This window comes from Massilia sp. ZL223 (assembly GCF_018119395.1).
Lineage (GTDB): Bacteria > Pseudomonadota > Gammaproteobacteria > Burkholderiales > Burkholderiaceae_D > Telluria.
Map to the genome: position 1 here is coordinate 1 of NZ_JAGPWD010000037.1, position 55,518 is coordinate 55,518.

Below are 55,518 nucleotides of genomic sequence, written 5' to 3' on the forward strand. Positions count from 1 at the left end.
CCCACCTGCGGGGGGGGGGGGGGGGGCGGGGGGGGGCGGGGGGCGCCGCCCCCCCTACGATGATCGCCGGGCCGCAGGCAGGACGCGCGTGGTATTAGGCCGCATCGGGCTGGTTGGCGCACGCCGCTCGCCCACGCCCCGCAACTCGGTGTCCTCGTCCTCTGCCTCTGACTGCGCGGCAGGGTTTTCGGCGATGCCGTCCTGCTTCCGTGCGATCTTGAAGATCGATACCGCCTTCGCCAGGTTGACGGTCTGTTCGTGCAGGCTCTCGGCCGCCGCCGCGGCCTGCTCCACCAGCGCTGCGTTCTGCTGGGTCATGCCGTCCATCTGCCCGACCGCGCGGTTGACGTCGGCGATGCCTTCGGCCTGCTCGGTGCTGGCCACGCTGATGCGACCGATGATGTCGTTCACCTGCCTCACCGAGGCCACGATGTCGCCCATGCTGGCGCCGGCTTCGCTGACCGAGGCGTTGCCGCCTTCGATGATGGTGACCGAGTCCGCGATCAGGGCCTTGATTTCCTTGGCCGCAGCGGCCGAGCGCTGCGCCAGGGTGCGCACCTCGGCGGCCACCACCGCGAAGCCGCGTCCCTGTTCGCCGGCGCGCGCCGCTTCCACCGCCGCGTTCAGCGCCAGCAGGTTGGTCTGGAAGGAGATGCCGTCGATGACGCCGATGATCTCGACGATCTTGCGCGAGCTGGCCTTGATCGATTCCATGGTCGCCACCGCGCGCTCGACGGCCTGGCCGCCGCTGGCCGCCAGCTGCGAGGCTTCGGCCGCCAGCTCGGACGCCAGGCGCGCGTTGTTGGCGTTGTCCTTCACCGCCGTGGTCAGGGCTTCCATGGCGCTGGCGGTCTGCTCCAGCGATCCGGCCTGCATCTCGGTGCGGGTGGACAGGTCGAGATTGCCGCTGGCGATCTCCTTGGACGCGGTATCGATCGAGCGCACCGCCGTGTGGATGCTGTGCAGCGCCACGTTCAGGCGGGCGAAGCTGTGGTCGAGGGCGCGCGAGGTGTCGGCGATCTCGTCGCGGCCCGTGCTGGCGCCGGGCGGGGCGTCGAGGCGGCCCTCGGCCAGGTCGTCCACCGCGCGCGCAATGGTGCGGATCCCGCCCAGCATCGAGCGCCGCACCTGCATTGTCACCAGCAGCGACAGGCCGATGGACAGCAGCACCAGGCCGGCCATGCTCAGGCCGAGCGAGCGGAATTCCGCCTTGGCGGCGGTGTAGGCGTCCTCGCTGAGCTTCTTTTCCAGGGCCGCCAGGCGTCCCAGTTCGGCGTCCAGGGCGCCGAACTGCTTTTCGGCCTTCTGCATCGAGTTGGTCGCGATCGACTGGTCCACCTGGGCCAGCTCGATGGTCTCCAGCACCGCCTTGCGGTAGGCGGCCAGCGCGCTCAGGGAAGCCTCGATCGGGGCGCGCTCGCCGGCTTCGGCCAGCTTGCCGAGCTTGTCCAGTTTGTCCTTGATGCCGGCATGCTTGCGGTGGATGTCGGCGGTGAGGGCGTCGAGGCGGTTCCTGGCGAAGCTGCCGTTGACCCAGGCCAGCAGCTGGTAGATGTTCGCGTGCGCGAAGCGCGCATCGCCCGCCACGTCGGCCACCGCCTGCAGCCGCGCCGCGCGCACCTGCACCATGTGCTCGAGCGAGGCGTTCTGGCGCACCATGCCGTAGTAGGCGGCCGCCGACAACAGGGTCAGCAACACCAGCACCAGCCCCGGGGCCAGCAGCAGCTTCTGCCCGATCCGCAGTTTGTTCAGCATCATTCACCCCGTAACGCTCGCACGTCACCCCCGCGCAGGCGGGGGCCCAAGTTTGCTCGCACAGCCCACCGCCAACCAGGAATCACTTCTTATAAATCCCCGCCTCCAGCACCACATCGTCCACCCGCAGGATGTACGTGGTCTTCGGCTCGATCTTCCCCGAGGTCGGATTCTTGTACTGGTAATCGACCCAGCCCTTGCCCTTGGCCGCAGCCAGCTCGATGATCTCGCGCCGGTACTTCTTGCCGTTCGCATCCGGCACGTCGGTCAGGTCCTTGCCGACGATCGAAGGGTTGTAGGGATGGGCCAGCACGATGCCGGTCTTGATGTCGCGGATATCGATGTACAGGGCGCCCTGGACGAAATCCGGATCCTTGGCGTTGATGCGCTTCATCATCTCGTCCTTGCCCTTGCTCTTGATGAGGGCCGCGCCACGTTCGCACATCGCGATGGCGTCCTTCTCGGTCGGTTCGTTGGCAAGGGCGGCGGTCGATGCGAAGCCCAAGCTCAGGCCCAGGGTCAGCGCGGCGGTGGCGATCAGTTTCATGAGGCTTCCTTTCGTGATGTACGCATGAAATATTTCTAAAGTGCATTCACAAATGTACCGACCCGAATCGGCCACGGATTGCGCTCGCTCAAGCACACCGCGCGCGGTCCCTGCGCAGTGTGGACCGAGGGTGGTTTTGTCCTACCTGCACACCCTTTGTTCCAGGCCGATTGTTAGGAACAGTCCGATTGATGGATGGCAACTTCTTTTGCTTTAGCGGTCCTACCATGGTTCTTCGCGGTAGCCCCGCTTCTTCATCCTTTCTCCTGGAGAATTCCCGTGACCACGCTAGAATCGACGCCCGCCAAGTTCAAGCCCTATACGCGCCAGAGCATCGTCGCCGCGCGCCAGTGGGAGTGGCTCACTCCCGAGCTGCAGGAAGCGGTGCAAGTGGTATCGCACGTGCTGCCGTTCCGGACCAACGCCTATGTGCTGGAAGAGCTGATCGACTGGGACAAGGTGCCGGACGATCCGATCTACCGCCTGACTTTCCCGCACCGCGACATGCTGCCCGCCGACGAGTACGAGCAGCTGCGCGACCTGGTGCTGGTCAAGAAGGACGACGCCGCCACCGCCCAGATGGTGCATCGCATCCGCATGCGCATGAATCCGCACCCGGCAGGGCAGATGACGCACAACGTGCCGCGCGTGAACGATGCGCCGCTCAAGGGCCTGCAGCACAAGTACAAGGAGACGGTGCTGTTCTTCCCCAGCGCCGGCCAGACCTGCCACGCCTACTGCACTTTCTGCTTCCGCTGGCCGCAGTTCGTGGGCATGGACGACATGAAGTTCGACGCGCGCGAATGCACCGAGCTGGTGGCCTACCTCAAGAACCACCTGGACGTGACCGACGTGCTGCTCACCGGCGGCGATCCGATGATCATGAACACCCGCTCGCTGGCGGAATTCCTGGAACCGCTGCTGGCGCCGGAACTGGCGCACATCCAGAACATCCGCATCGGCACCAAGTCGGTGGCCTACTGGCCGCAGCGCTACGTGTCCGACAAGGACAGCGACGACCTGATGCGCCTGTTCGAGAAGGTGGTCCGGGCCGGCAAGAACCTGGCCATCATGGGCCACTACAACCACGCGGTGGAGCTGCGCCACCCGATCGCGCAGCAGGCGGTCAAGCGCATCGTCGGCACCGGCGCCACCCTGCGCATGCAGGGTCCCCTGATCCGCCACATCAACGAAGACCCGAAGAGCTGGGCCGAGCTGTGGACCACCGGCGTGCGCCTGGGCGCGATCCCTTATTACATGTTCGTCGAGCGCGACACCGGTCCGCGCGACTACTTCGCGCTGCCGCTGGCGCGGGCGCACGAGATCTTCCAGGAAGCCTATTCGATGGTCTCCGGCCTGTCGCGCACCGTGCGCGGCCCGTCGATGAGCGCCTTCCCGGGCAAGGTGGTCATCGACGGCGTGGTCACCATCAACGGCGAAAAGCTGTTCGCGCTGCAGTTCCTGCAGGCCCGCAATCCGGACTGGGTGCGCCGGCCCTTCTTCGCGCGCTACGATCCCGAGGCCACCTGGCTCGACCACCTGAAACCAGCCTTCGGGCGCGACCGCTTCTTCTTCGAGACGGAAAGCGGCGGCCCGCTGCGCGGCCCCGGCGGACGCGTGATCCCGCTGGTGCCGCATGGCCAGCGCGGCTCCGAACAGCATCCGGACGCCGCCTGATGCAGCCTTCGCTGGCGGCGCCCGCCACGCCACGCCTGACCGGCGTGGCGGTCTTCCTCTACGTGTTCCTGCCCTTCGCACTCGGCCACTACCTGTCCTCGCTGCTGCGCAACGTGAATGCGGTGCTGGCCTCGCACCTGGCCGGCGAACTGGCGCTCACGCCCGGCCAGCTCGGACTGCTCACCAGCGCCTTCTTCTTCGCCTTCGCGCTGGTGCAGCTGCCGGTGGGGATCGCGCTCGACCGCCACGGGCCGCGCCTGGTGCAGCTGGCGATGCTGCTGCTGGCCGCCTGCGGGGCGCTGCTGTTCGCGCGCGGCACCAGCTTCACCCAGCTGCTGCTGGCGCGCGCCGTGATGGGCTGCGGCCTGGGTGGCTGCTTCATGGCCGCGGTGAAGGCGGTATCGACCTGGATCGCGCCCAGCCGGCTGCCGTCCGTGCACGGCTACCTGATCGCGGTCGGCGGCCTGGGCGCGGCCACCGCCACCACACCGGTGCGGGCGGCGCTCGAGTACACCGACTGGCGCGGCCTGTTCCTGCTCTTCGGCGCTCTGGTGGCCTGCACCGGCCTCCTGATCGCGCTGCTGTATCCGCGCGTCGAGAGCCCGGGGACCAGGCGCGGACCGCTGCTGCAGGCGCTGCGCGAAGTGTGGCGCACGCCCAGCTTCCGCAGCGTGATCTCGCTGGTGCTGGCGCCGCATGCGGTGTTCTTCGGCGTGCAGGGCCTGTGGATCGGGCGCTGGCTGTCGGACGTGGCGCGCTTTCCGGAGCCGGCGGTGGCCTACCTGCTGTACCTGAGCATGGCCGCCGTCATCTTCGGCGCGATCGCGGTGGGCATGGTCACGGAATGGGCTGGGCGGCGCGGCATGCCGCCGCTGGACGTCGCCGCGGCCGGCGTGACGGTGTTCGTGCTGGTGCAGGCGGGCTTCGTGATCGGCTACCAGCCGAGCTTCCAGCTGCTCTCGGTGCTGTTCACGCTGGTGGGCACTATTACCGGCATCGAATACGCGATCGTTGCGCAGTCGATGCCGAAGGAACTGACCGGGCGCGCGGCGACCTTCCTCAATCTGCTGATCTTCATCGGCGCCTTCCTGGTGCAGGCCGGCTTTGGCCTGGTGGTCGGACTGTGGAAGCCGGAGTTGTCGGGCCGGCCGCCGGCCGTCGCCTACCAGACCGCCTTCGCCCTGCTGCTGCTGGTCCAGCTGCCGGGCTTGTGGAAATTCGCGCGGCGCCGCAAAGCGGCGGCGTGACCGGATGCGTGTGCTTTCTCGGCGGTAACGTACGGGGCGTAATTTTTTGTCTATATAAAATGTCATCCTTCATATCCGGAGGAGGACAATCATGCGCACCCGTCCCGGGCGCCTGCTCGCAGGCGCCACGCTGCTGCTTGCCGCCTGCGGCGAGAAATCGATCCTGCCTTCCGGTGCCGACGCCGGTCCGCAACCCGTCATCAAGGAACCGGTCAAGACGGCCATCCCGACCGTGGACATCGCCCCCGCCAAGGGCTGGCCCTCGGGCAGCGGGCCGATCCCGGCCGCCGGCCTGGCGGTGAACGCCTTCGCCACCGCCCTCGACCACCCGCGCTGGCTGTACGTGCTGCCCAACGGCGACGTGCTGGTGGCCGAGACCAATGCGCCCGAGCGTCCCGAGGAGTACAAGGGCGTCAAGGGCTGGATCATGAAGAAGGTGATGACGAAGGCCGGCGCCGCCGTGCCCAGCGCCAACCGCATCAGCCTGCTGCGCGACACCGACGGCGACGGCGTGGCGGAACTCAAGCGCGTCTTCATCAAGAACCTGAATTCTCCCTTCGGCATGGCGCTGGTGGGCGACACCTTCTACGTCGCCAACACCGACGGCATCGTGCGCTTCGCCTATAAGGAAGGCATGACCGAGATCACCGCCGCGCCGCAGCCGGTGGCGCCGCTGCCGGGCGGCCCGCTGAACCACCACTGGACCAAGAACATCATCGCCAGCAAGGACGGGACCAAGCTGTACGCCACCTCCGGCTCGAACAGCAACGTGGCCGAGAACGGCATGGACAAGGAAGTCGACCGCGCCGCCATCCTCGAGGTGGACATCGCCACCGGCAAGAGCCGCCTGTTCGCCTCCGGGCTGCGCAATCCGAACGGCCTGGCCTGGCATCCGCAGACCGGGGCGCTGTGGACCGTGGTAAACGAGCGCGATGAACTGGGCAGCGACCTGGTGCCGGACTACCTGACCTCGGTGAAGGACGGCGGCTTCTACGGCTGGCCCTACAGCTACTACGGCAAGCACGTCGACGCGCGCGTCAAGCCGCCGCGCCCGGACCTGGTGGACAAGGCCATCGTGCCCGACTACGCGCTCGGCGCCCACGTGGCGGCGCTCGGGTTGACTTTCTATGAAGGCGCGCTGCTGCCGCAGTTCGCCGGCGGCGCCATCATCGGCGAGCACGGGTCCTGGAACCGCAAGCCGCTGTCGGGCTACAAGGTGGTGTTCGTGCCTTTCCGCGACGGCATGCCGAGCGGGAAGCCGACGGACATCCTGACCGGCTTCGTCGACAAGAACGGCGACGCCTTAGGGCGTCCGGTCGGCGTGGCGGTGGACAAGGGCGGGGCGGTGCTGGTGGCGGACGATGTCGGCAATGTGATCTGGCGGGTGGCGCCGGCGCGCTGACCGCCAGGCGGTATGCAGGGCGCAGATGCTGAATACCTTGCGGGAACTGATGCAGCCGCCGCCGGGCATGGCCTTCGACTTCAGCCAGCCCGTGGGGGAACCGGCGCTGACGCCTGCGGGCGGCGTTTCGTGGCGCGTGTTCGCCAATCCGGTCTCCCTGTTCATCGGCGGCGTGACGGCGGTGCTGCTCGAACTGGCGGAACCGTCGGTGCGCTCGGGCGTGTGGGAGCACGGCAGCTTCCGTTACGATCCGGTCATGCGCCTGCGCCGTACCGGCTTCGCGGCCATGATGACCGTTTACGGCCCGCGTTCGGCGGCGGAGCAGCTGATCGCGCGCGTGGTGCGGATGCACGATCGCGTGCAGGGCACGACGCCCGAGGGGCTGGCCTATCGCGCCAATGACCCAAGGCTGCTCGACTGGGTGCACGCGACCGCCGCCTTCGGATTCGTCGAGGCCTATCACCGCTACGCCGTTCCCTTGTCGCAGGCGGAGAAGGACGCCGCCTTCGCCGAGGGCGAGCCTGCCGCCCGGCTGTACGGAGCGACCGGGGCGCTCGGTTCGTGGGCCGCGTGGGAAGCCCTGCTTGCGCGGACCGCGCCCCGGCTGGGGGGATCGCACATTCTTGCCGACTTCCTGCGGCTGATGGACGAGGCGCCGATCGTCCCGACGCCGATACGTCCGCTCCAGCGCCTGCTGGTGCGCGCCGCCGTCGAGATCACTCCGGAGCCGGTGCGTTCGCTGCCGCAGCTGCGTGGCCGCGGTCTGCGCCTGGGCGAGGCGGGAATGGTGCGCGTGCTGGCGGGGACGACCATGCTGCTGCCGCTGGGCGATACGCCGTCTGTGCAGGCCGCCCGCCGGCTCGCGGTGAGCAGCGACAAGGGATGAAGTGGTCAGCCGCGATACCTGAGGGCGTCGACCAGGGCTGAAAATGCGGGCGAGGCCTGGCGCCTGTTGGGGTAGTACAGGTGATAGCCCTGGAAATACGGGCACCACTCGGTTAGCACCTGTTTGAGCCGGCCATCGGCCAGGTAAGGCGCCACCAGCTGTTCAGGGACATAAGCCAGGCCGATGCCGTCGAGAGCGGCATTGAGGACGTGGATGATGCTGTTGAATACCAGCTGCCCCTCGACCTTGACGCTGAATGCCTGGCCGTCCTTTTCGAACTCCCACGCGTAGATCGATCCGGAAGGCCGGTGCCGGATATTGACGCAGGCATGCCTGGTCAGCTCGTGCGGCGTCGCCGGCGCGGGATGGCGCTCGAAATAGGACGGAGAGCCCACCACGAACAGGCGCCAGTCGGGCCCGATCCGCGCGGCGATCATGTCCTTGCTGATCGATTCTCCCATGCGAATGCCGGCATCGAAGCGTTCCTCGACCACGTTGGTGAACCCGTAGTCGACATAGAACTCCAGCGTGATGTCCGGATACTCGGCCAGGAAACCGGCCAGCTTTGGCCGCAGGCAGAGCTCGATCTGGTCGTCGGTGCAGGTGATGCGGATCGTGCCGCTCGGCTTGTCGCGCAATTCGCCGACGGCGTCCACCTCGGCGGCGATCTGGTCGAACAGCGGGGCGATCGAGCGCATCAGCCGTTCGCCGGCTTCCGTCGGCGCCACGTTGCGCGTGGTGCGCGCCAGCAGGCGCAGGCCCAGCCTTTCTTCCAGCCCCCTCATCGAATGACTCAGGGCCGATGGGCTGATGCCCAGCCTGGCCGCCGCTTTGGTAAAGCTCTGCTCGCGCGCGACGGCCAGGAAGGCTTGGAGATCGTTCACTTTAGGGTATGCCATTGCTGAAATTTTCTCACAACTGCATGAACATTGCCCCCGCTAATCAAAGCTGTGGGTTTCCGCCAAGATGGCAGCCTGATTTTCAACAAGGAGCCATCACCATGAGCACAACGCTGAAACATCCTCCTCGCACTGTCGGATCCCCGGTGGAAGCGGTCACCGATCGCCGTGGATTTGTCAAAGCCGCCGGCGCCGGCGTCGTTGCGCTGGGAATGCTTGCCGCCACGGGCGGTCCGGTGTTTGCCGCGCCCGCAGGCGCCGACAATTTTTACAAGAGCGACAAGGTGAGCATCCGGAAGGTGAGCTTCAGGAACCAGTACGGCATGCGCGTCGCAGGGAACCTCGTCACGCCCAGGCATCTGGACCGGAGCACGCCGGCTCCCGCCATCATCGTCGGCCACCCGATGGGGGCGGTCAAGGAGCAAAGCTCCATGCTGTATGCGCAAAAGCTGGCGGAGCGGGGATTCGTCACTCTGGCGATCGATTTGCCTTTCTGGGGCGAGAGCGAAGGGCAGGTTCGCAACCTGGTCGCGCCTGAAATGTATACCGAGGCGTTCAGCGCGGCGGTCGACTATCTCGGCACGCGGGACGGTATCGACCGCAATCGGATTGGCGTCGTGGGTATTTGCGGCAGCGGCGGTTTCGCCATCAGTGCAGCCAAGATGGATCCGCGCCTGAAAGCCATTGCCACGGTCAGCATGTACGACATGGGCGCCGTCACCCGCAATGGCCTACGCCAGTCGCAAACCCTCGAGCAACGCAAAGCCTTGCTCGCCAAGGCAGCCGAACAGCGCTACAGCGAGTTCACGACCGGCAAAGTGGAGTGGCTGAGCTATCTGCCTGTGCGCTTGCCAAAAGACGCGGACCCGGTGACGCGCGAGTTCCACGATTTCTACCGCACCTCACGCGGCATCCACATTCCGGTCGGCCGCACGATGGAACTGACGCAAAACCGCATGCTGACCAGCGAAGTCCGGTTCGTCAATTTTTACCCGTTCAACGATATCGAGACGATTTCCCCACGGCCGCTGCTGTTCATCGCCGGCGACCAGTCGCACTCGAGGGAGTTCAGCGAGGATGCCTATCGCCGGGCTGCGGAGCCGAAGGAGCTGCTGTGGGTGCCGGGGGCCGGTCACGTCGACCTGTATGACCGCGCGAACATGATCCCCTGGGACAAGCTGACCGCTTTCTTCCAGCGGCACCTGGCCTGAGAAGGGAAGTCATGACTGCTCAAGTTTCAGAGATCCGGGTGGGCGATTCCGCCGCCCACCGCGGGACGGCCGGCCAACCGGCATATTGGAGCGGTGTGTTCGCGATGACGCTGTGTGTGTTCACGCTGATCGCCTCGGAATTCATGCCGGTCAGCCTGCTCACTCCCATGGCGGCGGAATTCGGCGTCAGCGAGGGATTGACGGGCTACGGCATCGCCATCTCCGGCGTGTTCGCCGTGGCGACCAGCCTGTCCATCTCGACGCTGGCCGGCGCGATGGACCGCAAGACTTTGCTGCTGCTGTTGACCGCGCTGATGGGTGTCTCGGGCCTGGTCGTCGCGCTGGCGACCAATTATGTGACCTACATGATCGGGCGCGCCCTGATTGGGGTGGTGGTGGGCGGGTTCTGGTCGATGTCGGCGGCCGTCGCCATGCGGCTGGTGCCGATTCAACGCGTGCCCAGGGCGCTGGCCATCTTCAATGGCGGCAATGCGCTGGCCACTGTCGTGGCCGCGCCGCTGGGCAGCTATCTCGGCAACGTGATCGGCTGGCGCGGCGCATTCCAGTGCCTGGTGCCCGTGGCGCTGATTGCCCTGGCATGGCAATGGCGCAGCCTGCCGTCCATGCAGGCTACGCCGCGTGCGGCCGGCTCGGGCAAGATTGTCGAATTGCTGAAGCGGCCCCTGGTGAGGATCGGCATGTTGGCCGTCGGTAGCTTCTTCATGGGGCAGTTCGTCCTGTTCACCTACGTGCGCCCCTTCCTGGAGATCGTCACCCGCGTGGACGTCCCCACGCTGTCGATGATCCTGCTGGTGATTGGCGTTGCAGGCGTTATCGGCACGACCTTGATTGGCGCTTTCCTGAAAAAAGGCCTGTACCTAGTGCTGGTGTCGATCCCGCTGCTGATGGCGCTCATCGCGCTCGGTTTGACCGCTTTCGGCGGGTCGGTGGTGGTGGCCTTTGTCCTGCTTGGCTTGTGGGGACTGGTTGCGACGGCTGCGCCCACCGGCTGGTGGTCATGGCTCGCCAAGGCCTTGCCCAAGGATGCAGAGGCTGGAGGCGGCTTGATGGTGGCTATGATCCAGCTCTGTATTGCCTTCGGCTCTACCATCGGCGGCATCCTGGTCGACGGGAGCGGCTACGGCACGGCCTTCATGGCCAGCGCAGCCCTGCTGGTGCTGGCGGCTGTCCTGGCCTTCTGCACTGCGCGCGCCGAGACGGGGCAGGGCGCCTGAGTCGATATGCTCAGGCGCATCCCGCCACCAGCAGCAGCGGAATGCCGTTCCACGCGATGGCGACCACACCAAGCATCGCGCCGGCCACGGCCGCCCGGTTAGACAAGCCAACGTCCGGCTCCCGCAGGCGCCCCCGGGCGCGCCATCCCAGCCACACGCAGGCGGCCAGCGCCACCACCGTCGCCACGCCCAGCAGCACGCGGTCCGGCCCGCCCGCGCGCATTCCGCCTGGCGTGCACTGGGCCGCCGCCAGGCCGTAGCAGAGGGTGAAATGCAAGGCCCAGATCACGAAGGGAGCGGAGCCGCGCGCGAGGCGCACAAAGAAGTGGTCGTGCATGCTCAGTCCATCAGCAAGGGCAGGCCGCGGATCACCGCAATCGCGGCGATGCCCTGCAGGGTGGTGTAGTGCCAGATCAGGACGATGTTGTCGAGCGTCGCCAGGCTGGTCTTGGTAAGGTGGCCGCGCCAGACGCGCAGGCACAGGTAGGGAGCCAGGATCGCCAGCAGCACGATGTGCAGGCCCTGGTAGCCGACCAGGGTGGCGATGGCAGCGCTCCACGCATCCTTCGTGCCGTCCAGGCGCACCAGCTGCCAGCCATGCCATTCAAGCAGGAAGGAGGCGACCGCGCAGCCCAGCGCCGTTAGGGTCAGCCAGGGCAGGAACTTGCGGTCGAAACGTCCTCCCAGCCACAGCAGCGCGGAACCGGCCGCCAGCAGGCCCGCGGAGAGCATCGGCCAGATCGTGTCGGGCAGGGAGGCGCCCGGCGGCGGGCAGATCTCCAGCCGCATCGAGATGTGCACGTAGGCGAAGGCGAAGGAAGCGAAAATGCTGGCGTCCACGATCAGCATGATCATCGTTCCCCACCACGACTGCGATGCGGTGCCGCGCGCATTGACCGGTAGGACCAGGTCGCGCGACACCCGCGCTTCCTGCATCGGCGGCGGGCGGTCCGATTGCCACAGCCAGCCGATGGTGCAGGCCACGGCCATGAGCCCGAAAGCCCAGGCGAGCCAGATCAGCTTGACCGTCAGCAGCAGGAAGAAGCCCGCCGTGCCGAGCGCCGCCAGCACCGTCAGCCAGCTGTCGCCCGGCAGGATCATCAGGTAGCGCGGCTCGGCGCCGACCGGGCTGGTGGCGATGGTCTCGCGCCGGCCGGTGGCGGTGTTCGGCAAGTAGTGCTGGCCTTGCTCGACTTCCTTCGACAGGGCCGGGTCGTCCCACAGTGGATTGGCGGAGTGGACCCGCGCGATGCTGCGGTTGCCGTAGTCTTCCGAGGGCAGCCATTCGAGCGTGGCCGCGTTCCATGGATTGCCGACCTCGCGCTCGGGCCGGCGCAGGGTACGGAACACGTCGATGGCGAACAGCAGCACCCCGGCCGCGAACAGGAAGGCGCCGATGGTGGAGACCATGTTGAGCAGGTCCCAGCCCATCTCCGGCAGATAGGTGTAGACCCGGCGCGGCATGCCGTAGAGTCCCGTGATATGCATCGGGAAGAAGGCGATGTTGAAACCGCCGAACATCAGCCAGAACACCCAGCGCGCCAGCTTCTCCGACATGCGGTTGCCGTTGATGAGAGGCAGCCAGTAATAGATGGCCGCGAACACCGGGAACACCATGCCGCCGATCAGCACGTAGTGCAGATGGGCGACGATGAAATAGGTGTCGTGCACCTGCCAGTCGAAAGGAATCACGGCCACCATCACCCCGGTCAGGCCGCCCAGCACGAAGATGAACATGAAGCCGAGCAGGAACAGCGTGGGCGCGTGCATGCTGACCTTGCCGCGCCAGAGCGTGGCGATCCAGCCGAACACCTGGATCGCGGTCGGTACCGCCACCGCCATGCTGGCGGCCGAAACGAAGCTCATTTCCAGGATGCCCAGCCCGGCGGTGAACATGTGATGGGCCCACAGTCCGAAGCTGAAGAAGCCCACGCCCACCAGCGCGACGATGATGGCGCGCCGCCCCACCAGCGGGCTCTGGGCAATGGTCGGGATCATGGTCGAGACCATGCCGGCGGCGGGCAGGAAGATGATGTAGACCTCCGGATGACCGAAGAACCAGAACAGGTGCTGCCAGAGCAGCGGGTCGCCGCCGCGCTCCGCGTTGAACAGCGGCCAGTCGAAGGCGCGTTCCAGCTCCAGCAGCGCGGTGCCGGCGATCACGGCGGGGAAGGCGAACACGATCATCACGCCCACCACCAGCATCGCCCAGGCGTAGACCGGCATGCGCGCGAGCGTCATGCCGGGCGCGCGCGTGAACAGGATGCCGACGATCAGTTCGATGGCGCCGGCGATGGCCGAGATCTCGATGAAGCCGATCCCCAGCAGCCAGAAGTCGGCGTTCAGGCCGGGCGAATACTTCATGCCGGTCAGCGGCGGATACATGAACCAGCCGCCGTCCGGGGCCAGGCCGACGAACAGGGTGCAGAAGAAAGCCAGGCCACCGAAAGCGTAGGCCCAGTACGCGTAGGCGGACAGGCGCGGGAAGGGCAGGTCGCGCGCGCCCAGCATGTTGGGCAGCAGGTAGACGGCGATCGCCTCGACCACGGGGATCGCGAACAGGAACATCATCACGGTGCCGTGCATCGTGAACACCTGGTTGTAGGTCGAGGCGCTCAGCAGGGTGTTCTCCGGCACTGCCAGCTGCAGCCGCATCAGCAGGGCCAGGATACCGGCCAGGATGAAGAACAGCAGCGCGGTGCCGATGTAGAGCAGGCCGATGTTGGTGTTGTTGACCGACTTGAAGAAGCGCCAGCCGGTGGGCGTGCGCCAGACTTCTTCGAGGCGGGCGAGCTCGCCGCCGGGGCGGGGCAGGGAATTGGGGAGCGAATCTGGCACGGTACTGTCGCGGGTCATTTCAGGTGTTCGAGGTAAGCGGCCAGCGCGCGCAGCGATTCGCCGTCGAGGTCTTGCGAGGCCGGCATGAAGACGCCCGGCTTGATGGCCTGCGGGTCGGCGATCCAGCCGGCCAATGCGCCGCGGTGGGTGCGCAGGGTGCCGGCGCCGATCTGCATGCGGCTGCCGACGTGGGTCAGGTCCGGGCCCAGGCGCGAGCCGTCGGCCACGCCGCGTATGGTGTGGCAGGCTTGGCAGCGCTGTTCCAGGAAGGCGGCGCGCCCCAGGGCCAGCTCCGGGGTGTCGGGAGCCTTCGCCGGCTCGGCCTGGCGCGCCAGCCAGGCGTCGAATTCCTCCGGCGTTGACGCGACCACGTGCAGGGCCATCCTGGCATGCTGGGCGCCGCAGTATTCGGCGCACTGGCCGCGGTAGACGCCGGGCTTGTCGGCGCGCAGGGTCAGGCCGGTCACGCGGCCGGGAATCATGTCGCGCTTGCCAGCCAGGTTAGGCACCCACAGGCTGTGGATCACGTCGGCCGCGTTCAGGCCGAGGTAGACCGGCGTGCCGACCGGGATATGGATCTCGTTGGCGGTGACGATCTCGCGTCCGGTGCGCGGATCGCGGTAGCGCACTTCCCACCACCACATCTTGGCGGTGACGGAGACGGTCATGGCCTTGTGCGAAGTCTGCGGCACGAGCTGGGCGCTGCGCCAGGTGCTCCAGCCCAGCAGCGCGGTCAGCACCACCACCGGGAAGGCCACGCCGGCGCCGGCGATCCACAGCGCCGGGCGCACCGGCCGCTCCTGGCGCCGCACGCTCAGCAGGACCAGGACCATCACCGCCACGAAGATCAGCGCCCCGATGCCGAACAGCACCCAGGCGAACTGGCTGATGACGGCGGCGTCGGCCCCGGCGGGATGGAGGACGGACTGCAGCGGCGCGCTCATCGCAGTGTGTACAGGTAGGCGGCCATGTGGCGCGCTTCTTCTTCCGACACGCCCAGCGAGGGCATCGCGGTGTCGGGCTTGAGCGCGGGCGGGTCCTGCAGCCAGCGCACCAGGTTGGCGGGCTGGTTGGGAATGCGCCCGGCGATGTAGCCGAGGCGTCCCGTGTGGGCGAGCGAGGGGCCGGCGTCGCCGCCCGCGCCGGGCACGCCGGGGATGGCGTGGCAGGCGCCGCACTGGTACTGGCGCACCAGGTGCAGGCCGCGTTCCGCATCGCCGCCCGTCACCCGCCGAGGTGTTTCCTCCTTGGCGCAACCGGATGCGGACAGCGCCAGCAGAAGGACGCAAACCGCCCGCAAGGGCAGGCCAACGACAGCATCCGGGAGAGAAAGGTAGCGCACGTATCGAATCTCGCAATTTACCTGTGGCTTTTATAATACTAAAAATATGATGTATTTTTTTCAACAGAACGGGCATATGCATGCTATCGAATCGCGCGCGACTCGTTGTCAAGACCATCCTGCTCACAATGCTGGGCGGCGCGCTGGCGGGCGGCGCGCTGGGACTCATGGTCCTGTTCGGCGGCTGGTACAACATCGGCGCGACCAAGCAGCATTTCCCCATGGTGCACGCGGTGCTGGAGCAGGGCATGCGCTATTCGGTCCAGCACCATGCGCAGGACATCGCGGTGCCGGCGCTGGGAGCGCCCCAGCAGCTGCAGCGCGGCGCCGCCATCTACCGCGAAAACTGCGCGCAGTGCCATGGCGGTCCGGGCGTGGCCCAGGCGAGCATCGGCATGAGCATGCAGCCGGTGCCGGGGCCCTTGTCGGACGCCACCGCGCGCTGGGAAACCCGCGAGCTGTACTGGATCACGCGCCACGGCGTGAAGATGAGCGGCATGCCGGCCTGGGAAGTGCATCTCAGCGAAAGCGACCTGTGGGCGGTGGTGGCGTTCGTGTCCCACATGCCGGGCATGTCGGCGCGCGACTACCGGCGCATGACCGCGCTGCAGGAGGAGAAGCCATGACTGCGATCCGCTCGGTGTTGCTGACGGCTGCGCTGCTGGTCGCCGTGCTTCTGGCGGGATGCAAGGGCAAGGATGCGCCGGCGCCGGGTGTGCAGGGCGACCCGGAGCGCGGCCGCAGGATCCTGACCCAGTATGCCTGCCACGCCTGCCACGTGATTCCGGGAATCGCGGGCTCCGAGGTCTATGTCGGGCGTCCGCTCGAGGGGCTGGCCAAGCGCAAGTACATCGCGGGGCAGCTGCCGCTGACCCAGGCCAACCTGGCGCGCTGGATCCGCGACCCGCAGGCCATCGATCCCGAGACCGCCATGCCCGCGATGGGCGTGAGCGAGCGCGACGCCGTCGACATCAGCGCCTATCTGCTCAGCCAGTAGCGATCCTTGGTATCATCGCCCTCTTGATTCATTACAGGGAAACACAGCATGAGATTGGTGCGCTATGGCCGCCCGGGCAAAGAGAAACCGGGCCTGTTCGACGAAGAAGGGCGCCTGCGCGACCTGTCCGGCATCATCGACGACATCGACGCGAACGTCCTGTCGGACAAGGCCCTGCGCAAGCTGGCCAAGGTCGACTGGAAGACCCTGCCGCTGGTGCGCGGCAATCCGCGCCTGGGCGTGCCGGTCAAGGGCATCGGCAAATTCATCGGCATCGGCATGAACTACGCGGACCACGCGGCCGAGACGGGTTCCACGGTGCCGAAGGAGCCGGTGTTCTTCACCAAGGCGATCAGCAGCCTGTCCGGGCCGGACGATCCGATCCAGCTGCCGAAAGGTTCGAAGAAGGCCGACTGGGAAGTCGAGCTGGGCGTCGTGATCGGCGCGCGCGCGCAGTATGTGCCGGAGGACGAGGCGCTCAAGTATGTGGCGGGTTATTGCGTGGTCAACGACGTGTCGGAGCGGGCCTTCCAGTTCGAGATGGGCTCGCAGTGGGACAAGGGCAAGGGCTGCGATACCTTCGGGCCGGTGGGCCCCTTCCTGGTGACGCGCGACGAGGTGTTCGACGTGCAGGACCTGGACCTGTACCTGGAACTCAATGGCAAGCGCATGCAGACGGGGAATACCTCGAACATGATTTTCTCGGTGGCGCAGATTGTCAGCTATGTGTCGCGTTTCATGACCCTGGAGCCGGGGGATGTGATCACTACCGGGACGCCGCCGGGGGTGGGGATGGGGCGCTCGCCGCAGCGCTTCCTCAAGAAGGGCGATCAGCTGCGCCTGGGTATTGCGGGGTTGGGGGAGCAGCAGCAGGAAGTTATCGCATTCCCTAAATCGAAATAAGGGTTACGGCTGTTCAGGAAAACTTGGGTCCCGGCCTTCGCCGGGACGACGTGCTAGGGGCGCGGGCCACGATACTCGTACCTAACCGTTTGCCTTAAAACCGTCGTCCCGGCGAAGGCCGGGACCCAAGTTTGCTGGCACACCACCTACTCCGGCAGCACCCATTCCTCCCCTTCAGGCACCGCCGTCCTGGCCGTATTCATCACCATCGCCAAAAACGTGTAATACCCGTTGATCCCCATCAGATCAACCACCCCCTGTTCCCCGAACTGCGCCAGCGCATCCGCATACACCCCGTCCGACACCGCCTTCTTCTCGTGCAGTTCCACGCAGAAGTCGTGCACCACCGCCTCGTCCACCAGCATGCCCTCCGGCCGGCGCCGCTCCGCAACTGCCAGGATCACCGACACCGGTATCCCCACCTTCTCCGCGATCGGCGCGTGAATCGCCCATTCCACCTGCTGGTCCCACTGCCTGGCCGTGACCAGGATCGCCAGCTCCGACAGCCGGATGCCGATCGCGCTGCGGTAGCGCAGGTACTCGCCCATGCGCTGGGCGAGCGCCATCAGCTCGGGGCTGCGCAAGAGCGGCACGAACGGCCCGTATACCGCGCCGCGCGGCCCGTCGATGATTTCCTGCGCGGCGGCGCGCTGGGCGGCGTTCATGTCTTCCAGGGGGATGGGGCCGAGGCGGTCGTTCATGTGTCGTCCAGAAGGCTTATTTGCATGACCTGCGGAAAATATCAAAGTTGACGGGCGCGAGGGCGCTTATCGTCAATCGTCGTACTCTCTCGGAGGATTCGCCATGAGCCATATCATCCACCGCAACTTGCGCCAGGTGCCGCCCGTCGCGGTGGGCGCGGACGGCATCACGATCCGCGCCAGCGACGGCAAGACCTATATCGACGCCAGCGGCGGCGCCGCCGTGTCCTCGCTGGGCCATGGCCACCCGGACGTCATCGCCGCCATGCACCGCCAGATCGAGCGCTGCGCCTACGCGCACACCGGCTTCTTCACCACCGAGGCGGCCGAGGAACTGGCCGACCGCCTGGCGGCCGGCGCGCCCGAGGACCTGAGCGGCGTCTACTTGGTGTCGGGCGGCTCGGAGGCGATGGAGACCGCGCTCAAGCTGGCGCGCCAGTATTGGGTGGAGCTGAACGAACCGAAGCGCCGCCTGTTCCTGGCGCGGCGCCAGAGCTACCACGGCAACACGCTCGGCGCGCTGGCGGTGGGTGGCAACGAGTGGCGCCGCAAGGCCTTCGCGCCGCTGCTGATGGATACGGTGCGGGTGTCGCCCTGCTACGAGTACCGCGACAGGCCAGAGCGCCAGAGCGTGGACGACTACACCGCCTGCCTGCTCGACGAACTGGAAACCACGATCCTCAAGACCGGTCCGGAGAACATCATCGCCTTCTGCGCCGAGCCGGTGGTGGGAGCGACGGGCGGGGCGATTCCGCCGACGCCGGGCTATTTCAAGGGCGTGCGCGAGATCTGCGACCGTTACCGCATCCTGTTCATCGCCGACGAGGTGATGTGCGGGATGGGACGCACCGGGACCATGTATGCGATCGAGCAGGATGGCGTGGCGCCGGACATCGTCGCCGTGGCCAAGGGGCTGGCGGCGGGCTACCAGCCGATCGGGGCGGTGCTGGCGCATAAGGCCATCGTCGACTGCATCCGCAACGGCAGCGGGGCGTTCCAGCATGGGCATACCTACATCGGGCATCCGGTGGCGGCGGCGGCGGCGCTGGCGGTGCAGCAGGTGATCGAGCGCGACGATCTGCTGGCAAGGGTGCGCAGCCGCGGGGCGACCTTGCGGCGCATGCTGGGGGATGTGTTCGGGGTGCACGAGCATGTGGGGGATATCCGCGGGCGCGGGCTGCTGCTCGCGCTGGAGTTCGTGCAGGATCGCTCGACCAGGGAGCCGTTCGCGCCGGAGCGCAGGCTGCATGCGGTGCTCAAGCAGAAGGCGATGGAGCGGGGGCTGATGGTGTATCCGATGGGTGGAACCATCGATGGGCAGCGTGGGGATCACGTGCTGCTGGCGCCGCCGTTCATTGCGACTGCGGCGGATTTGTCGGAGATTGTGTCGCGGCTGGAGGATGCGGTGGATGCGGCGTTGAAGCAGTGAGGCTAGTGGTGCGCTGCGAACTTGGGTTCCGGCCTTCGCCGGGAGTCGTTACTGCCAGTGGCAGTAACGACGGTTTTAAAGGCAGTGGTACTGCTAATCCTGCCACAACTCTATGCTCCGTCATCCCGGTGAAGGCCGGGATCCAAGTTTGCATGCAGACCCAAAACGCGAAATCTAGGAAAGCACCTTCCGAATCCACTTCGAAATATCCTGCACCTCCTCCAGGCACAGCGAATGCTGCATCTGGTAAGCATGCCACTCCACCTGATACCCCATCGCCTGCAGCGCATCGCGCGACTGTTCCGCGCGGAGGAAGGGCACCACATGATCCTGGCGTCCGTGCGCCATGAAGATCGGGGTAGACAAGCCTACTTCGTTGCGCTCGTTGCCGACGACGGTCGCCAGCGGCAGGTAACCCGACAGGCACAGCATGCCCGCCAGCTTCTCCGGATGGCGCAGGCCGGTCTGCAAGGTCATCGCGCAGCCTTGCGAGAAGCCCGCCAGGATGATGCGCGACGCCGGAATCCCGCGCTCCTTCTCGCGTGCGATCAGTGCCTCGACATCGCGCTGCGAGGCGCGCAGGCCGCCTTCGTCCTCGCGGCGGGTCAGCTCGGCGCCGGTGATGTCGTACCAGGCGCGCATCACGTAGCCGCCGTTGATCGTCACCGGCATGGTCTTCGCATGCGGGAACACGAAGCGGATGCCCGGCAGCCCGGCCAGGTCCAGCTCGCGCACGATCGGCACGAAGTCGTTGCCGTCGGCGCCCAGGCCGTGCAGCCAGATGATCGCGACTTCAGGATTCAGTGCGGTTTCGATCTCGATGTTTTCCAGGAGCTGGGTCATGCAGAATTCCTCGTTAGTTTGCTGGCGGACGCAGTGCCGACTTCGGGCGGAAGGTCTTGCTCACGGCCGGGTCGGTTTCCATGTACGGTCCGCCGATCAGGTCGATGCAGTAGGGGACGGCCGCGAAGATGCCGCCGACGACCACCTTACCCTGCTCGTCCTTCAGGCCTTCCAGGGTTTCCTTGATCGACTTCGGCTGGCCCGGCAGGTTCATGATCAGGGCCGCGTGGTCCGCCGTCTCGCGGATCACCGCGGTCTGGCGCGACAGGATGGCGGTCGGCACGAACTTGAGGCTGATCTGGCGCATCTGCTCGCCGAATCCCGGCATCTCCTTGGTCGCCACGGCCAGGGTGGCTTCCGGCGTAACGTCGCGCCGCGCCGGGCCGGTGCCGCCGGTGGTCAGCACCAGGTGGCAGCGCGCCGTGTCGACCAGCTCGGCCAGGGTGCGCTCGATCTCCGCGCGTTCGTCGGGGATCAGGCGGGTCTCGATGCGGTAAGGGGTGGTAATGGCCGTCGCCAGCCACTCCTGCAGCGCAGGAATGCCCTTGTCTTCATACACGCCGCCGCTGGCGCGGTCCGAGACCGACACCAGGCCAATCACCAGTTCATTCGTCGGCGTCGTCATCCGGCGCTTCCTCGTCGTCGTCGGCAGCAGCTTGTTTCGGCTTCTTGCCCAGGTCCTTCAGGATCTGGAAGATCTCGCGGTAGGCCTTGGGCGGCTTGCTCTCGGCCTGCTCCTTGCGCGCGTTGCGGATCAGGGTGCGCAGGTGCTGGGCGTCGAGTTGCGGGTGTTCGGCCAGCAGCTGGGTCAGGGCCTTGTCGTCGCTAAGGAGCTTCTCGCGGCGGCGCTCCAGGGCGTGCAGCGCGGCCGTCTCGGCCTTCGAGGCGCCTTTCCAGCTGTCGATGGTGCGGCGGATGACATCGACTTCTTCCTCGGTCAGGGTGCGCATCTTCTTGCCCACGAACTGCAGCTGGCGGCGGCGGCCCTCGTGGTTGGTGATGGTCTGGCACTCGAGGATGGCGTCCTTGACGTCTTCCGGCATCGGCACGCGCTTGACCCGGTCGCGCGGCTCGTCGACGAGCTGCTCTCCGAGCTTCTGCAACTCGTTCACCTGGCGCTTGAGTTCAGACTTGGAGGGACGTTCGTATTCTTGGTCGAACTCGTTGGACTGGAAGCCCACGGAGCCGCGATTTGGATTAGGCATAATTTGAGGAAAATTCCGGAATGATTTGATTGGCGCTGGGCCGATCAGTGAAAACTGTAAACGGCTGCTATGATAACTGTTTTAGGGCTCGCTACGAAAAACACGACATGAACGATTCCTTTTTTACCCACACCCAGGATCAGCTGAAACAGCTTGCACGCGACGTGCTGGCCATTGCCCGAGAGCAGGGTGCGACCGACGCCTCGGTCGAGATCAGCGAGGGTAGCGGGTTGTCGGTTTCAGTTCGTAAAGGAAACATCGAGACCATCGAGCAGAACAAGGACAAGGGCCTGGGCGTCACCGTTTACTACGGCCAGCGCCGCGGCAACGCCAACACCTCGGACTTTTCGCCGTCCTCGCTGAAGGCGACCGTCGAAGCGGCCTGGAACATCGCCCGCTTTACCGCCGAGGACGACTGCGCCGGCCTGCCGGACGCCGAGCTGCTCGAAACCAGTCCGCGCGACCTGCGCCTGTTCTACCCCTGGGAGATCTCGACCGAGGAAGCCGTCGAGCTGGCCAAGCGCTGCGAAAACGCCGCCTTCGAGGTCGACCGCCGCGTCACCAACAGCGAAGGCGCCAGCGTCTACGTCCAGCAGTCGCACTTCGTCGGCGCCAATTCGCGCGGCTTCATCGGCGGCTATCCGTTCTCGCGCCACACCATTTCGGTGGCGCCGATCGCGGGCAAGGGCAACCAGATGCAGCGCGACGACTGGTACACCTCGTCACGCGATCCCAGGCAGCTGGCCCAGCCGGAAGCCGTCGGCCGCTATGCCGCCGAACGCGCCCTGGCGCGCCTGAACGCGCGCAAGCTCAATACCCGCACCTGCCCGGTGCTGTTCGAGGCGCCGCTGGCCGCCGGCCTGCTCGGCGCCTTCGTGCAGGCGGTCTCGGGCGGCTCGCTGTACCGCAAGTCGAGCTTCCTGCTCGACACGCTGGGCAAGTCCGTCTTCCCGAGCCACATCCAGATCGTCGAAGACCCGCACCTGATCGGCGCGGTCGGCTCGGCGCCCTTCGACGAAGAAGGCGTCAAGACCGTGCGCCGCAAGGTGGTCAAGGATGGCGTGCTGCAGGGCTACTTCCTGTCTTCGTATTCGGCACGCAAGCTGGGCATGCAGACCACCGGCAACGCCGGCGGTTCGCATAACCTGGAGATGGTGTCGACCGGTACCCGCCGCGCCGACGACTTCGAAGGCATGCTGCGCAAGATGGGCACCGGCCTCTTGGTAACCGAACTGATGGGCCAGGGCGTGAACTACGTCACCGGCGACTATTCGCGCGGCGCGTCCGGCTATTGGGTCGAGAACGGCGTGATCCAGTACCCGGTCGAGGAAATCACCATCGCCGGCAACATGCGCGAGATGTTCCAGCAGATCGTCGCGGTCGGCAGCGATGTACTGACGCGCGGCAACAAGGCGACCGGCTCGATCCTGATCGAGAAGATGGTCGTGGCCGGCAACTGAGCGGAGGGCTCATGAATCGATTCGTACGTATCGACAAGGAGGGCAGCCAGAAGACCGTGCTGCTCAATCTGGACCTGGTGGCAACGGTCGAGCTGGCGCAGGCCTCGGACCTGCTCAGTTCCAACAACGACAGCCGCAAGGTCTACGCGACCTTCATGGCGCCGGACAAGACCGCCATCGCCACCCTGCATTTCGACAGCGCTGAAGACGCCAATACCTGGGTGGCGGCGCATCTGGGCGTCCAGCTTTAAATCACGCGGCACAAGCACGTCGTTCCGGGACTCGGCGTCCCCCTCGGCCGGAACCCAAGTTTGCATGCGTATCCACTGCTCTACGAACTTGGGCACCGGCCTTCGCCGGTGCGACGGTTTTACGGTTAGCAGCTAGCTCGGCTGCTCCAGGCGGCTCAGGCGCTGCCCGAAGATCCCCCAGGTCCTCACCTCGCCATCGACGGTCGCGCGCAGCGCCCAGCCGGTGCCGATCTTCTCGACCGTCACTTCGGTCTCGATTTCCTTCGCCAGCTTTTCCGCCCAGGTCTGGGCGGCGCCACGGCCTTTGAACAATTCCTGGCCCTCATAGTCGACGGTGGCGTCAAACACGGGAGCGGCAAATACGGTCATGGTGGCCTCGTCATGAAAAAGGCGGGCAGGGTGGAAAAACCCGGCCCGCCTGCTAAGTGATTACTTCGCGCGAATCGCGTTCAGCACCGGCTGCAGCACCGCGGCGCCCAGGCGCGCGCTGCGTGCGCCGTCCCAGCCCACTTGCGGGTCCGGATCGTTGGCGTTGTCCTTGAACGGCAGTTCGAGGGTCAGCGACAGGCAGCCGAAGGCGTGGGTGATGTGCGGCGAACCCATGGTCAGGGTCTCTTCGGTGTACGGCGTCTGGCCGTAGCCGTGCACGTCCTGGAAGTCCGGGCTGGCGATCAGAAAATCGTCGCTGAAGCGCTTCTGGGCGGCCGCCTGCTCGGCGGTGAAGTTCGGCAGGGATTCGCTGCCGGCCACGAACACGTAGGGCAGGCCTTCGTCGCCGTGCACGTCCAGGCACAGGTCCACGCCCACTTCGTGCATCTTCTGCTTGACCAGGAAGACTTCCGGGCTGCGTTCCATGCTCGGGTTCAGCCATTCGCGGTTCAGGTTGGCGCCGGCCGCGTTGGTGCGCAGGTTGCCGCGCACCGAGCCGTCCGGGTTCATGTTCGGCACCACGTAGAACACGGATTCCTTCAGCAACTGGCGGCCGAAGGGGTGGGCCGGGTCCAGCAGCGCGTCGAGCATGCCCTCGACGAACCATTCAGCCATGGTCTCGCCCGGGTGCTGGCGTGCAATCACCCAGACCTTTTTCTTTTCCGGCGACGGTTCACCGATGATCAGCATGTTCAGGTCGCGACCGTCGACGGTCGAACCCAGGTCCACCATGCGCACGTGCTCGGACATCTGGGCGCGGTCCAGCAGCTCCAGGTGGCGTTCCCACGAATACGGCTCGAAGTAGGCGTAGTAGACGCTGTCCATGGCCGGGGTGTGCTCGATGGTCATCACCTTGCCGTCGTAGGAGGTCGGCACGCGGAACCAGTTGATGCGGTCGTAGCTCGCCATCGCCTGGTAGTCTTCCCAGCCCGCCGGATAGGCGGCTTGCGCGGCGTTCAGGAAGCGGATGGTGCACGGCTCGCCTTGCGCGCCCTGCAGGCGGAAGTAGAACCACTGGATGATGTCGGCGTGCGAATCCTTGCGGATGTTCAGGTCGATGGCGTTGGCGCTTTTGGCGTTCACGACCTCGATGGCGCCAGCGTCGAACTGGCTGCTGATCTTGATAGACATGGTGTGTCCTGTAAAGGGGAATGCGGTGAAGGCGAAATAATACCTTAGAGAGCGCCCGACAACACCCTCAGGGCAAGGCGCATCGTCGAAGACAGTACTGTAGTACGGCAAGACGATGCAACGCGGCCATGAGGGTGTTGTCGGGCGCTCTTAGTCGTGCAGGCCGCCGAAGCGTTGATAGAAGTCGTCGTCAGCGGCAGGGGTGGCCTCGTCCTCGTGGCGCAGCATGGCCATGACGTGTTCCTCGGCCCGGGCCCAGGTGAGGCGGTAGATCTTGCGCGCCAGCTCGTAGGCCTCCGATCCCGGCCAGGGCTGGGGCAGCAGGGCCACCGGCAGCATCGGATCGTGCAGCTGCACCCGGCGGTAGGCGTGCACCAGCAGCGAGCGGATTGCGAAGGCGTTTTGCGGCGTCACGTCGGGATTGGTCTCCAGCTGTGCGAGCAGGGGCGCGAAGCTGTCGATGAAATGGCGGTAGCCGTCCACTACGCCGCCCAGGTCCCAGCCGTCGCGCACCAGCTGGGGCAGGGGACGCGAGCCCACGCCGGGCAGCTCTCCCGCCTCGCAGGCGAACACCTTGTCCTCGGCGCCGCAGCGCGCCAGGATCTCGCGCAGGCTGTCGCGGTCGGGCGCGGGATGAGCCATCACACCGGTGGCCAGCATTGCATAGCCCTCCCACTCCAATTCCTTGCGCAGCAGGTTGCGCAGCTCGGTGTCGATGGTATTGGTGGGCGCCAGCAGGAAGGTCCAGCGGCCGTTCCAGTCCAGCCCCGGGGGCGAATAGATGCGGCGGTTGGCGCGCGCCAGGCGCGGCAGGGCCTTGGGCTCAAGCGCGTAGCGGCTGCGCCGGCCCTCGCGGCTGGCCACCAGCCAGCCTTCCTGCACCAGGCGGAACACACTGGTGCGCACCAGGCGGTCGTTCACGCCCAGGGGCGCCATCAGCTCGATCATGCTGCCCAGCCAGAAACCGCCGCCGTGCGGCGCGATCGCGTCGCCGCAGAGGGTCATCACCAGCGACTTATGGCGCGGGGTGTCCTGGGTGAGGAAGTCGTCGATCCACGCGCCGCTCGAGGGTTGTTTCATGGTTGAGTCATCTTAATCTACCCGGCAATATGATTCAAAATTTTTGTGTACATCCGATTTTTTGTATCGTATTATGGATTGGAGAGGTTTGCAACGGAGACAAACATGTACGCACAGATGGTGGAGACCGGCCTCAAGAAAGTCCAGACCGCAGAGGACATGAGCGCCGAAGAACAGGCTTTCCAGGCTCGCATCGACGCCGGGATCAAGATCGAACCGAAGGACTGGATGCCGGAAGCGTACCGCAAGACGCTGATTCGGCAGATTTCGCAGCACGCGCACTCGGAAATCGTCGGTCAGTTGCCAGAAGGCAACTGGGTGACCCGCGCGCCTACGCTCAAGCGCAAGTCGGTGCTGCTGGCCAAGATCCAGGACGAAGCCGGTCACGGCCTCTACCTGTACAGCGCGGCCGAGACCCTGGGCGTCTCGCGCGACGAGCTGCTGCAGGCCCTGCACTCGGGCAAGGCGAAATACTCGAGTATCTTCAACTACCCAACCCTGAGCTGGGCCGACATGGGCGCCATCGGCTGGCTGGTGGACGGCTCGGCGATCATCAACCAGATCCCGCTCTGCCGCTGCTCCTACGGCCCGTATTCGCGCGCCATGATCCGCGTCTGCAAGGAAGAGTCCTTCCACGCGCGCCAGGGCTACGACATCATGATGAGCCTCGCACAAGGGACGCCGGAACAGAAGGCGATGGCCCAGGATGCGCTCAACCGCTGGTGGTGGCCTTCCCTGATGATGTTCGGGCCGTCGGACGCCGAATCGGTCAACAGCGCGCAGTCGACCGCCTGGCGCATCAAGCTGTTCTCGAACGACGAACTGCGCCAGCGCATGGTCGACCAGACCGTGCCCCAGGCCGAATACCTGGGCCTGACCATTCCCGACCCGGACCTCAAGTGGAACGAGGAGCGCGGCTCCTACGACTTCGGCGAGATCGACTGGAGCGAGTTCCACAACGTCCTGAAGGGCAACGGTCCTTGCAACCGCGAGCGCCTGCGCACCCGCGTCAAGGCCTACGAGGATGGCGAATGGTTCCGCGACGCCCTGGTCGCGCACGCAGAGAAAAAAGCCAAGAAGGCTGCGTAAATCAAAAACGGAGATACAAGATGAGCAAAGAATGGCCACTGTGGGAAGTCTTCATCCGCAGCCAGCACGGCCTGGCCCACAAGCACGTGGGCAGCCTGCACGCCCCTGACGCCGAAATGGCGATCAACAACGCGCGCGACGTCTACACCCGCCGCAACGAAGGCGTCTCGATCTGGGTGGTCCGCGCCGCCGACATCGTCGCCAGCAGCCCGTCGGACAAGGAAGCGCTGTTCGAGCCGGCCAACAGCAAGGTCTATCGCCACCCGACCTTCTTCCCGATGCCGGAAGAAGTCAAGAACCTGTGAGCGCTGCCGTGGACGCGAAATTCGAATACCTCCTGCGCCAGGGCGACAACGCCCTGATCCTGTCGCAGCAGCTGTGCCAGCTGTGCGGCAAGGGTCCGGCGCTGGAAGAAGACATGGCGCTGTCGAACGTGGCGCTCGACCTGCTGGGCCAGACCCGCATGTGGCTGACCTATGCCGGTGAACTCGAAGGCAAGGGCCGCGACGAAGACCGCCTGGCCTTCCTGCGCGACGCGCACGAGTACCGCAACTGCCACCTGGTGGAGCAGCCGAACGGCAGCTACGCCGAGACCATGATGCGCCAGTTCTTCTTCGACACCTGGCATTACTTCCTGATGGACGGCCTGACCCGCTCGAGCGACCTGCGCATCCGCGAGATCGCCGAGAAGTCGATCAAGGAAGTGACCTACCACCTGCGCCGCTCTGGCGACCTGGTGGTGCGCCTGGGCGACGGCACCGACGTCAGCCACGCCAAGATGCAGGCCGCGGCGGACGAGCTGTGGATGTTCAGCGGCGAGATGTTCATCTACGACGCGGTCGACAACGCGATGGTGGAAGAGGGCGTCGCGCCGCCGGCCGAGCAGCTGCGCAAGATGTTCCTCGACCACGTCGCGGAAGTCTTCGAGGAAGCGACCCTGAAGATGCCGCCGGTCGACGCCTACATGCAGCGCGGCGGCAAGCAGGGACGCCACACGGAACGCCTGGGCTACATCCTGGCCGAGATGCAGTTCCTGCAGCGCGCCTATCCGGGAGCGCAGTGGTAATGGATACCGTGGACACCACCGTCGAACAGGTCTGGAGCTGGCTCGGCGAAGTCGCCGACCCGGAGATCCCGGTCATTTCGGTGGTGGACCTGGGCATCGTGCGCGATGTCGCGTTCGAGGATGGCGAATGCGTGGTCACGATCACGCCGACCTATTCCGGCTGCCCCGCGATGCAGGTGATCGCCGACTCCGTGCGCGAGGCGCTGCAGGCCCATGGCCTGGACAAGCTGCGCATCGTCAGCCGCCTGTCGCCCGCCTGGACCACCGACTGGATGAGCGACGCCGGCAAGGCGGCCCTGAAGGGCTACGGCATCGCCCCACCGGTGCAGCAGGCGATCGACATCAGCGGCCTGCACGCCGGCATCCGCCGCCGCGCCGCGCCCCAGGTGAACTGTCCGCACTGCGGTTCCCCGCATACCCAATTGACCAGTGAATTCGGCTCGACGCCGTGCAAGGCGCTGTACAAGTGCCTGGACTGCCGCGAGCCTTTTGACTATTTCAAGTGCCACTAAGGGCAACATGAGCAAATTCTATCCACTCACCGTGGCGAAGGTGAAGCACGAGACGCGCGACGCCATCGCCGTGACCTTCGACGTGCCGGACGACCTGAAGGAAGCCTTCGCCTACAAGCAGGGCCAGCACCTGACCCTGCGCGCCATGATCGATGGCGAAGATGTGCGCCGTTCCTATTCGATCTGCTCCGCCGTGCAGGACAATGCCTTGCGCGTGGCGATCAAGCGCTGTTCGGGCGGCCTGTTCTCGAACTGGGCCAACGAAAGCCTGCAGCCGGGCGTCACCTTGGACGTGATGCCGCCGATGGGCCACTTCAACGTGCCGCTGGAGCCCGAGAGCGCGCGCCACTATCTCGGTTTCGCGGCCGGCAGCGGCATCACCCCGCTCCTGTCGATCATCAAGACCACCCTGCAGGCCGAGCCGAACAGCCGCTTCACCCTGGTGTACGGCAACCGCGCCTCGTCGACCGTGATCTTCCGCGACGAGCTGACCGACCTGAAGGACCAGTACATGGACCGCCTGCGCCTGGTCTACGTGATGAGCCGCGAGCAGCAGGACATCGAGCTGTTCAATGGCCGCATCACGGAAGAGAAGTGCGGACAGTTCCTGAAGCACTGGATCGACATCCGCGACATCGACGTGGCCTTCATCTGCGGGCCTGAAGACATGATGCATGGCGTGTCGCGTTCGCTGCAGGAAGCCGGGCTGGCGAAGGAAAAGATCCGCATCGAGCTGTTCGCAGCGAGTATTCCGAAGCACGAGCACAAGCCGCGTCATATCGAGGCGGGGGCGAAGCACCAGACCGAAGTGACCGTGATCATGGACGGCAATGCCGCCAGCTTCACGATGGACAAGGACAAGGAATCGATCCTGGACGCCGGCCTGCGCGCGGGGATCGACATGCGCTACTCGTGCAAGGGCGGCGTGTGCTCGACTTGCCGCTGCAAGGTGCTGGACGGCGAGGTCGAGATGGACGTGAATTACGCGCTCGAGGATTACGAAGTGCGGCGCGGGTTTGTGTTGAGCTGCCAGAGCTTCCCCGTCACCGACAAGGTGGTGGTCGACTTCGACATCGCCGAATAGGCCCTGCAACCGCAAAGCCGGAAGATAACAATAAGATTTGGAGACACTCATGACCTACGAATCCATCCAGTTCAAGATCGACAACGGCATCGCCGTCCTGACCCTGAACCGCCCCGACCGTCTGAACAGCTTCACCCAGGCCATGCACCTCGAAGTGCGCGATGCGCTCACGAAGCTGCAGGAAGACAAAACCGCCCGCGTCCTGGTGCTGACCGGCGCCGGCCGGGGCTTCTGCGCCGGCCAGGACCTGAACGACCGCGCCGTCGACCCGGGCGCCCCGAGCGTCGACCTGGGCGAATCGGTCGAGAAGTTCTACGCCCCCCTGGTCCTGACCTTGAAAAACCTGCCGATGCCGGTCATCTGCGCCGTGAACGGCGTGGCGGCAGGCGCCGGCGCCAACCTGGCCCTGGCTTGCGACATCGTCCTGGCCGCCAAATCCGCCAGCTTCATCGAAGCCTTCTGCAAGCTGGGCCTGATCCCCGACACCGGCGGCACCTGGCACCTGCCGCGCCTGATCGGCCCGGCCCGCGCCACGGGTCTCGCCATGCTGGGCGAAAAACTCAGCGCCGAAAAAGCCGAGCAATGGGGCCTGATCTGGCGCTGCGTCCCCGACGAAGCCCTGATGGACGAAGCCATGGCCATGGCCGAGCACTTCGCCGCCGCCCCGACCAAGGGCCTGGCCTTCACCAAGAAAGCCTTCCAGGCCAGCTATACGAACTCGCTGGAAGACCAGCTGCAGCTGGAAGCCCGGATGATGCGCGAACTCGGCTATAGCCACGACTATCGCGAAGGCGTCGCCGCCTTCATCGGCAAGCGCCCTGCGCACTTCAAGGGAGAGTAAGGATGCACGCACTTCCGCAAGGCAGCACGGTCGCCGTGATCGGCAGCGGGGCCATGGGCTCCGGCATCGCGCAAACGGCGGCGATGGCGGGCCACCAGGTCCTGCTCTACGACACCCGGCTTGATGCCGCCGCCAAGGCGATCGAGAGCATCCGCATCGCCTATTCCAAGCTGGTCGAGAAGGGCCGCATGGGTGCGGCCGAATCCGACCTGGCGAGCGAACGCCTGAAAGCCATCGGCTCGCTGCAGGAAGCGAAGGATGCGGCCCTGGTCGTCGAAGCGATCGTCGAGAACCTGGACGCCAAGCGCTCTCTGTTCACCGAGCTGGAAGGCATCGTCGCCGACAGCTGCATCCTGGCCACCAACACCTCGTCGATCTCCGTCACCGCGATCGCCGCGCCGCTGCGCCGTCCGGAACGCCTGGTCGGCATGCACTTCTTTAACCCGGTGCCGCTGATGGCACTGGTCGAGGTAATCAGCGGGCTGGCGACGAGCAAGGAGGTCGCCGACACCGTCTACGCCACGGCTGAGAGCTGGGGCAAGAACCCGGTCCACGCCAAGTCCACCCCGGGCTTCATCGTCAACCGCGTCGCCCGTCCGTACTACGCCGAAGGCCTGCGCCTGCTGCTCGAGCAGGCCGCCGACCCGGCCACCCTGGACGCCGTGATGCGCGAGGGCGGCGGTTTCCGCATGGGCCCATTCGAGCTGATGGACCTGATCGGCCACGACGTCAACTTCTCGGTCACGAATTCCGTCTTCAACGCCTATTTCGGCGACCCGCGTTTCACGCCCTCGATCCTGCAGCAGGAACTGGTCAACGCCGGCTTCCTGGGCCGCAAGACCGGCCGCGGCTTCTACCAGTACGGCGAAGGCGCCGCGAAAGCCATGCCGCAAACCGAGGCGGCGCAGCCGCGCCCGGAATCGGTGAGCATCGGCGCCGGCCCGCTGGCCGAGCGCCTGCGCGCCGCCGGCTTCGCGCAATCGGAAGGTGAAGGCATCCGCTGCGAAGGCGCCGCCGTGCACCTGACCGACGGCCGCAGCGCCACCCAGCGCGCCCACGACGATGGCCATGCGGACACCGTCCTGGTCGACCTGCTGCTCGACGCCTCCAAGGCCACCCGCGTGGCGCTGGCGCGCGCAGACCAGTGCAGCGAAACGGCGTATAACGCCGTGGTCGGCATGTTCCAGGCCGCCGGCTTCGCCGTCACCCGCCTGGACGACGTGCCCGGCATGGCCGTGATGCGCACCGTGGCGATGCTCGCCAATGAGGCAGCCGACGCCGTCAACCAGGGCGTGTGCAGCGCCCGCGCCGTCGACACGGCCATGCAGAAGGGCGTGAACTACCCGCGCGGCCCGCTGGCCTGGGCGGACAGTGTCGGCCTGCCGCACATCGTGGCGGTGCTGGCCAACCTGGCGGACGTCTACGGCGAGGACCGCTACCGCGTCTCGCCGCTGCTGCGCCGCAAGCTGGCTGCCGATCCAAGCGGAGCGCGCATCCATGCATAGCAATCCGCAGGCACTGGCCGAGCTGGCCGGCAAGATCATGTACGAGCGCGACCCCGCCAGCCAGGCGCTGGGCATGGCGCTCGACGAGATTCGTCCGGGTTACGCGCGCATGTCGATGCGCGTGCGCGGCGACATGCTCAACGGCCATGCCACCTGCCACGGCGGCTACATCTTCATGCTGGCGGACAGCGCCTTCGCGTTCGCCTGCAACTCGCACAACTTCAATACCGTGGGCGCCGGCTGCACCATCGATTACCTGTCCCCAGGCCGCGAAGGCGACCTGCTGGTGGCCGAGGCGGTGGAGCAGGCGCTTGCGGGCAAGACCGGCGTCTACGACGTCACCGTGAGCAACGGGGAAGGGCGCCTGGTGGCGCTGTTCCGCGGGAAGTCGCACCGCGTCAGCGGTCACGTGGCCGAGGTCGCCGCCTGATTTAACGCAAAGGAGGTCGAGATGGTCCAACGTAGTCCCATGCCAGGTGAACTGGAGCCGATCGAACGCGCCAGCCGCGACGAGCTGCAGGCGCTCCAGCTGGAACGCCTGAAATGGTCGCTCCGGCACGCGTACGAGAACGTGCCGCACTACCGCGCCGCGTTCGATGCGGCCGGCGTCCATCCCGACGACCTGAAAACGCTGGCCGACCTGGCGAAGTTCCCCTTCACCGAAAAGAAGACCCTGCGCGACAACTACCCCTTTGGCCTGTTCGCCGTGCCGCGCGAGCAGGTGGTGCGCGTGCACGCCTCGTCGGGCACCACCGGCAAGCCAACCGTGGTCGGCTACACCCAGAAGGACATCGACACCTGGGCCGGCGTAGTGGCGCGCTCGATCCGCGCCGCCGGCGGCCGTCCCGGCGACATGGTGCACATCGCCTACGGCTACGGCCTGTTCACCGGCGGCCTGGGCGCCCACTACGGCGCAGAGCGCCTGGGCTGCACCGTGGTCCCGATGTCCGGCGGCCAGACCGAGAAGCAGGTGCAGCTGATCTGCGATTTCAAGCCCTCGATCATCATGGTCACGCCGTCCTACATGCTGAACATCATCGAGGAATTCCAGCGCCAGGGGATCGACCCGGCCGAGTCCTCGCTGAAGGTCGGCATCTTCGGCGCCGAGCCCTGGACCGACGCCATGCGCCGCGAGATCGAGCAGCGCGCCGGCATCGACGCGGTCGACATCTACGGCCTGTCCGAAGTGATGGGCCCGGGCGTGGCCAGCGAATGCATCGAGAGCAAGGACGGCCCGGTGATCTGGGAAGACCATTTCTATCCCGAGATCATCGACCCCGACACCGGCGAGATACTGCCGGACGGCGAGGAGGGCGAGCTGGTGTTCACCTCGCTCAGCAAGGAAGCGCTGCCCATCATCCGCTACCGCACCCGCGACCTGACGCGCCTGCTGCCGCCCACTTCGCGCTCCATGCGCCGCATGGGCCGCATCACGGGCCGCTCGGACGATATGCTGATCATCCGCGGTGTGAACGTGTTCCCCAGCCAGATCGAAGAACTGGTCCTGAAGATGCCGCTGCTGGCGCCTCAGTACCAGCTGGTGGTGGCGCGCGACGGCCATCTCGACACCCTGGAGGTGCTGGGCGAGCTGCGCGACGCGAGTCTGCCGCAAGACACCGTGGAGTCGCTGTGCCGCGAACTCCAGCACTGCATCAAAACTTATGTGGGCGTGACTACCCGTGTGACGCTGATGCCTCCGCAAGGCATCGAACGCACGCTCACTGGCAAAGCAAAGCGTGTCGTCGACAAACGCCCCAAAAATTAATCCAGGAGATTTCATGAACGACGCTTTCATCTGCGACGCGATCCGCACCCCCTTCGGCCGCTACGGCGGCTCGCTCTCGACCGTCCGCGCCGACGACCTGGGCGCGCTGCCGATCGCGGCGCTCATTAGCCGTAACAAGGACGTGGACTGGTCCGCCGTGGATGACCTGTTCTATGGCTGTGCCAACCAGGCGGGCGAGGACAACCGCAACGTGGGCCGCATGGCCGCGCTGCTGGCCGGCCTGCCTCAGGACGTGCCGGCCAATACCATCAACCGCCTGTGCGGCTCCGGTATGGACGCTGTCGGCACGGCCGCCCGCGCCATCAAGGCCGGCGAGGCCCAGTTGATCATCGCGGGCGGCGTCGAGAGCATGACGCGCGCGCCTTTCGTAATGGGCAAGGCCGACAGCGCCTTCTCGCGCGCGGCCAAGATCGAGGACACCACGCTCGGCTGGCGCTTCGTCAATCCCTTGATGAAGGCCAAGTACGGCATCGATTCGATGCCGGAGACTGCCGAGAATGTGGCCGTCGAATTCAACATCAGCCGCGCCGACCAGGATGCGTTCGCGCTGCGCAGCCAGCAGCGCTGGGCGCGTGCGAACGCCGAGGGCTTCTTCAAGAATGAGATCGTGCCGGTCACGATTCATGGGAAGAAAGGTGAGTCGCGCGTGTTCGACACCGACGAGCAGCCGCGCGAGACCAGCATGGAAGCGCTGGCCAAGCTGAAGGGCGTGGTCATGCCTGATGGGACGGTCAGCGCCGGCAATGCGTCGAGCCTGAACGATGGCGCCTGCGCGCTGCTGCTGGCGTCAAGCGACGCGGCGCGCCGCCACGGCTTGAGCCCGCGTGCACGTGTGGTCGGCATGGCGACCGCGGGCCTGGCGCCGCGCATCATGGGCTTCGGCCCGTCGCCGGCGGTGAAGAAGCTGCTGGCGCAGACCGGCCTGCGCCTGGACCAGATGGACGTGATCGAGCTGAACGAAGCCTTCGCCGCGCAGGGCCTGGCGGTGACGCGCGACCTGGGGCTGGCGGACGACGCGGCCCACGTGAACCCGAACGGCGGCGCAATCGCGCTGGGCCATCCGCTGGGCGCATCGGGCGCGCGCCTGGTGACCACGGCGGTGAACCAGCTGCATCGCACCAAGGGCCGCTACGCGCTGTGCACCATGTGCATCGGCGTGGGCCAGGGCATCGCGCTGATCGTCGAGCGGGTCTGAGATGGTCAAGGTCTACGAGATCAACGGCGTACGGCCGGTGGTGCATCCGACGGCCTATGTGCATCCGTCGGCGGTCCTGATTGGCGACGTGATCGTCGGACCGCGCTGCTACATCGGCCCGCTGGCCTCGATGCGCGGCGACTTCGGGCGCCTGATCCTGGAGGAGGGCGCCAACTTGCAGGATACCTGCGTGATGCATGGGTTTCCGGGCGAGGACACCGTGGTCGAGGTGGATGGGCACATCGGGCATGGCGCGGTGCTGCACGGCTGCCGCATCAAGCGCAACGCGATGGTGGGCATGAATGCGGTCGTGATGGACAAGGCCGTGGTCGGCGAGGAGTCGATCGTGGCGGCGATGAGCTTCGTAAAGGCAGGGATGATCATTCCGCCGCGCTCGATGGTCATGGGGACGCCGGCCAAGGTCATGCGCGAGCTGACGGATGAAGATGTGAAGTGGAAGAGCTTTGGGACGCGGCAGTATCACGAGCTGAATGTGCGGTCGCTGGAGACGATGCGGGAGGTCGAGGCGTTCACTGAAGTGGAGCCGGACCGCAAGGGCATCGATTTCGGGACTGGAGCGCTGCATAAACCGAAAAGCTGAAAGCACCACCGCCCGTAAAACCGTCGTCCCGGCGTAGGCCGGGACCCAAGTTTCGCGCCACAGACGCGCACGCAAACTTGGATCCCGGCCTTCGCCGGGATGACGGTGCAGGGGCAGCAGGCCAATTGAAGAGATAACTGAACGGAGACGAAGAAACATGGGCAACATCGCCACCCTGCAAAGCCTGATCGCCGGCCGCTGGCACGGCCAGGAAGCGCACACCCCGCTGCACAGCGCACTGGACAATCAGCTGATTTACCACACCCACGCCGAGAAGATCGATTTCGAGGAAGCCATCACCTACGCGCGCAAGACCGGCATCAAGCAGCTGATGCAGCTCGACTTCCAGAAGCGCGCCCAGGCCCTGAAGGCCCTGGCCCTCTACATGATGGAGCGTAAGGAAGAGCTGTACGAAATCTCCCACCTGACCGGCGCCACCCGCCCGGACAGCTGGGTCGACGTCGAAGGCGGCATCGGCACCCTGTTCGCCTACGCCAGCATGGGCTCGCGCGAACTGCCGTCGTCCAACGTCCTGCATGAAGGCCCGGCCATGGCCCTGGGCAAGCGCGGCGGCTTCTCCGGCACCCACATCCTGGTGCCGCGCGGCGGCGTCGCCGTGCACATCAACGCCTTCAACTTCCCGATCTGGGGCATGCTGGAAAAATTCGCACCGAGCTTCCTGGCCGCGATGCCCTGCATCGTCAAGCCGGCGACCGCCACCAGCTACCTGACCCAGGCCACCGTCAAGATGATGATGGAATCCGGCCTGGTGCCGGAAGGCGCGCTGCAGCTGGTGATCGGCAGCACGGGCGACCTGCTCGACCGCCTGGGCGGCTTCGATGCCGTCACCTTCACCGGCTCGGCCGACACCGCCGCCAAGCTGCGTGCCAACCAGAACCTGATCCGCAACTCGGTGCCGTTCACCGCCGAAGCCGACTCGCTCAACTGCGCCATCCTGGCCCCGGACGTTACCCCGGATGACCCGGAATTCGACTTGTTCGTGAAGGAAGTCGCGCGCGAGATGACCGGCAAGGCCGGCCAGAAGTGCACCGCGATCCGCCGCGTCATCGTGCCGGAGCAGCTCGTGGACGCCGTCGGCGAGCGCCTGCGCGACCGCCTGGCCAAGATCACCGTCGGCAACCCGAAGATGGAAGGCGTGCGCATGGGCGCGCTGGCCTCGATGGATCAGCACCGCGACGTCTCCGAGCGCGTGGAGATGCTTGCGCGCGGCAACGAAGTACTGTTCTCGGCCCGCGACGGCTTCGCGCCGGTGGGCGAGGGCTGCGCCAACGGCGCTTTCTTCTCGCCGACCCTGCTGCTGTGCCGTAACGCGCTGGTCAACGACGCCGTCCACGACATCGAAGCCTTCGGCCCGGTGAGCACCTTGATGACCTACAAGGACATCGACGAGGCGCTGGAACTGGCCGCGCGCGGCAAGGGCAGCCTGGTGACCACGCTCGCCACCAAGGACCCGGTGATCGCCGCCCACGCGGTGCCGGTGGCCGCCGCCTCGCATGGCCGCGTGCTGATCCTGGACCGCGAAGCCTCGGTCGACAGCACCGGCCACGGCTCGCCGCTGCCGCAGCTCAAGCACGGCGGCCCGGGCCGCGCCGGCGGCGGCGAAGAGCTGGGCGGCATCCGCGCCGTCAAGCACTTCCTGCAGCGCGCCGCGGTCCAGGGTTCGCCGACCATGCTGGGCGCCGTCACCGGCGAATACGTGCGCGGCGGCGCGGTCAAGGAGACGGAAGTCCATCCGTTCCGCCGCTGGTTCGAAGACCTCGAGATCGGACACTCGCTGCTGACCCACCGCCGCACCGTGAGCGAGGCGGACATCGTCAACTTCGGCGGCGTGTCGGGCGACTACTTCTACATGCACTTCGACGAGATCGCGGCCAAGGATACGCAATTCGGCAAGCGCATCGCCCACGGCTACTTCGTGCTGTCGGCGGCTGCGGGCCTGTTCGTGTCGCCGGCCCCGGGCCCGGTGCTGGCCAACTACGGCCTGGACAACCTGCGCTTCGTGGCGCCGGTGGCGATCGGCGACACCATCCGCGCGCGCCTCACCTGCAAGCGCAAGGTCGACCGCAACCGCACTGACGAGCAAGGGCGCGGCCAGGGCGTGGTCGCATGGGATGTGCAGGTCACGAATCAAAACGACGAACTGGTGGCGAGTTACGATATCCTGACGCTGGTACAAAAACGCGGCTAATACCTGGCCGCGTCCAACTGCAAAAGGAGCGCCATGTCGAGACTGGATCTGAGCAGTATCCCTGTGGTGAGCGGCACCGGTTACCCGGAGCCCTTCGCCGAGGCGGTGGATGGACGCACCAAGCAAGCGCTGGGCGACGCCGGCGGGCTGACCCAATTTGGGGTCAACCTGGTCGAGCTGCAGCCCGGCGCGGCTTCCTCGCAGCGCCACTGGCATTCGCACGAGGACGAGTTCGTCATGATGGTGTCCGGCGAACTGGTGCTCGTCACGGATGAAGGGGAGACCCTGATGCGGGCCGGCGATTGCGCGGCATTTCCTGCTGGTAAGCCGAACGGCCACCATCTGATCAATCGTAGTTGGGGGCCGGGCGTGTTCCTGGTGGTCGGGTCGCGCGTCAAGAACGATATCGCGACCTATCCGGATATCGACCTGCGTTTTGAAGGCGCGACCAATTCCTATCTGCACAAAGACGGCACGCCGTATCCCTTGCGCAAGACTTAGTTGAGTTTTCGGGCGTAGCGCTGGCGGATGTGCTGGCTGATGAAGGTCGAGAGACCGCGTCCGCCTTCGGCCAGCTCGCGCATCTTGGCAATGTTCTCGGCGCCGGCGCTGCGCTCGGTGTAGAGGTAGCGGTCGCCGCCGGTGAACTGGATGGTGATGAAGTCCTTGCCGATGTCGTAGGCGGTGACGCCGGATTCGCCGCTTTGGTTTCTGTAGCGATGCATGGGGGGCCTCTGCTGGGTGCGTCGATACGGAGTATGTAAGGGCTGGCGGTAGCGATACAAGGCTTGCTGCGCGGCAGTGCTGAGATCTGTTGAACTTGGGTCCCCGCCTGCGCGGGGATGACGTTGTTTGAGTGCGCCTATAGCCTCAAGACCGTCGTCCCGGCGAAGGCCGGGACCCAAGTTCGACCAGCAGAAGAACAGCCCTTACGCCGTTTTGCGCTGCAACCTCAACAACCCATCCTCCGTCCGCACTGCCAGTAACTCCGCATAATCCGGCACGTCATACGCCGTCGTGTCCAGCGCATGCGTATGCGTCGCCGTCACGACGATACTGTCCATCCCCGCCGCCTCCGCCGCCTGCAGCCCGGCCAGCGTATCCTCGAATACCAGGCAATGCTCCGGATACACTCCCAGCTTCTCCGCCCCCAGCAGGAAAGGATCCGGCGCCGGCTTGCCCTTTTGCACATCTTCAGCCGCGACGAGTACGCCAGGCAGCGGCAGCCCGGCCGCCACGATGCGCGCCTCGGCCAGTGCACGCGGCGCCGAGGTCACGATCGCCCAGCGCTGCGGCGGCAGGCTGTCGAGGAAGGCGGCCACGCCCTCGATCGCTTCGATCCCCGCCACGTCGTCGATCTCCGCCAGCGTGATGCGCCTTGCCTCGGCCGCCGGATCGACCCCAGGCAGATTGAGATTGCGAATGGTGTCTTCGGTGCGCTTGCCGTGGATGGTCGGCAGGAAGGCCTCGACATCCAGCCCGTGGCTGCGCGCCCAGTCGCTCCAGACCCGCTCGGCGGCCTTGATCGAAGTGAGGATGGTGCCGTCCATGTCGAACAGGAAGGCGGCGAAGTCGCGCTCGGGCAGGGCAGGGGTGAAGGTGGTCACGGGATGTTCTCGCTGGATGGTTGGTGCGATGCGCCATCAGCATAGCGCAAAAGCCGGAGACGCCTTGTCCGCCACCGCGTTTGCTTGACGTCATCCGCCTTAGGTGCCAGACTACGAGCCTTTCCAACACGACCCGAGGAGACGCGACATGAACCAGCCTGATACCGCCCTCCGGTCGGCCGCCTGACGCGCACACCCATCACGACGATGGCCTGAGGCGCGCCAGCGCCGACCTTCCATTTCCCGACCTTGCCGCCTCAATGGGCGGCTGTCCGCGCACGCCTGTTGCGCCTATCGAATTGGAAAACACATCGTCATGATCGACATCGATTACCCGACCCTGCAAGGAATCGGCTTTCATCACCACCTGGCCGCGCAACTGGCGCAGGCCGGACCGCAGCACCGCCTTGCCCGCGTCACCTCCGTCCAGCGCGACTGCCTGATGCTGGACGATGGCCGCGAGGCCTTCCTGGCCCGCAGCACGCCGCCTATCGCATCCAGCCCGCCGGTAGTCGGCGACTGGGTACTCGCCGTGCAAGTCATCGGCGACTACTGGATCGACCATGTCCTCGAGCCATCCACCCGCCTGGCGCGGCGCACCGCGGGCGGCCGCCAGGTCCTGGCCGCCAACGTGGACACCGCGCTGCTGCTCATGGGCCTGGACAAGGACTTCAACCCGCGCCGCATGGAACGCTATATCGCCGTGGTGCGCGCCTGCGGCGTGGCGCCGGTGATGGTGCTGACCAAATCCGACATCGGCAGCGATGCCGGCGAAAAGATCGCGCAGCTGCGCCGCCGCATCCCCGAGGATGTGCCGGCGCTGGCCGTGCACCCGGCCGAGCAGAGCGATGCCGGCCTCCTTGCGCCGTGGCTGGGCGCCGGCCAGACCCTGGTGCTGCTGGGCTCCTCGGGCGTGGGCAAGTCGACCTTGACGAACGCGCTCGCCGGCAGCCTGCAGGCGACGGGCGGCACCCGCTACGGCGACGACCGGGGAAGACATACGACCACGGCGCGTTCGCTGCACCGCTGCCCGGGCGGCGCCTGCATCATCGACACGCCGGGACTGCGCGCCTGGCAGCCGGACGCGGATGAAGACGACCTGGAACAGTCCTTCAACGACATCGCCGCGCTCGGGGAGGCTTGCCAGTTCCGCGACTGCCAGCACGAGAGCGAGCCGGGATGCGCGGTGAGGGACGTGGTGGATGCGGACCGGCTGCGGAACTACCGCAAGCTGTTGCGCGAGGTGAGGCGCGCCGAGCAGACGGCGCTGGACCGGATCGCTGAACGGGCGAAGTGGAAGACCCTGATGAAGGGCGCGCGCCTGCGTGGACGCGAGAAGCGGGGAGGCTGAACCAAGGGTGGACGGCAAGGCCGTCCACCCGGCGGTTTATTCCGCCAGCTGCTTGCGCACGCGCGCGATCGCCGCGCGCACCTGGTTCGGCGCGGTGCCGCCGACGTGGTCGCGCGCCGCCACCGAGCCTTCCAGGGTCAGCACGGCGAACACGTCCTGCTCGATCAGCGGCGAAAACTCACGCAGCTTTTCCAGAGGCATGTCGGACAGGTCGCACTTCAGGTCGTCGCAGGCGCGCACCGCGTGGGCCACGGCTTCGTGCGCGTCGCGGAAGGGCAGGCCCTTCTTGACCAGGTAGTCGGCCAGGTCGGTCGCAGTGGCGTAGCCCTGCAGCGCCGCGGCGCGCATGTTGTCCGGCTTGACCGTGATGCCGCCCGCCATGTCGGCGAAGATGCGCAGGGTGTCGGTGACGGTGTCGATGGTGTCGAACAGCGGTTCCTTATCTTCCTGGTTGTCCTTGTTGTAGGCCAGCGGCTGGCCTTTCATCAGGACCAGCAGGCCGTTCAGGTGGCCGTAGACGCGGCCGGTCTTGCCGCGCGCCAGTTCTGGCACGTCAGGGTTCTTTTTCTGCGGCATGATCGACGAGCCGGTGCAGAAGCGGTCGGCGATGTCGATGAAGCCGATGCGCTGGCTCATCCACATAACCAGTTCTTCCGAGAAGCGCGAGACGTGCATCATGATCAGCGAGGCGGCGGCGGTGAACTCGATCGCAAAGTCGCGGTCTGACACGGCGTCGAGCGAGTTATGGCACACGTCCTCGAAGCCGAGGGTCTTGGCCACGCGCAGGCGGTCGATCGGGAAGGTGGTGCCGGCCAGGGCGGCGGCGCCCAGCGGCAGGCGGTTCACGCGGCGGCGTGCGTCCTGCATGCGCTCGGCGTCGCGGCCGAACATTTCCACATAGGCCAGCATGTGGTGGCCGAAGGTGATCGGCTGCGCCACCTGCAGGTGGGTGAAGCCCGGCATGATGGTGTCGGCATGGCGCTCGGCCAGGTCCGTCAGGGCGCCGCGCAGGCTGGCGAGCAGGCCCAGGATGTCGTCGATGGCGGAGCGCACGTACAGGCGGATGTCGGTCGCCACCTGGTCGTTGCGCGAACGGCCGGTGTGCAGGCGCTTGCCGGCGTCGCCCACCAGTTCGGTCAGGCGCTTTTCGATGTTCAGGTGCACGTCTTCCAGGTCCAGCAGCCACTCGAAGCTGCCGGCCTCGATCTCGGAGCGGATCTGGGCCATGCCGCGTTCGATCTCGGCGCGGTCCTGCTCGCTGATGATGCCTTGTGCGGCCAGCATCTCGGCGTGGGCCAGCGAGCCCTGGATGTCGAACGGCGCCAGGCGCTTGTCGAAGAACACCGAGGCGGTGTAGCGTTTGACGAGATCGGAAACCGGTTCGTTGAAACGTGCCGACCAGGCTTCGGCTTTCTTGGAGAGTTGTGCAGTCATGGTGGGATCCGTGTTAGGTATCCAATGATTATAAACCGGCCGGCCCGAAGGCTTCCGGCGGTCCCCCGGACGGTGACAAGCACCCTGAAATGGGTGATGATGACGTAACAAGCTTCATCAAACGACAATAACAGGGGAGACGTATGTATCGAATGCTTCGCACGGGGATGGCAGGCGTACTGGCGGCGGCAGCGCTGGCGCCCGGAATGGGAATGGCGCAATCGGCTCCGGCGGCGCCGGCAGCTCCTGTTGCTCCGGCCGCGCCGGCAACGCCAGGCGCCACGGCCGCACCGGCCATCCCCGCCGCCCGTCCGGCCGATGTCGCCTCGGTCGACGCCATCGTCAAGGCCGTGTACGACGTGATTTCCGGCCCCGCCGGCGCGCCGCGCGACTGGGACCGCATGCGTTCCCTGTTCGCCCCGGAAGGCCGCATGATGGCGGTCGGCCAGCGCCCCGACGGCAGCTACGCGATGCGCCAGATGACGCCGGACGACTACATCGCCCGCAACACCAAGAATTTCGCCACCATGGGCTTCTTCGAGTCCGAACTGGCGCGCACCGTCGAGACCTTCGGCCAGGTCGCCCACGTGTTCAGCACCTACGAAGCGCGCCATGCGCCGTCCGACGCCAAGCCTTTCATGCGTGGAATCAACAGCATCCAGCTGGTGAACGACGGCAAGCGCTGGTATGTCCTGAGCCTGGTCTGGCGTGCCGAAGACCCACAATTGCCCTTGCCTGAACGTTACCTGCAAAGCCGCTGACGGCCACTGAAGAGGCCAGTCTCAATCGGACTTATGCAACTTGCAAACAGCGCTAGAATGACTTTTTTGCCATCGCCATGGGTTCCATGATTACCAACGATTCCAGCTTCCAGGTCAGCACCGACCAGAGCAAGCTCGACATCCCGATGATCTACCGCTTCCTGAGCGAGCAGAGCACCTGGGCGGTCGGGATTTCGCGCCCGGTGGTCGAGCGCTCGATCGAAAACTCGCTGTGCTTCGGCGGCTACCTGGATGGCCGCCAGATCGCATTCGCGCGAGTGATTACCGACTACGCCACGTTCGCCAACCTGGTGGACGTGTTCGTCGTGCCCGAGTACCGCGGGCACGGTTACGGCAAGCAGCTGATCGGGGTGGTGCTGCGCCACCCCAGCCTGCAAAAGCTGCGCCGGTTCATGCTCGCCACGAGCGATGCGCACGGCCTCTACGAACGCTTCGGCTTCACCGCGCCGCAGCAGCCACAGACGCTGATGGAGCGATACTTTCCTAACATCTATTTGTCCTGAGCAGACTCAACACGGCGACAAGCGACTGGAATCAGGCTTACGATGGTGGTAACCAGAGGAAAGCCGAATGGTCCAGTTCCTTGTCCGTGGCTTGCTCGCCTTGGCATTGCTGGCGAGTAATTACAGCATCGCAGCGGAGCCGCTGCCGAAAGGTTCGCTCGTCATCATCGGCGGCGCCCTGCGCGCCGACAACGCGGCGGTCTGGGAGCGCATCGTCCAGCTGGCGGGCGGCAAGGGCGCGCGCATCGCGGTGTTCGCCTCGGCCTCGGCCAATCCCGAGCGGGCCGGCAAGTTCCTGGTCGACCGCTTCAACCACTACGGCGCCAAGGCTTTCTTCGTTCCGGTCGCGGTGCGCCTGAGCGGCACCGACTACACTGTCGCCGCCGAAGACCCGGTGCTGGCCGCCGCCGTGCGCGCCGCCGGCGGCGCCTACTTCGCGGGCGGCGACCAGGGCCGCATCACACGCGCGCTGCGCCGTCCCGACGGCAGCAACACCCGCATCCTCGACGCCCTGTGGGACATGTACCGGCGCGGCGGCGTGATCGCCGGCTCCAGCGCCGGCGCGGCCATCATGAGCAGCACCATGTTCGGCTATCCCAAGCCGGTCCTGACCACCCTCAAGCTCGGCCTCGACGACGAACACGAGATCGCGCCCGGCCTCGGCTTCATCGGCGACGACGTCTTCATCGACCAGCACCTGCTGGTGCGCGGACGCTTCGCGCGCATGCTGCCGGCCATGCTCAAGAAGGGCTACAAGACCGGGCTGGGCATCGACGAAAACACCGCCATGGTGGTCGGCCCCTCGCGCGAGGTGGAAGTGGTGGGCTACCGCGGGGCGCTGCTGGTCGATCTGAGCGAGGCGAAGTTCAAGGACGGGCTGTTCAACGTCAGCAACGCGCGCCTGAGCTACCTGGACAACGGCGACCGCTTCAACCTCGTCACCCGCACCTTCACGCCGGCCACGGACAAGGCCGACGGCCGGATCGATCCCGGCAAGCCCTACTACCGCGAGCCGCTGTTCTCGGCCGACATCCTCGGCAACAGCACGGTGGTGGACCTGATGGCGCGGCTGATCGACAGCGACCAGCCGGAAGCCATCGGGCTGTCGCTCGACAGCCCCCATGGCGTGCAGCCCGACCTCGGCTTCGAGTTCAAGCTGTCGCGCACCATCGAGAGCGTGGGCTATATGTCTCCGCTCAGCGAAGCCTATTCCGTCTACAACGTGCGACTCGATATCCGGCCGATCGTGGTCCAGCGCCCGCTGTACCAATACAAGTAATCAGCTGCACTTGGAGCGCACGCGCTCGTCCAGCACGCGCTTCTGCGCCTCGATCAGCGGCCCGTTCGGGTCGTGGCCGGCGCGCGGCACTTCGATATAGGCCTTGTCCGGGGCCGAGATGGCCTCGTAGTAAGGGCGCGTGACCTTCGCTTCGGTCAGCAGGTCTTCCGTTCCCTGGACGATGTAGACGGGCAGCGCGAAGCGCGTACCCAGCTTGTACATATCCACCTTGGACAGCATGCCGTCGCCCTTCCAGCCGACGAAGTTGATGAAGGAGTAATCCTCGCCCGCATCGTAGTCGGCCTTGGCCTGCGGCGTGGCGTAGGCGGGCAGCACCTTCCACCAGGAGGCCACAGTCGGCTCGGTCACCTGCAGCTCGTACTTGCGGATGGCGCGGCGCAGGATGCCGAAGTTGCGCGGGTTGGTCCAGGGCGGCGGGCCGAGCGCTTCCAGCTGCGCGACCGTGGCCTTGTCGTCGGCGGCGCGGGCGCGTTCCAGCACCGTGTTCCAGTTGCCCCTGTTCTGGCGCCCGCCCACCACCTGCGCCACGCCGACCCAGGCGCAGAACTGTTCGGGATCCTTCCTGACCATGTTGGCGCCGACGATCGAGCCCCAGGAGCTGCCCATCAGGATCAGCTTGCGCTTGTTGAAACGCTGCCGGATGTGGCGCGCCAGTTCGAGGCCGTCGTCGCGGATCTGCTCCACCGTCAGCGGCTCGTCCTCGGCAGGGCGGTTGCGTCCATAGGTCATGCCGCCGCCGCGCTGGTCCCAGTGCACCACCGTGTAGTCCTTGCGCCAGGCGGCGTAGGGACCGCCGCCGAAGGGCGTGTAGGGATTGGCCGGACCGCCATGCGCGACCAGCAGCACCGGGTTGGCGCAGTTGTCGCCCTGGATGGTCACCCATTGCTCGATGCCGCCGATGTTCAGGAAACCGCTTTCGTCGATCGCCTGGCCGGGCTGGCAGGCCGGGGCGGCGAGGGCGAAGGAAGGCAGCAGGGACAGTAGGGTCAGGCACGGTCTCAGGCGGGGCACGGGAACTCCTCTGCGAAATGGCGATCCGCCGATTCTGGTGTTGAAACCGGCAGGCGTCAATCGATTATGCATTCCGGTTAAGCTGATCAATGCGTGTTCCAGTTGCCGCTTCCGGTATCGGTTAGGTAGGGCACGGAGCGTGCGGGGCGGGGCCGTTATGGTGAAGCCATGACGAAGGGTTTTTCACCGAGGAAGCTGTATGCCATGCAGCGCATGTCCGTCGCACTCAAGCGGGCTTCGGCCGCCAGGCCGTTCGGGCCGGAGACGGACCGCGCGCTGCGCTGGGCCGCCGCCTGGGGCATGTCCGCCGGTATCCGCACGCCCTACACGCGCATGCGCCTGCGGCGCGATACGCTGATCGGCGTCAGCGCCTAGCCTGCGGCACGCGGGCTCTCCCCTCGCTTTCCAACAGTCGAGTATGGCAAGATGGCAAACTCCGCCATGAGGATTGCCCATGTCCAAACGCGAACTCAAGCTCGAACTGAAGCATCTTTACCGTCCGTCCGCCAAGGAGGTGGCCGAGGTCGAGGTGCCGTCCATGCGCTTCCTGATGATTGACGGCCAGGGCGATCCCAACACCTCGCCACAGTATGCCGCGGCCGTCGAGGCGCTGTTCTCGGTGTCCTATAAAACCAAGTTCATGGTGAAGAAGGGCGAGCAGGGCGTCGACTACGCGGTCATGCCGCTGGAGGGCCTGTGGTGGGCCGACGATTTGTCCGCCTTCGCCGGCAACGACCGCTCGCAGTGGCGGTGGACCATGATGATCATGCAGCCCGAGTTCGCCGGCGAAACGGTGATCCGCGCGGCGATCGCGGAAGTGAAGCGCGCCAAGGGGCTGCCCGCGCTCGACGCACTCAGGCTGGAGCACTTCGCGGAAGGGCGATGCGCGCAGATCCTGCACGTCGGGCCCTTCAGCGAAGAAGGCCCGACGATCCAGCGGGTGCACGATTTCATCGAGACGCGCGCCGCCCTGGCGGGCAAGCACCACGAGATCTACCTGAGCGACATCCGCCGTGGCGAGCCGTCGCGATGGAAGACCATCATTCGCCAGCCCATGCGCTGAGCCTGTCAGGCTTACAATGTCGCGATACCATCACACAGGAATCGCGATGCGCCTTCTTCCTTTGCAGCTGTTCGCCGCCATGCTCATGCTTGGCGCAGCCAACGCCCAGGCCGCCCAGCCGGCCACCATCCGTGTCGACTACACCCACAGCGGCAACGCGCTGTCCGACCAGTACGCGCTCGAACGCGTCGTGGTCGAGCCCCTGCCGTGGCCGGGCAACCTGGCGAAGAACTTCGACAACAGCAACCGCGGCCAGAACCGGGTCGAGGTGGTGGACGCCGAGACCGGCGACCTGCTGTATTCGCGCGATTTCTCCACCGTCTTCGGCGAATGGCGCACGACCGAGGAGGCGGGCAAGATCAGCCGCAGCTTCCAGGAATCGGTGCGCTTTCCCAAGCCGCAGCAACCGGTGCGCGTGCGCATCCTCAAGCGCGACGAACGCAACCAGTTCTCGGTGTCCTGGAGCGTGGAGGTCGACACCGACGCGCAAGATGTGGTCAAGCAGCAGCCTCCGGCACCGGCCAAGCCGATTCCCATCCACGTGAGCGGCCCCTCGCCGGAGAAGGTCGACCTCTTGATCCTGGGCGACGGCTACACCCAGGCGGACATGAAGAAATTCGAAGCGGACGCACGGCGCCTGTCGGCCCACCTGTTCTCGGTCTCGCCCTTCCGCGAGCGGGCCAGGGACTTCAACGTCTGGGCGATGGCGGTGCCGACCGAAAAATCGGGCATCACGCGCCCGTCCACCGGCGTGCACCATCCGTCCGCGCTGGGCACGCGCTACGACATCTTCGGCAGCGAGCGCTATGTGCTCACGCTCGACAACCGCGCGTTGCGCGAGATCGCCCAGCACGCGTCCTACGAGTTCATCGAGATCCTGGTGAACAACGAGACCTACGGCGGCGGCGGCATCTTCGGCCAGTTCAGCACCGCGGCGGCCAGCAACGAGTGGGCCAACTATCTGTTCGTGCACGAATTCGGCCACCACTTCGCGGGCCTGGCGGACGAGTACTACACCTCGCCGGTGGCTTACCAGAGCGCCAGCGGCCGTCCGGAACCCTGGGAGCCGAACGTGACCGCGCTGCGCGATCCGGCGCAGCTGAAATGGAAGCGCCATGTGAAGGCCGGCACGCCGCTGCCGACGCCCTGGCCGAAGGCCGAGTACGAGGAAGCCTCGCGCGCCTACCAGAAGAAGCGCGCGGCTCTGCGCGCGGCCAACCGGCCTGAGTCGGAGATGAATGCGCTGTTCCGCGAAGACCTGGCGCGCTCCAGGGCCTTGTTCGACAAGCAGCCGCACCGCCATTCCATCGGTGCATTCGAGGGCGCGAACTACGAGGCCAGCGGCTACTACCGCCCGGCGATGCAGTGCCTGATGTTCGACCGCAGCGAGACCTTCTGCCCGGTGTGCCAGGACGGGATCAGCGAGATCATCGACCTGTACGCTGGGGCTGCATCCCGGTAATTTTTGCTTACAACTTGGCTCAGCCTAAGTTGCTTGCTTAACAGACCGGGGCGAGGGGAGTGCCTATTCTGGAGGTGTTGTCTAACAAAAATTATTTCGCAAATGAATATATTTGCGGGACCCACCGGAAAGGAAACATCATGAACAAACTGATCGCTACCCTCGTTGCAGGCCTGTTCGCTACCGGCGCTTATGCCCAGACCACCGTCAACGCCACTGCCAGCGCGGAAGTCGTGAAGGCGGAAGCCAAGGCCGAGGAGGATGTTGCCAAGGCGGAGGCCAAGGAAGTCAAGAAGGCTGCCAAGGCTGACGAGAAGGTGAACAAGGCGGTGGCCGACGCGACCGAGAAGAAGGCCAAGGCGCATTCGAAGCTGGTCGAGCAGCACGCCGATGCAGCTGAAAAAGTGGCCAAGGCCGATCCGGAAGACCGCGCCAAGGCGATGGCCAAGGCGGAAGAGAAGGTGGCGGATGCCAACCTGAAGGCCGAGAAGAAGATGATCAAGGCTGATGAGAAGCTGCTCAAGGTCCAGGTCGATGCGGCGGCGGACAAGGCGCAGGCTGCGGCCAAGACGGAGCAGGTGCGTGCCGAGGCGACTGCGGATGTGCATAAGGCTGCGGCGAAGCACTAAGCCTTTCGCTGTAACGGAAAACGCCGGCTTGTTGCCGGCGTTTTTTTTATTGTGGGGCTGTTCTGCGAAACGCGGGTTCCGGCCTCCGCCGGAACGACGTGCTGGCAGTACCGACTGCGGTTGATCCGTCGTCCCGGCGAAGGCCGGGACCCAAGTTTGCCAGTACACCGATAGCGCGAAAAAAAACGCCGGCGCGAAGCCGGCGTTCCCATCAAGCAGCAGCCTTACTTGCCTCGGTCTCCCGCATCCCCAGGTCCAGCGCCTTGAGACGCGCCGACAGCGGCTTGCCCTTGCGCGCCCGCTTGCCGAAGTGCGGCTCCAGGCCCGACGCGAACAGTTCCACGACACGCTCCTTCGAGCCCGCCCAGGTCCCCATCACATTCAGGCCCTTCTGGCTGATCGGCTGCGCCGCCAGCAGCGTTTCTTTCGGCTCCAGCTCCATCAGGATGACGCCGCGGCCGCCGTTGGTCAGCACCTTCATCTCGTCAATGCCGAACACCAGCACGCGGCCCTTCTCCGACAGGCAGGCGATCGCGCCCGCGGTATCGGTCACCACGCGCGGCGGCAGCGGTACGGCGCCGTCGTCCAGGGTGATGAAGGACTTGCCGCCCTTAAGACGGCTGACCATGTCGCCCGCCTTGGCGATGAAGCCGAAGCCGTTCGAGGTCGCCAGCAGCAGGCGCGTGTCCGGATTGCCGGCGAAGTAGTGCAGGAGGCGTACGGCCCGTCCTGGGACACCGCCCGACAGGTCGACCAGGGTCGTGATCGGCACGCCGTCGCCGCGCGCGCCCGGCAGGGCCGCCACCGGCACGGAATACAGCTTGCCGTTGTCGCCGATGCCCAGCAGGTGGTCGACGGTGCGGCATTCGAAGGCCTTGTACAGCGAGTCGCCCGCCTTGAAGGTGAACTGCGCCGGATCGTGGCCGATGCCGGTGCGCGCGCGTACCCAGCCCTTTTCCGAAACGATCACGGTGACCGGCTCGTCGATGACCTTCTGCTCGGCCACGGCTTTCTGCGCTTCCTCGATCAGGGTGCGGCGGTCGTCGCCGAACTGCTTGGCGTCCTGCTCGATCTCCTTGATGATCACGCGCTTCATGGTGGACGGGTTGTCCAGGATGTCCTGCAGCTTTTCCTTTTCCGAGCGCAGGTCCGCCAGCTCCTGCTGGATCTTGATCGCTTCCAGGCGCGCCAGCTGGCGCAGGCGGATCTCGAGGATATCCTCGGCCTGGCGGTCGCTCAGGCGGAACTCCTCGATCAGCGCGGCCTTCGGCTCGTCCGAATTACGGATGATGGCGATCACCTTGTCGATGTTCAGCAGGACGATCTCGCGGCCTTCCAGGATGTGGATGCGGTCATTGACCTTGCCCAGCCTGAATTCGGTCCGGCGGCGCACGGTCACGAAGCGGTAGTCGATCCATTCCTGCAGGATGGCGCTCAGGCCCTTCTGGCGCGGACGGCCGTCGCCGCCGATCATCACCAGGTTGATCGGGCTGGAGCTCTCGAGCGAGGTGTGCGCGAGCAGCATCAGCATGAATTCGGTCTGGTCCTGGTTCTTCGACTTCGGCTCGAACACCAGGCGCACCGGCGCATCGCGGCCCGATTCGTCGCGCACGGTGTCGAGCGCGCCGAGGATGGTTTGCTTGAGCGCCAGCTGCTCCGGCAGCAGGGCCTTCTTGCCCAGCTTGATCTTCGGGTTGGTCAGTTCTTCGATTTCTTCCAGCACGCGCTGGCTGGACGCGCCCGGCGGGAGTTCGTAGACCACGGCTTGCCACTGGCCGCGCGCCAGTTCTTCGATCTTCCAGCGGGCGCGCACCTTCATCGAGCCGCGGCCGGCGGAGTACATGTCGGCGACCTGCGAGGCCGGGGTGATGATCTGGCCGCCGCCCGGGAAGTCCGGACCCGGGATCAGGGTCATCAGCTCGGCGTGGGTGATCTTGGGATTGCGGATCATCGCCACGGCCGCCTGCGCCACTTCGCGCAGGTTGTGCGAAGGGATCTCGGTGGCCAGGCCGACCGCGATGCCCGAGGCACCGTTGAGCAGCACCATCGGCAGGCGCGCCGGCAGGGTGCGCGGTTCGTCGGTCGAGCCGTCGTAGTTGGGCTGGTAGTCGACCGTGCCCATGTCGATCTCGTCGAGCAGCAGGCGCGAGATCGGGGTCAGGCGGGCTTCGGTATAACGCATCGCCGCGGCGCCGTCGCCGTCGCGCGAGCCGAAGTTGCCCTGGCCGTCGATCAGCGGATAGCGCAGCGAGAAGTCCTGGGCCATGCGCACCAGCGCGTCGTAGACCGACTGGTCGCCATGCGGGTGCAGCTTACCGAGCACGTCGCCGACCACGGCAGCCGACTTGCGCGGCTTGGCGGTCGGGCCCAGGCCCAGTTCATTCATCGCGTACAGGATGCGGCGCTGCACCGGCTTCTGGCCGTCGGACACGTCCGGCAGCGCGCGGCCCTTCACGACCGAGACCGCGTAGTCCAGGTAGGCGCGCTCGGCGAAAGTGGAAAGGGTGAGCGTTTCCTGGTCGGAGGGCTCGTGTTGTTGTTCGAAGAGGCTTGCTTGTGACATGTTTGTTTGTTCGTTTCTGGCGGAGTTTGTGGCTGCGGTGCGTGAACTTGGGTCCCGCGCAGGCGGGGACCCAAGTTCGCTTAAACGACCACTACCTGATTAGATATCCGCCTCAGTCTCGTTCCCGTGTTCCTCAATCCACGCCCGTCGCGCGGCCGCTTCACCCTTACCCATCAGCATATTGAAACGCGATGCCGATTCGGCCAGGTTGTACTCGCCGAAGGACACTGGCAGCAGGCGGCGGGTATCCGGATTCATCGTGGTTTCCCACAGCTGCTCGGCGTTCATCTCGCCCAGGCCCTTGAAGCGGGAGATGCTCCATGTACCCTCGCGCAAGCCTTCCTTCTTGAGCTTGTCCTCGATCGCCAGCAGTTCGCCGTCGTCCAGCGCATACAGCTTCTGGATCGGCTTCTTGCCGCGCGCCGGTACGTCCACGCGGTACAGCGGCGGACGCGCGATGCAGATGTTCCCGTTCCTGAACAGGGCAGGGAAGTGCTTGAAGAACAGGGTCAGCAGCAGGACCTGGATGTGCGAGCCGTCGACGTCCGCATCGGACAGGATGCAGATCTTCCCGTAGCGCAGGCCGCTCAGGTCCGGATTGTCGTCCGGGCCGTGCGGGTCGACGCCCATCGCCACCGCGATGTCGTGGATCTCGTTGTTCGCGAACAGGCGGTCGCGGTCGGTTTCCCAGGAGTTCAGCACCTTGCCGCGCAGCGGCAGGATGGCCTGGAATTCCTTGTCGCGGCCCATCTTGGCCGAACCGCCCGCCGAGTCGCCCTCGACCAGGAACAGTTCGTTGCGCGTGATGTCGCTCGATTCGCAATCGGTCAGCTTACCCGGCAGGACAGCCACGCCGGACGACTTCTTCTTCTCGACCTTCTGCAGCGAACGCAGGCGCGACTGGGCCTGCTTGATTACCAGCTCGGCCAGCTTCTTGCCGTATTCGACGTGCTGGTTCAGCCACAGCTCGAGCGGCGGACGGGTGAAGGTCGACACCAGCTTGACCGCGTCGCGCGAGTTCAGGCGTTCCTTGGTCTGGCCCTGGAACTGCGGGTCCAGCACCTTGGCCGACAGCACGAAGGAAACGCGTGCGAACACGTCTTCCGGCAGCAGCTTGACGCCCTTTGGCAGCAGCGAGTGCAGCTCGACGAAGCTCTTCACGGCGCCGAACAGGCCGTCGCGCAGGCCGGATTCGTGGGTGCCGCCGCTCGGGGTCGGAATCAGGTTGACGTAGGACTCGCGCACCACGCCGCCTTCCTCGGTCCAGGCCACCACCCAGGCCGCGCCTTCGCCTTCGGCGAAACCTTCGTCGCCGGCGGCGGCGAACTGCGCGCCTTCGAACAGCGGGATCAGGGTCTGGCCGCTGGAGCTCTGGTTCAGCGCCTCGGTCAGGTAGCCGCGCAGGCCTTCGTCATAGCGCCAGGTCTGGACGTCGCCGGTCTTTTCGATCGTCAGGGTGACGGTCACGCCCGGCAGCAGCACCGCTTTCGAACGCAGCAGGCGCTGCAGCTCGGACATCGGGATGTTGGGGGAATCGAAGTATTTGCCGTCCGGCCAGGCGGTGACGCGGGTGCCGTTCTTCTTGCCGCCGCGCTCAGCCGGGCTGGAAGTCAGCGGCTCGACCACGTCGCCGGCCTCGAAGGCCAGCTGGTGCACGCCGTTGCCCTGGTCGTCCTTGCGCCAGACGGTGATCTCGAGGCGCTTGGACAGCGCATTGGTCACCGACACGCCGACGCCGTGCAGGCCGCCCGAGAAGGCGTAGGCGCCGCCCGAGCCCTTGTCGAACTTGCCGCCGGCGTGCAGGCGCGTAAACACGATCTCGACCGTGGACACGCCTTCTTCCGGATGCAGGCCCACGGGAATGCCGCGGCCGTCGTCCTCGACCGTGATCGAGCCGTCGGTGTTGAGCGTCACCCCGATGTTCTTGCAGTGACCGCCAAGCGCCTCGTCCGAGGCGTTGTCGATCACTTCCTGGATGATGTGGAGCGGATTTTCGGTCCGGGTATACATGCCCGGACGCTGTTTCACAGGTTCGAGTCCCTTGAGGACGCGGATGGATGATTCGCTGTAATCGGATGCGGGTTTCTTAGAGGCCATGCTGATGTTCATTTATCGAATGCTTGCGCATTCTATCTTGTCGAGCAGAAAAAAATTCGAACTTTTCATTCCGCGCGGATTCGTGCTTGCTACTTTGCACGCTTATGCTAGATTAAAAAGAATTGGCAGTTGCAAAAGGAAGGGCGTTTCCGATGCACGTGTCCAGGTATCCATTTACAGTCCGCCTGATAGGGTTCTCGCCGGCCGAAAGCACGCAGCTGGAGACTTTGCTCGCGCAAGCTCCGGAGCTGGGGCCGTCGTATTTTTGCCTGCACGACGACAGTTTGCAAGAACCCGACCTGTATATCGCCGACGGCGGCAACCCCGCCGCCTTGGCGCGCCTGTGCTGCCTTCCTCCCTGCGCCCTCCAGCCCATCCTCCTGATCGGCGGCGACGGCGCCAGCAGCCGGCGCACCCTGCCGCGCCCCGTCGACCCGGCGCGCCTGTGCGAAACCCTGGCCGAACTGCTCGACACAAGGGTGCAGGCGCTGGCCGAACTGACCGCGCGCGGCGAATGCAGCCAGCCCGAACGCCGCCGAAGGCCCAGGCTGGAGCCGGACACCGAGGCGCCGGAGTTCTACCAGCGCATGCGCCAGGGACCGCCCGACGGCGCCGTGCTCATCATCGACAAGGGCGGCGCCTTCCGCGACCATGTGGCCTATGTGGTCGGCACCAAGCTTGGCGGTGCGCCACCAGGCCAACACGGCAGCGGCCCGCCTGGCTGTGGCCGATCCGGCGGCGGCCGACCGGTCGAGTGGACCGACAGCAGCCGCGCCGCCGTGCGCCTGTGCGACGAAACCCCGGTCTCCCTGGTCATGATCAACACCTGCGCACCCGGCATCGAACCCTACAGCCTGAGCAGCGCCATCAAGTCCCAGCAAGGGGCCGGACGTACCGCCGTACTCTTCCTGGTCAGTCAATCGTTCAAGTACGACAGCCTGCGCGCCCGCGATGCGGGGGTACGCGGCCTGCTCGACAAACCCGTGGCGGACCGCCATCTCGTGGCGACTTTCCAGAAATTGCTGGCATTGCCGACATCAAAACCACTGTAATTGCATACAGTATTATCCGAAATTGGAAATTCCGCAAGCTGCGTTTTGGCCGCGTGGTATGGCGGGAACGATGGGATTTTTGCAACATTAAATCGTGCGCGGCCATCGCGACGTTATATTGATGGCTATGGCGGAACACATGCACAAGCAGGACGACGAAGAACCTGGTCCTCCGATCCCGAAGGATCCGGACACGCCCGTGCGCATCCCCGACCGGCGCGCCACCGAAGGTCCGGGGCGGGGCGGACGCGCCCGCTACCAGCGCGACGGCGACACCCCGCTGGCGCTCGCCGGCCGAGTGCTGACTTCGCGCTTCCGCGCCTTGCGCGAACGCTTCAACCGCGACTTCATGCAGCGCACGCTGCACATCGGCGTCTCGGCCCGTATCTTCCATCCGGAACCGGGCGCACGCGGCCTGCTCAGCAAGAACCTGCAATACCTCGAAGAATCGATCGCCCAATGGGTCATGTCGCGTGACGTGCTGGTGTTCATGATCCCGACCGTCAATACCAGCGGCCTTCTGCACCCGAGCAACATTACGCTGCGCCACTATGCGCGCCACCTGGACGGGCTGGTGCTGCAGGGCGGGGCGGACGTGGCGCCGCAAACCTATTCCGAAACCCCGACCCGGCCCGAATGGGCGGGCGACCGCGCGCGCGACGTCTACGAGCTGGAGCTGCTGCACGAGTTCGTCGACGCTGGCAAACCGGTGCTGGGCGTGTGCCGCGGTTGCCAGCTGATCAATGTCGCCTTCGGCGGCACCCTGTACCAGGACGTGGCCACCAATGTGCCGGAGGCACTGGCTCACGTGCACGACCTGTACGACGCGCACCGCCACGACATCGTCTTCCCCCAGGGTTCGTCGCTGAGCCGCATGTTCCCGGATGTGAAGAAGGCAGTGGTCAACTCGATCCACCACCAGGCGGTGAAGGAGCTGGGGCGCGACATCGTGGTCGAGGCCTATTCCGAACCGGACGGCATCGTCGAAGCCATCCGCTACCGCCGCGCCGATTTCGTCATGGGGCTGCAATGGCATCCCGAGTTCCACCGCGCCGGCGGCGTCGACCTGCTGGACTGCACGCCCGTGCTCGACGAATTCCTGCGCGCGGCCCGCGAAACCCGGCTGTAATCCCCATCGCCTTGTCGAAAACGCTTGCTTTCGCTTCATAATTGAATGAGAATCATTCTCATCAAATGAGTCGGCAACGTTTTCCAGAGAGGCTTGCATGAATTCTTTCTTTGCAGACGAACTACCAGCGGCACCGGCCGGGCGCAGCCAGGACGCACTGCTGGTCGCATCTTTGTTGC

Annotated in this window: 56 protein-coding genes (1 of these 56 only partly in view); 36 read left to right on the forward strand and 20 right to left on the reverse strand. The window is 65.9% G+C overall.

The window, feature by feature from the left end; all coding sequences use genetic code 11:
* Positions 1–54: 54 nt before the first annotated feature.
* The gene (locus KBW95_RS19590; RefSeq protein ID WP_373888829.1) at positions 55–1,758 is read right to left on the reverse strand and encodes a methyl-accepting chemotaxis protein; all 1,704 of its coding nucleotides are present in this window, start codon (positions 1,756–1,758) and stop codon (positions 55–57) included.
* Positions 1,759–1,837: 79 nt separating this feature from the next.
* Entirely contained in the window at positions 1,838–2,302 is a 465-nt protein-coding gene (locus tag KBW95_RS19595) for a cache domain-containing protein (protein WP_211524056.1), read from the reverse strand.
* Between the two features lie 279 nt (positions 2,303–2,581).
* Between KBW95_RS19595 and KBW95_RS19600 the strand changes: the two genes are divergently transcribed.
* The 4 genes from KBW95_RS19600 (at position 2,582) to KBW95_RS19615 (ending at position 7,514) form a co-directional block, all read left to right on the forward strand.
* A complete protein-coding gene (locus KBW95_RS19600; protein WP_211529130.1) occupies positions 2,582–3,979 on the forward strand; it encodes a 4Fe-4S cluster-binding domain-containing protein in 1,398 nt (465 codons plus the stop codon).
* Positions 3,979–5,226, forward strand: a complete 1,248-nt coding sequence (locus KBW95_RS19605) for an MFS transporter (RefSeq protein WP_211529131.1) — start codon at positions 3,979–3,981, stop codon at positions 5,224–5,226. Before KBW95_RS19600 ends, KBW95_RS19605 begins: the two co-directional genes overlap by 1 nt.
* A gap of 91 nt (positions 5,227–5,317) precedes the next feature.
* Complete coding sequence (locus KBW95_RS19610; protein WP_211524071.1) at positions 5,318–6,628, forward strand: sorbosone dehydrogenase family protein; 1,311 nt, start codon at positions 5,318–5,320, stop codon at positions 6,626–6,628.
* A gap of 25 nt (positions 6,629–6,653) precedes the next feature.
* Complete coding sequence (locus KBW95_RS19615) at positions 6,654–7,514, forward strand: oxygenase MpaB family protein (RefSeq protein WP_211524072.1); 861 nt, start codon at positions 6,654–6,656, stop codon at positions 7,512–7,514.
* A gap of 5 nt (positions 7,515–7,519) precedes the next feature.
* On the opposite strand, the gene KBW95_RS19620 is transcribed toward KBW95_RS19615, so the two are convergent.
* On the reverse strand, positions 7,520–8,413 hold the full coding sequence (locus KBW95_RS19620) for a LysR family transcriptional regulator (protein ID WP_211529132.1): 894 nt from the start codon (positions 8,411–8,413) through the stop codon (positions 7,520–7,522).
* A 101-nt stretch (positions 8,414–8,514) separates the two neighbouring features.
* On the opposite strand from KBW95_RS19620, the gene KBW95_RS19625 reads away from it, so the two are divergent.
* Positions 8,515–9,624: an alpha/beta hydrolase gene (locus KBW95_RS19625; protein ID WP_211524074.1), complete on the forward strand. Its 1,110-nt coding sequence runs from the start codon at positions 8,515–8,517 to the stop codon at positions 9,622–9,624.
* An 11-nt stretch (positions 9,625–9,635) separates the two neighbouring features.
* Positions 9,636–10,859 (forward strand): MFS transporter, encoded by a 1,224-nt coding sequence (locus tag KBW95_RS19630; RefSeq protein ID WP_373888830.1) that lies wholly within the window; start codon positions 9,636–9,638, stop codon positions 10,857–10,859.
* Positions 10,860–10,869: 10 nt separating this feature from the next.
* Here the strand turns inward: KBW95_RS19630 and KBW95_RS19635 are convergent, their stop codons facing one another.
* The 4 genes from KBW95_RS19635 to KBW95_RS19650 are packed head-to-tail and all read right to left on the reverse strand — an operon-like array spanning position 10,870 to position 14,925.
* Positions 10,870–11,196, reverse strand: a complete 327-nt coding sequence (locus tag KBW95_RS19635) for a hypothetical protein (protein WP_211529133.1) — start codon at positions 11,194–11,196, stop codon at positions 10,870–10,872.
* 2 nt (positions 11,197–11,198) lie between these two features.
* Positions 11,199–13,715, reverse strand: coding sequence for a cytochrome c oxidase subunit I (ctaD, locus tag KBW95_RS19640; protein ID WP_211529134.1), 2,517 nt, complete (start codon positions 13,713–13,715; stop codon positions 11,199–11,201).
* Positions 13,712–14,641 carry a cytochrome c oxidase subunit II gene (coxB, locus tag KBW95_RS19645; protein ID WP_211524077.1) on the reverse strand — a complete coding sequence of 310 codons (930 nt, stop codon included), beginning with the start codon at positions 14,639–14,641 and terminating at the stop codon, positions 13,712–13,714. The genes ctaD and coxB overlap by 4 nt, the downstream gene beginning before the upstream one ends.
* Entirely contained in the window at positions 14,638–14,925 is a 288-nt protein-coding gene (locus KBW95_RS19650; RefSeq protein WP_373888831.1) for a cytochrome c family protein, read from the reverse strand. The genes coxB and KBW95_RS19650 overlap by 4 nt, the downstream gene beginning before the upstream one ends.
* A 194-nt stretch (positions 14,926–15,119) precedes the next feature.
* Here KBW95_RS19650 and KBW95_RS19655 point away from each other — a divergent pair, with 194 nt between their 5' ends.
* The 3 genes from KBW95_RS19655 to KBW95_RS19665 are packed head-to-tail and all read left to right on the forward strand — an operon-like array spanning position 15,120 to position 16,939.
* A complete protein-coding gene (locus tag KBW95_RS19655; protein WP_211524078.1) occupies positions 15,120–15,665 on the forward strand; it encodes a cytochrome c in 546 nt (181 codons plus the stop codon).
* Entirely contained in the window at positions 15,662–16,036 is a 375-nt protein-coding gene (locus KBW95_RS19660) for a cytochrome c family protein (RefSeq protein ID WP_211524079.1), read from the forward strand. Before KBW95_RS19655 ends, KBW95_RS19660 begins: the two co-directional genes overlap by 4 nt.
* Before the next feature lie 48 nt (positions 16,037–16,084).
* The gene (locus KBW95_RS19665) at positions 16,085–16,939 is read left to right on the forward strand and encodes a fumarylacetoacetate hydrolase family protein (RefSeq protein WP_211529135.1); all 855 of its coding nucleotides are present in this window, start codon (positions 16,085–16,087) and stop codon (positions 16,937–16,939) included.
* A 146-nt stretch (positions 16,940–17,085) separates the two neighbouring features.
* On the opposite strand, the gene KBW95_RS19670 is transcribed toward KBW95_RS19665, so the two are convergent.
* Positions 17,086–17,640 carry a carboxymuconolactone decarboxylase family protein gene (locus KBW95_RS19670; RefSeq protein WP_211524081.1) on the reverse strand — a complete coding sequence of 185 codons (555 nt, stop codon included), beginning with the start codon at positions 17,638–17,640 and terminating at the stop codon, positions 17,086–17,088.
* 103 nt (positions 17,641–17,743) lie between these two features.
* Between KBW95_RS19670 and KBW95_RS19675 the strand changes: the two genes are divergently transcribed.
* Positions 17,744–19,069: an aspartate aminotransferase family protein gene (locus KBW95_RS19675; RefSeq protein WP_211529136.1), complete on the forward strand. Its 1,326-nt coding sequence runs from the start codon at positions 17,744–17,746 to the stop codon at positions 19,067–19,069.
* Positions 19,070–19,243: 174 nt separating this feature from the next.
* Here the strand turns inward: KBW95_RS19675 and KBW95_RS19680 are convergent, their stop codons facing one another.
* The 3 genes from KBW95_RS19680 to yjgA are packed head-to-tail and all read right to left on the reverse strand — an operon-like array spanning position 19,244 to position 21,117.
* The gene (locus KBW95_RS19680) at positions 19,244–19,912 is read right to left on the reverse strand and encodes an alpha/beta hydrolase (RefSeq protein ID WP_211529137.1); all 669 of its coding nucleotides are present in this window, start codon (positions 19,910–19,912) and stop codon (positions 19,244–19,246) included.
* A gap of 13 nt (positions 19,913–19,925) precedes the next feature.
* Positions 19,926–20,537, reverse strand: coding sequence for a molybdopterin adenylyltransferase (gene mog, locus KBW95_RS19685; RefSeq protein ID WP_211524084.1), 612 nt, complete (start codon positions 20,535–20,537; stop codon positions 19,926–19,928).
* Positions 20,518–21,117 carry a ribosome biogenesis factor YjgA gene (gene yjgA, locus KBW95_RS19690; RefSeq protein ID WP_211524085.1) on the reverse strand — a complete coding sequence of 200 codons (600 nt, stop codon included), beginning with the start codon at positions 21,115–21,117 and terminating at the stop codon, positions 20,518–20,520. The genes mog and yjgA overlap by 20 nt, the downstream gene beginning before the upstream one ends.
* A 107-nt stretch (positions 21,118–21,224) precedes the next feature.
* Between yjgA and pmbA the strand changes: the two genes are divergently transcribed.
* Both pmbA and KBW95_RS19700 read left to right on the forward strand, forming a co-directional pair.
* Positions 21,225–22,577 carry a metalloprotease PmbA gene (gene pmbA, locus KBW95_RS19695; protein WP_211524086.1) on the forward strand — a complete coding sequence of 451 codons (1,353 nt, stop codon included), beginning with the start codon at positions 21,225–21,227 and terminating at the stop codon, positions 22,575–22,577.
* Positions 22,578–22,588: 11 nt separating this feature from the next.
* Positions 22,589–22,828: a hypothetical protein gene (locus KBW95_RS19700; protein ID WP_211524087.1), complete on the forward strand. Its 240-nt coding sequence runs from the start codon at positions 22,589–22,591 to the stop codon at positions 22,826–22,828.
* A 132-nt stretch (positions 22,829–22,960) separates the two neighbouring features.
* Here the strand turns inward: KBW95_RS19700 and KBW95_RS19705 are convergent, their stop codons facing one another.
* The 3 genes from KBW95_RS19705 to paaX form a co-directional block, all read right to left on the reverse strand.
* Complete coding sequence (locus tag KBW95_RS19705) at positions 22,961–23,197, reverse strand: hypothetical protein (RefSeq protein ID WP_211524088.1); 237 nt, start codon at positions 23,195–23,197, stop codon at positions 22,961–22,963.
* A gap of 60 nt (positions 23,198–23,257) precedes the next feature.
* Positions 23,258–24,388: a M14-type cytosolic carboxypeptidase gene (locus tag KBW95_RS19710; protein WP_211529138.1), complete on the reverse strand. Its 1,131-nt coding sequence runs from the start codon at positions 24,386–24,388 to the stop codon at positions 23,258–23,260.
* Between the two features lie 150 nt (positions 24,389–24,538).
* On the reverse strand, positions 24,539–25,468 hold the full coding sequence (paaX, locus tag KBW95_RS19715) for a phenylacetic acid degradation operon negative regulatory protein PaaX (protein WP_211529139.1): 930 nt from the start codon (positions 25,466–25,468) through the stop codon (positions 24,539–24,541).
* Positions 25,469–25,573: 105 nt separating this feature from the next.
* Between paaX and paaA the strand changes: the two genes are divergently transcribed.
* From paaA to KBW95_RS19780, 13 genes are all read left to right on the forward strand, one after another.
* On the forward strand, positions 25,574–26,557 hold the full coding sequence (gene paaA, locus KBW95_RS19720) for a 1,2-phenylacetyl-CoA epoxidase subunit PaaA (RefSeq protein ID WP_211529140.1): 984 nt from the start codon (positions 25,574–25,576) through the stop codon (positions 26,555–26,557).
* Between the two features lie 20 nt (positions 26,558–26,577).
* On the forward strand, positions 26,578–26,862 hold the full coding sequence (paaB, locus tag KBW95_RS19725; RefSeq protein WP_020651929.1) for a 1,2-phenylacetyl-CoA epoxidase subunit PaaB: 285 nt from the start codon (positions 26,578–26,580) through the stop codon (positions 26,860–26,862).
* A gap of 8 nt (positions 26,863–26,870) precedes the next feature.
* A complete protein-coding gene (gene paaC / locus KBW95_RS19730) occupies positions 26,871–27,623 on the forward strand; it encodes a 1,2-phenylacetyl-CoA epoxidase subunit PaaC (protein ID WP_211529141.1) in 753 nt (250 codons plus the stop codon).
* Positions 27,623–28,135: a 1,2-phenylacetyl-CoA epoxidase subunit PaaD gene (gene paaD / locus KBW95_RS19735; RefSeq protein WP_211524093.1), complete on the forward strand. Its 513-nt coding sequence runs from the start codon at positions 27,623–27,625 to the stop codon at positions 28,133–28,135. Before paaC ends, paaD begins: the two co-directional genes overlap by 1 nt.
* Before the next feature lie 7 nt (positions 28,136–28,142).
* Positions 28,143–29,219, forward strand: a complete 1,077-nt coding sequence (gene paaE, locus KBW95_RS19740; RefSeq protein ID WP_211529142.1) for a 1,2-phenylacetyl-CoA epoxidase subunit PaaE — start codon at positions 28,143–28,145, stop codon at positions 29,217–29,219.
* A 49-nt stretch (positions 29,220–29,268) separates the two neighbouring features.
* The gene (gene paaG / locus KBW95_RS19745; RefSeq protein WP_211524095.1) at positions 29,269–30,060 is read left to right on the forward strand and encodes a 2-(1,2-epoxy-1,2-dihydrophenyl)acetyl-CoA isomerase PaaG; all 792 of its coding nucleotides are present in this window, start codon (positions 29,269–29,271) and stop codon (positions 30,058–30,060) included.
* 2 nt (positions 30,061–30,062) lie between these two features.
* On the forward strand, positions 30,063–31,565 hold the full coding sequence (gene paaH / locus KBW95_RS19750; RefSeq protein WP_211529143.1) for a 3-hydroxyacyl-CoA dehydrogenase PaaH: 1,503 nt from the start codon (positions 30,063–30,065) through the stop codon (positions 31,563–31,565).
* On the forward strand, positions 31,558–31,995 hold the full coding sequence (gene paaI, locus KBW95_RS19755) for a hydroxyphenylacetyl-CoA thioesterase PaaI (RefSeq protein ID WP_211529144.1): 438 nt from the start codon (positions 31,558–31,560) through the stop codon (positions 31,993–31,995). Before paaH ends, paaI begins: the two co-directional genes overlap by 8 nt.
* A 21-nt stretch (positions 31,996–32,016) precedes the next feature.
* Entirely contained in the window at positions 32,017–33,330 is a 1,314-nt protein-coding gene (paaK, locus tag KBW95_RS19760; RefSeq protein ID WP_211529145.1) for a phenylacetate--CoA ligase PaaK, read from the forward strand.
* A gap of 13 nt (positions 33,331–33,343) precedes the next feature.
* Positions 33,344–34,546: a 3-oxoadipyl-CoA thiolase gene (pcaF, locus tag KBW95_RS19765; RefSeq protein WP_211524099.1), complete on the forward strand. Its 1,203-nt coding sequence runs from the start codon at positions 33,344–33,346 to the stop codon at positions 34,544–34,546.
* Position 34,547: 1 nt separating this feature from the next.
* Positions 34,548–35,147, forward strand: a complete 600-nt coding sequence (locus KBW95_RS19770; RefSeq protein ID WP_211524100.1) for a phenylacetic acid degradation protein PaaY — start codon at positions 34,548–34,550, stop codon at positions 35,145–35,147.
* Between the two features lie 157 nt (positions 35,148–35,304).
* A complete protein-coding gene (gene paaZ / locus KBW95_RS19775; RefSeq protein WP_211529146.1) occupies positions 35,305–37,356 on the forward strand; it encodes a phenylacetic acid degradation bifunctional protein PaaZ in 2,052 nt (683 codons plus the stop codon).
* 33 nt (positions 37,357–37,389) lie between these two features.
* The gene (locus KBW95_RS19780; RefSeq protein ID WP_211524102.1) at positions 37,390–37,857 is read left to right on the forward strand and encodes a cupin domain-containing protein; all 468 of its coding nucleotides are present in this window, start codon (positions 37,390–37,392) and stop codon (positions 37,855–37,857) included.
* Here KBW95_RS19780 and KBW95_RS19785 read toward each other — a convergent pair.
* On the reverse strand, positions 37,854–38,081 hold the full coding sequence (locus KBW95_RS19785; protein ID WP_211524103.1) for a hypothetical protein: 228 nt from the start codon (positions 38,079–38,081) through the stop codon (positions 37,854–37,856). The genes KBW95_RS19780 and KBW95_RS19785 overlap by 4 nt on opposite strands.
* A gap of 204 nt (positions 38,082–38,285) precedes the next feature.
* Entirely contained in the window at positions 38,286–38,963 is a 678-nt protein-coding gene (locus KBW95_RS19790) for an HAD-IA family hydrolase (protein WP_373888832.1), read from the reverse strand.
* A 316-nt stretch (positions 38,964–39,279) separates the two neighbouring features.
* On the opposite strand from KBW95_RS19790, the gene rsgA reads away from it, so the two are divergent.
* A complete protein-coding gene (gene rsgA / locus KBW95_RS19795; RefSeq protein ID WP_211524104.1) occupies positions 39,280–40,314 on the forward strand; it encodes a ribosome small subunit-dependent GTPase A in 1,035 nt (344 codons plus the stop codon).
* Between the two features lie 36 nt (positions 40,315–40,350).
* Here rsgA and argH read toward each other — a convergent pair whose 3' ends face one another.
* Positions 40,351–41,748: an argininosuccinate lyase gene (gene argH / locus KBW95_RS19800; RefSeq protein ID WP_211524105.1), complete on the reverse strand. Its 1,398-nt coding sequence runs from the start codon at positions 41,746–41,748 to the stop codon at positions 40,351–40,353.
* A gap of 143 nt (positions 41,749–41,891) precedes the next feature.
* Between argH and KBW95_RS19805 the strand changes: the two genes are divergently transcribed.
* The 3 genes from KBW95_RS19805 (at position 41,892) to KBW95_RS19815 (ending at position 44,312) form a co-directional block, all read left to right on the forward strand.
* Complete coding sequence (locus tag KBW95_RS19805) at positions 41,892–42,509, forward strand: hypothetical protein (protein WP_229429894.1); 618 nt, start codon at positions 41,892–41,894, stop codon at positions 42,507–42,509.
* Between the two features lie 86 nt (positions 42,510–42,595).
* Positions 42,596–43,033, forward strand: a complete 438-nt coding sequence (locus KBW95_RS19810; protein ID WP_211524175.1) for a GNAT family N-acetyltransferase — start codon at positions 42,596–42,598, stop codon at positions 43,031–43,033.
* A gap of 67 nt (positions 43,034–43,100) precedes the next feature.
* Positions 43,101–44,312, forward strand: coding sequence for a cyanophycinase (locus KBW95_RS19815; RefSeq protein ID WP_211524106.1), 1,212 nt, complete (start codon positions 43,101–43,103; stop codon positions 44,310–44,312).
* Here the strand turns inward: KBW95_RS19815 and KBW95_RS19820 are convergent, their stop codons facing one another.
* Positions 44,313–45,344, reverse strand: coding sequence for an alpha/beta fold hydrolase (locus KBW95_RS19820; protein WP_211529147.1), 1,032 nt, complete (start codon positions 45,342–45,344; stop codon positions 44,313–44,315).
* Between the two features lie 204 nt (positions 45,345–45,548).
* On the opposite strand from KBW95_RS19820, the gene KBW95_RS19825 reads away from it, so the two are divergent.
* The 4 genes from KBW95_RS19825 to KBW95_RS19840 all read left to right on the forward strand — a co-directional run bounded on the left by KBW95_RS19825 (position 45,549) and on the right by KBW95_RS19840 (position 48,498).
* On the forward strand, positions 45,549–45,719 hold the full coding sequence (locus KBW95_RS19825) for a hypothetical protein (RefSeq protein ID WP_211524108.1): 171 nt from the start codon (positions 45,549–45,551) through the stop codon (positions 45,717–45,719).
* A gap of 79 nt (positions 45,720–45,798) precedes the next feature.
* Positions 45,799–46,407 (forward strand): GyrI-like domain-containing protein, encoded by a 609-nt coding sequence (locus KBW95_RS19830; RefSeq protein ID WP_211524109.1) that lies wholly within the window; start codon positions 45,799–45,801, stop codon positions 46,405–46,407.
* A 46-nt stretch (positions 46,408–46,453) separates the two neighbouring features.
* Complete coding sequence (locus KBW95_RS19835; RefSeq protein WP_211529148.1) at positions 46,454–47,869, forward strand: IgA Peptidase M64; 1,416 nt, start codon at positions 46,454–46,456, stop codon at positions 47,867–47,869.
* A gap of 140 nt (positions 47,870–48,009) precedes the next feature.
* On the forward strand, positions 48,010–48,498 hold the full coding sequence (locus KBW95_RS19840; RefSeq protein ID WP_211529149.1) for a hypothetical protein: 489 nt from the start codon (positions 48,010–48,012) through the stop codon (positions 48,496–48,498).
* Between the two features lie 211 nt (positions 48,499–48,709).
* On the opposite strand, the gene parC is transcribed toward KBW95_RS19840, so the two are convergent.
* Both parC and KBW95_RS19850 read right to left on the reverse strand, forming a co-directional pair.
* Entirely contained in the window at positions 48,710–51,061 is a 2,352-nt protein-coding gene (gene parC / locus KBW95_RS19845) for a DNA topoisomerase IV subunit A (RefSeq protein ID WP_211529150.1), read from the reverse strand.
* A gap of 99 nt (positions 51,062–51,160) precedes the next feature.
* Positions 51,161–53,158, reverse strand: a complete 1,998-nt coding sequence (locus KBW95_RS19850) for a DNA topoisomerase IV subunit B (RefSeq protein WP_211524113.1) — start codon at positions 53,156–53,158, stop codon at positions 51,161–51,163.
* A 227-nt stretch (positions 53,159–53,385) separates the two neighbouring features.
* On the opposite strand from KBW95_RS19850, the gene KBW95_RS19855 reads away from it, so the two are divergent.
* The 3 genes from KBW95_RS19855 to KBW95_RS19865 form a co-directional block, all read left to right on the forward strand.
* On the forward strand, positions 53,386–54,210 hold the full coding sequence (locus KBW95_RS19855; protein WP_229429895.1) for a two-component system response regulator: 825 nt from the start codon (positions 53,386–53,388) through the stop codon (positions 54,208–54,210).
* Between the two features lie 139 nt (positions 54,211–54,349).
* Positions 54,350–55,339 (forward strand): gamma-glutamyl-gamma-aminobutyrate hydrolase family protein, encoded by a 990-nt coding sequence (locus tag KBW95_RS19860; RefSeq protein WP_373888833.1) that lies wholly within the window; start codon positions 54,350–54,352, stop codon positions 55,337–55,339.
* A 97-nt stretch (positions 55,340–55,436) separates the two neighbouring features.
* Positions 55,437–55,518 carry the 5' portion of a hypothetical protein gene (locus tag KBW95_RS19865; protein WP_211524115.1) on the forward strand. The gene runs 257 nt beyond the window's last position, so 82 of the gene's 339 nt are visible here — the first part of the coding sequence; it begins with the start codon at positions 55,437–55,439; the stop codon falls past the right edge of the window.

Bases quoted from the DNA above. Each gene is read 5' to 3' on its own strand.
- KBW95_RS19590 (WP_373888829.1), bottom strand. From the start codon at position 1,758: ATGATGCTGAACAAACTGCGGATCGGGCAGAAGCTGCTGCTGGCCCCG.
- KBW95_RS19595 (WP_211524056.1), bottom strand. From the start codon at position 2,302: ATGAAACTGATCGCCACCGCCGCGCTGACCCTGGGCCTGAGCTTGGGC.
- KBW95_RS19605 (WP_211529131.1), top strand. From the start codon at position 3,979: ATGCAGCCTTCGCTGGCGGCGCCCGCCACGCCACGCCTGACCGGCGTG.
- KBW95_RS19610 (WP_211524071.1), top strand. From the start codon at position 5,318: ATGCGCACCCGTCCCGGGCGCCTGCTCGCAGGCGCCACGCTGCTGCTT.
- KBW95_RS19615 (WP_211524072.1), top strand. From the start codon at position 6,654: ATGCTGAATACCTTGCGGGAACTGATGCAGCCGCCGCCGGGCATGGCC.
- KBW95_RS19620 (WP_211529132.1), bottom strand. From the start codon at position 8,413: ATGGCATACCCTAAAGTGAACGATCTCCAAGCCTTCCTGGCCGTCGCG.
- KBW95_RS19625 (WP_211524074.1), top strand. From the start codon at position 8,515: ATGAGCACAACGCTGAAACATCCTCCTCGCACTGTCGGATCCCCGGTG.
- KBW95_RS19630 (WP_373888830.1), top strand. From the start codon at position 9,636: ATGACTGCTCAAGTTTCAGAGATCCGGGTGGGCGATTCCGCCGCCCAC.
- KBW95_RS19635 (WP_211529133.1), bottom strand. From the start codon at position 11,196: ATGCACGACCACTTCTTTGTGCGCCTCGCGCGCGGCTCCGCTCCCTTC.
- ctaD (WP_211529134.1), bottom strand. From the start codon at position 13,715: ATGACCCGCGACAGTACCGTGCCAGATTCGCTCCCCAATTCCCTGCCC.
- coxB (WP_211524077.1), bottom strand. From the start codon at position 14,641: ATGAGCGCGCCGCTGCAGTCCGTCCTCCATCCCGCCGGGGCCGACGCC.
- KBW95_RS19655 (WP_211524078.1), top strand. From the start codon at position 15,120: ATGCTATCGAATCGCGCGCGACTCGTTGTCAAGACCATCCTGCTCACA.
- KBW95_RS19660 (WP_211524079.1), top strand. From the start codon at position 15,662: ATGACTGCGATCCGCTCGGTGTTGCTGACGGCTGCGCTGCTGGTCGCC.
- KBW95_RS19665 (WP_211529135.1), top strand. From the start codon at position 16,085: ATGAGATTGGTGCGCTATGGCCGCCCGGGCAAAGAGAAACCGGGCCTG.
- KBW95_RS19670 (WP_211524081.1), bottom strand. From the start codon at position 17,640: ATGAACGACCGCCTCGGCCCCATCCCCCTGGAAGACATGAACGCCGCC.
- KBW95_RS19675 (WP_211529136.1), top strand. From the start codon at position 17,744: ATGAGCCATATCATCCACCGCAACTTGCGCCAGGTGCCGCCCGTCGCG.
- KBW95_RS19680 (WP_211529137.1), bottom strand. From the start codon at position 19,912: ATGACCCAGCTCCTGGAAAACATCGAGATCGAAACCGCACTGAATCCT.
- mog (WP_211524084.1), bottom strand. From the start codon at position 20,537: ATGACGACGCCGACGAATGAACTGGTGATTGGCCTGGTGTCGGTCTCG.
- yjgA (WP_211524085.1), bottom strand. From the start codon at position 21,117: ATGCCTAATCCAAATCGCGGCTCCGTGGGCTTCCAGTCCAACGAGTTC.
- pmbA (WP_211524086.1), top strand. From the start codon at position 21,225: ATGAACGATTCCTTTTTTACCCACACCCAGGATCAGCTGAAACAGCTT.
- KBW95_RS19700 (WP_211524087.1), top strand. From the start codon at position 22,589: ATGAATCGATTCGTACGTATCGACAAGGAGGGCAGCCAGAAGACCGTG.
- KBW95_RS19705 (WP_211524088.1), bottom strand. From the start codon at position 23,197: ATGACCGTATTTGCCGCTCCCGTGTTTGACGCCACCGTCGACTATGAG.
- KBW95_RS19710 (WP_211529138.1), bottom strand. From the start codon at position 24,388: ATGTCTATCAAGATCAGCAGCCAGTTCGACGCTGGCGCCATCGAGGTC.
- paaX (WP_211529139.1), bottom strand. From the start codon at position 25,468: ATGAAACAACCCTCGAGCGGCGCGTGGATCGACGACTTCCTCACCCAG.
- paaA (WP_211529140.1), top strand. From the start codon at position 25,574: ATGTACGCACAGATGGTGGAGACCGGCCTCAAGAAAGTCCAGACCGCA.
- paaB (WP_020651929.1), top strand. From the start codon at position 26,578: ATGAGCAAAGAATGGCCACTGTGGGAAGTCTTCATCCGCAGCCAGCAC.
- paaD (WP_211524093.1), top strand. From the start codon at position 27,623: ATGGATACCGTGGACACCACCGTCGAACAGGTCTGGAGCTGGCTCGGC.
- paaE (WP_211529142.1), top strand. From the start codon at position 28,143: ATGAGCAAATTCTATCCACTCACCGTGGCGAAGGTGAAGCACGAGACG.
- paaG (WP_211524095.1), top strand. From the start codon at position 29,269: ATGACCTACGAATCCATCCAGTTCAAGATCGACAACGGCATCGCCGTC.
- paaH (WP_211529143.1), top strand. From the start codon at position 30,063: ATGCACGCACTTCCGCAAGGCAGCACGGTCGCCGTGATCGGCAGCGGG.
- paaI (WP_211529144.1), top strand. From the start codon at position 31,558: ATGCATAGCAATCCGCAGGCACTGGCCGAGCTGGCCGGCAAGATCATG.
- paaK (WP_211529145.1), top strand. From the start codon at position 32,017: ATGGTCCAACGTAGTCCCATGCCAGGTGAACTGGAGCCGATCGAACGC.
- pcaF (WP_211524099.1), top strand. From the start codon at position 33,344: ATGAACGACGCTTTCATCTGCGACGCGATCCGCACCCCCTTCGGCCGC.
- KBW95_RS19770 (WP_211524100.1), top strand. From the start codon at position 34,548: ATGGTCAAGGTCTACGAGATCAACGGCGTACGGCCGGTGGTGCATCCG.
- paaZ (WP_211529146.1), top strand. From the start codon at position 35,305: ATGGGCAACATCGCCACCCTGCAAAGCCTGATCGCCGGCCGCTGGCAC.
- KBW95_RS19780 (WP_211524102.1), top strand. From the start codon at position 37,390: ATGTCGAGACTGGATCTGAGCAGTATCCCTGTGGTGAGCGGCACCGGT.
- KBW95_RS19785 (WP_211524103.1), bottom strand. From the start codon at position 38,081: ATGCATCGCTACAGAAACCAAAGCGGCGAATCCGGCGTCACCGCCTAC.
- rsgA (WP_211524104.1), top strand. From the start codon at position 39,280: ATGATCGACATCGATTACCCGACCCTGCAAGGAATCGGCTTTCATCAC.
- argH (WP_211524105.1), bottom strand. From the start codon at position 41,748: ATGACTGCACAACTCTCCAAGAAAGCCGAAGCCTGGTCGGCACGTTTC.
- KBW95_RS19805 (WP_229429894.1), top strand. From the start codon at position 41,892: ATGTATCGAATGCTTCGCACGGGGATGGCAGGCGTACTGGCGGCGGCA.
- KBW95_RS19810 (WP_211524175.1), top strand. From the start codon at position 42,596: ATGATTACCAACGATTCCAGCTTCCAGGTCAGCACCGACCAGAGCAAG.
- KBW95_RS19815 (WP_211524106.1), top strand. From the start codon at position 43,101: ATGGTCCAGTTCCTTGTCCGTGGCTTGCTCGCCTTGGCATTGCTGGCG.
- KBW95_RS19825 (WP_211524108.1), top strand. From the start codon at position 45,549: ATGCAGCGCATGTCCGTCGCACTCAAGCGGGCTTCGGCCGCCAGGCCG.
- KBW95_RS19830 (WP_211524109.1), top strand. From the start codon at position 45,799: ATGTCCAAACGCGAACTCAAGCTCGAACTGAAGCATCTTTACCGTCCG.
- KBW95_RS19835 (WP_211529148.1), top strand. From the start codon at position 46,454: ATGCGCCTTCTTCCTTTGCAGCTGTTCGCCGCCATGCTCATGCTTGGC.
- KBW95_RS19840 (WP_211529149.1), top strand. From the start codon at position 48,010: ATGAACAAACTGATCGCTACCCTCGTTGCAGGCCTGTTCGCTACCGGC.
- parC (WP_211529150.1), bottom strand. From the start codon at position 51,061: ATGTCACAAGCAAGCCTCTTCGAACAACAACACGAGCCCTCCGACCAG.
- KBW95_RS19850 (WP_211524113.1), bottom strand. From the start codon at position 53,158: ATGGCCTCTAAGAAACCCGCATCCGATTACAGCGAATCATCCATCCGC.
- KBW95_RS19860 (WP_373888833.1), top strand. From the start codon at position 54,350: ATGCACAAGCAGGACGACGAAGAACCTGGTCCTCCGATCCCGAAGGAT.